The following is a 42,760-nucleotide window of genomic DNA, read 5'->3' as shown; positions in this document are numbered from 1 at the left end:
TCCTCCCTGCGCTGCTCGACGTGCCAACAGGCACGCCTGCGCTGCTCGGTCGTCGTGTGCCCCGCTCGGCGACGGCATCGTGTGCCTCGCGACGCTCAACGCAAGCGGGTGGCGCCCCGAGAGCTCGCCGAATTCTTCGAAAAGCTCTCAGCGATCCCCGATCCCGAACTTGGCGAGCCGGTAGCGGAGCGAGCGGAAGGTGATCCGGAGGAGCTGGGCGGCGGCGGTCTTGACCCCGCCGCTCCGCTCCAGCGCCTGATCGAGCAGCCGCCGCTCGATCGCGTCGAGGTGCGCCTGCAGGTCGATCCCGCCCGCGGGCAGGACGGCGGGGGTCGCCGGCTCCGCGGCGGCGGCGAGCCGGGCGACCGCCGGCGGGAGGTCCGCGGCGCGGATCTCGGCGCCGTCGGCGAGCGTCACCGCGCGCTCCAGCACGTTCGCCAGCTCCCGGACGTTCCCGGGGTAGTCGTACTCGCAGAGCCGCTGCCGAGCGTCGGGCGCCAGGCGGACGGCGCCGCGCCCCGCCTCGACCGCGAAGCGCGCGAGGAAGTGATCGAGGAGCGCCGGGATGTCCTCCCGGTGCTCCCGGAGCGGCGGCACGCGGATCTGGATGACGTTGAGGCGGTAGAAGAGATCCTCCCGGAACCGCCCCTCCGCCACGTCGCGCTGGAGATCGCGGTTCGTCGCCGCCACGATGCGCGCGGCGAACGGCAGGTCGACCGTCCCCCCCACCCGGCGGATCCGGCGCTCCTGGACGGCGCGCAGGAGCTTCACCTGGACGGCGGGTGGCAGCTCGCCGACCTCGTCGAGGAAGAGCGTGCCCGAGCCGGCGACCTCGAAGAGGCCGGTGCGCCGGTCGGCGGCGCCCGTGAAGCTGCCGCGCTCGTGCCCGAAGAGCTCGCTCTCGATCAGCCCCTCCGGGATGGCGCCGCAGTTGATGGCGACGAACGGCCGATCGCGCCGGGGCCCGCGCGCGTGGATCGACCGGGCCACGACCTCCTTGCCGCTCCCGCTCTCGCCCGTCACGAGCACCGTGCTCGACGCGGGCGCGACCTTCTCCACGAGGGCGCGGACCTCCGCCATCGCCGGCCCGGCGCCGATGAGCGTCGGCACGCCGCTCGCCGTCGCGCCGACGCGGTGGCGGAGGACGCGGTTCTCCTGCACGAGGCTCCGCCGCTCCAGCGCCTTCTCCAGCGTGAGGCGGAGCTCGTCCACCTTGAACGGCTTGAGGACGTAGTCGTAGGCGCCGAGCTGGAGCGCCCGGATCGCCGTCTCCGTCGTCGCGAAGGCGGTCATCACGACGACCTCGGTCCCCGGGGACCGGTCGCGCACCTCCTCGAGGACGGTGAGCCCGGAGCCCTCGCCGAGCTTGAGATCGGTGATCACGAGGTCGAGGTCGCCCTCGGAGATCCGGCGCAGCGCCGCCGGCACGTCCGCCGCCGTCGCGACGTCGTGCCCTTGCTTCCGCAGCAGGATCTCCAGGAACTCCCGGAGCGAGAGCTCGTCGTCCACGATGAGGATCGAGGCCATCGGTCTCCTCTAGCGCGCCTGCGCCGCCGGCGGCGGCGCGAGCGGGACCTCGACCACGAACCGGGCGCCGCGCCCCGGCTCGGACTCGACCGCGATCCTCCCGCCGTGCGCCTCCACGATGCGATGCACCGTCGCGAGCCCGAGCCCGGTCCCGTTCGGCTTCGTGGTGAAGAAGGGGGTGAACAGCTTCTCGCGATCGCCCGGCGCGACCCCCGGGCCGTCGTCCTCCACCGAGAACCAGGCGCGCTCGCCCGCCAGCCCCGACGCGACCCGGACCACGCCCGACCGCCCCGCCGCCCCGAGCGCCTGGGCGGCGTTGAGGAGCAGGTTCCAGGCGACCTGCCGGAGCTGGTCCGGGTCGCACGCCGCCGGCGCGTGCGCCAGGGCGCGCTCGACGCGGACGTTCGCCGCGCCCGGGTCCCGCGCGAAGACCTCGCACACCTCGCGCAGCACCGCCGCGAGATCGGTCGGTACGCGGCGCGGCTCGGGCGGCCGCGAGTACGCGAGGAAGCGCTCGACGAGCGCCTCGAGGCGGCTCGCCTCGCGCAGCACGATGTCCATGAGCCGCCGCTCGTCGGGCCGGAGCGCGTCGCCGCTCCGGAGGAGCTCGACGCAGCCCGACATCGAGGCGAGCGGGTTGCGGATCTCGTGCGCGAGGCCGGCGGCGAGCCGGCCGACGTCGGCGAGCCGCTCGTTCCGGCGGACCGCGTCCTCCATCTCGCGCAGCCGGGTGAGGTCCTGGAAGATCACGGCGGACCCGAGCCGCTCGCCGCCTCCACCCGCGAGCGGGAAGGCGGTGAAGCCGACCCGGAGCACGTCGCCCCGCGCGTTCGTGAAGCGGGTCTCCTCGCGCGCCGGACCGATCGACGCGCGGGGCTGCTCCCGGCCGTCGGCCGCCGCGAACGGCGGGAGGATCGAGGCGACCGGGAGACCGGCGACGTCGCGGAGCCGGAGGCCGGTGATCTCCTCGGCGGCCCGGTTCAGGAACGTGATCCGACCCCCGATGTCGAGCGTCACGATGCCGCTCGAGACGGAGTGAACGACCGCCTCGTGCAGGGCGGTGATCGCGGCGAGATCGCCCTCGCGCTCCTCGAGCCGCGCCCCGGTGCGACGGAGCTGCTCGGCGAGGTAGCCGGCGAGCGCGGCGGTCGCGGCGAACGCGCCGAGGTGCGCGACGAGGATGCCGGCGCGGGGCGCCGTCGCGGGCTCGAGGGCGACGACGAGGTAGCCGGCCGCGGAGAGGGCGAGCCCGAGCAGCGCGCCGCGGCGGAAGAGCAGGATGCTCGCGTTCACGATCGCGATGGAGAACATGAACACGAACACGCTGTCCGCGCGGCCGGTGAGCGCGACCACCGCCGCCGCGACCCCCGCGTCGGTGAGGATCTGCCCGACGGCGACGAAGCCGTCGCCGCGACCGGTGCGCAGGAGCAGCGCGAAGCCCAGCGAGGCGAGGTAGGTGAGGCCGACCAGCGCGTAGAGGGGCGCCGCGGCCCGGCGAAGCCCGGGATCGGCCGCCCAGGTCACCGTGGCGGTGCCCCCGAGCAGCACGGTCACGGTGACGATGCGGAAGAAGGTGAGCCAGACGAGCTTCCGGTGGAGGCCGTCCCGGCGGAGCCTCGCGGACGGGTCGCCGCCCCGGGTAGCGGACTCCGCCGCCGTGACGCCGCCGTCCATCCTGCGCTCGGACGCCGGCACCCGCGCGCCTACTTCACCGCGCTCGCCATGGTGAAGATCGGCAGGTACATGGCGATCATGAAGTAGCCGACGACGCCGCCCAGGAACACCATCATGAGCGGCTCGAGCATGCTCGTGAGCGCGGCGACCTGCACGTCCACCTCGTCGTCGTAGAAGTCGGCGATCTTGTTGAGCATGGCGTCCATCGCGCCGGTCGCCTCGCCCACGCCGATCATCTGCACCACCATCGGCGGGAAGACCTCCGTCTCACCGAGGGGCGCGGCCATGTTCTTCCCCTCGGAGATCTTGGCGCGCACGTAGTAGATCGCCTTCTCGATGGTGCGATTCCCGGCGGTCTTCGCCACGATCTCGAGGGCGTCGAGGATGGGGACGCCCGAGGAGATCATCGTCCCGAGCGTGCGCGTGAACCGGGCCACCGCGACCTTGCGGACGAGCGGGCCGAACAGCGGCGTCTTGAGCACGGTGTCGTGCCAGATCTCCTGCCCGCGCCCCTTCCGGATCGCCATCTTGAACGCGACGAAGAGCGCGATGGGAACGCCGAGGTAGAGGTACCAGCTCCCGCGGAAGTTCCTGGAGAGGTCCACGAGGAACTGCGTCGGCCCCGGGAGCGCGCCCCCCATGTCCTTGAACATCTTCTCGAACGTGGGGACGACGAAGGCGATCAGGACGCCGACCACGCCGATGGCGACGGTGAGGACGACGGCCGGGTAGACCATGGCGCCCTTCACGCGGCGCTGGAGCTTGTCGTTCTTCTCGATGTACGCGCCGAGGCGCTGGAGGATGGTGTCGAGGATGCCGCCGATCTCGCCGGCGCGGACGAGCTGGACGAAGAGCTCGTCGAAGACCTTGGGGTGGTTGGCGAGCGCGTCGGCGAAGGTGGAGCCCGACTCGACCTTCGACTTCACGTCCAGGAGCACCTTCCCGAACGCGGGGTTGTCCACCTGCCCGCCGATGATGTCGAGGGCCTGCACCAGCGGGAGGCCCGCGTCGATCATCACGGAGAACTGGCGGGTGAAGACGAGGATGTCCTTCGTCGTCACGCCGTTGCCGAAGGACAGGTGGAGCTCCTTCGGCTTCTTCTTCACCTTCGTCGGCTCGATGCCCATCTGCCGGAGCCGGGCCTCGACCGCGCCCGAGTCCTGGGCCTCCATCTCGCCGGAGCGGAGCTCGCCCTGCTTCGTCTTGCCGGACCACTTCCAGACCGCCGCCTTGGGCGCGGCGACCGGCCTGGTCTTCACGTTCGCGGCTGCGGCCTGGGCCATTCCGTTCCTCGCGATGGAGACGCCGCGTCGATCCTAGCGCAACGTTTCCGATGGGTCGAATCCGCCGCCTACCGCGGCTACCGTGGCTACCGCGGCTACCGTGGCTACCGTGGCTACCGTGGCTACCGTGGCTACCGTGGCTACCGTGGCTACCGAGCCATCGGCGGCGGCCGCATCCCTCCCCCGCTGGCGATCAGGTTCTTGAGCTCGTCGGCGTCGGAGGAGCGCCCCATGGCGTCCTCGAGCGTGATGAGCCGCTTCGCGTACGCCGCCGCCAGGCTCTGGTTGAAGGTCTGCATCCCGAACTTCGCCTGCCCGACCTGCATCTGCGAGTAGATCTGGTGGACCTTGTCCTCGCGGATGAGGTTCCGGATCGCGGGGTTCGGGACCATCACCTCGATGATGAGGACGCGCCCCGGCCCGCCCGCCCTGGGGAGGAGGTTCTGGGTGAGCACCCCCTCGAGCACGAACGAGAGCTGCGCGCGGACCTGCGGCTGCTGGTACGGCGGGAAGACGTCCAGCACGCGGTTGATGGTCTGGACCGCCGAGTTGGTGTGGAGGGTCCCGAAGGCGAGGTGGCCGGTCTCGGACACGACGAGGGCCGCCTCGATGGTCTCGAGGTCGCGCATCTCGCCGATGAGCACGACGTCCGGGTCCTGCCGGAGGATGTACTTGAGCGCCTTCTTGAACGAGGCCGTGTCCGCGCCGACCTCGCGCTGGTTCACCACGCAGTTCTTGTGCGGGTGCAGGTACTCGATCGGATCCTCGACCGTGATGATGTGCTCGTGACGGTCGGTGTTGATCTTGTCGATGATCGACGCGAGCGTCGTGGACTTGCCGGAGCCGGTCGGGCCGGTCACCAGGATGAGCCCGCGCGGCTTCTTCGCGAGCTCGGAGACGATGGGCGGGAGCCCCAGCTCGGCGAAGGTGAGGATCTTGAAGGGGATGGTCCGGAACGCGCCGGCGACCGCCCCGCGCTGCAGGAAGACGTTGGCGCGGAAGCGCGAGAGCGCCTTCACGCCGAAGGAGAGGTCGAGCTCGTTCTCCTCCTCGAACCGGTGCTTCTGCGCGTCCGTGAGGATCGAGTAGCAGAGCTGCTTCGTCTCCACGGGCGAGAGCGGCGGCGTCTTCAGGGGGACGAGCTTGCCGTCGATCCGGAGCTGCGGCGGCGAGCCGGTCGTGATGTGGAGGTCGGACGCCCCCTTCTCGACCATCGCCTTGAGGAGCTGGTGCAGGTTCACCTTCGGGTCTCCATTCTCATCGCGCCGGGAACGCACGCGCCGACGCGGCGCTCTCCTGAAGCCGAGGCCTGAAGCAGGCCTCCCTAGAACCGATCCGGCGCGGTGTTGCCCACGGCCTCCGCGAGCGTGGTGACGCCCGCCTTCACCTTCTTGAGCGCGCTCATGCGCAGCGTCTGGAACCCGAGCCGGATCGCCTCGGCCTTGAGCTCCGCCGCCGAGCTGCCCTGGATGACGAGCTCCTTCAGCGGGTCCCAGAGCGGCATCACCTCGTACACCGCGACGCGCCCCTTGTAGCCTCGGTCGTTGCAGGCCTTGCAGCCGCCCGGCTCGAACACCTGGAACGTACCGATCTCCTCGGCGGGGAAGCCGGCGTCGAGCAGCGCCTGGTCCTCGACCTGCGCCGGCTTCCTGCACTCGGGGCAGAGGCGGCGGCAGAGGCGCTGGGCCACGATGGCGTTCAGCGACGCGGTGACGAGGAAGGGCTCGATGCCCATGTTCAGGAGGCGCGAGACCGTGCCCGGCGCGTCGTTGGTGTGGAGGGTCGAGAGCACGAGGTGCCCGGTGAGGGCGGCCTTCACGCCGATCTCGGCGGTCTCGAAGTCGCGGATCTCGCCGACCATGATGATGTCCGGGTCCTGGCGGAGGAAGCTCCGGAGCGCGGCCGCGAAGTTGAGGCCGATGTCCTCGTGCATCTGGACCTGGTTGATGCCGAAGAAGTTGAACTCCACCGGGTCCTCGGCGGTGGAGATGTTCCAGCTCACCTCGTTCAGCTTGGAGAGCGCCGAGTAGAGGGTGGTGGTCTTGCCCGAGCCGGTCGGGCCGGTGACGAGGACCATGCCGTAGGGCCGGTCGATCGCCTCCATGAAGTCCTTGAGCTGCCCCTCGTCGAAGCCCAGCTTCGTCATGTCGAGCTGGAGGTTCGACTTGTCGAGGAGCCGCATCACCACCTTCTCGCCGAAGAGCGTCGGGCAGATGGAGACGCGGAAGTCCATCTCCTTGCCCTTGCCGAGCTTCAGCTTGATGCGGCCGTCCTGCGGGAGCCGGCGCTCGGAGATGTCGAGCTCGGCCATGATCTTGATGCGCGAGATGATCGCGTTCCGCAGCTTCATCGGCGGCTTCATCACCTCGTACAGCACGCCGTCGATGCGGAACCGGACGCGGAAGTCCTTCTCGTAGGGCTCGACGTGGATGTCCGAGGCGCCCTTCTTGATCGCGTCGAGGAGGATGAGGTTCACCAGCTTGACGACCGGCGCCTCCTCCGCGCTCTTCTCGAGGTCCACCGCGTTCGCGCCGTCGTCGTCCGACTCGACGATGGCGACCTCGGAGTCGTCGAAGCCCTGCATCACCTCGTCGAGATCGGGCCCCTTCTCCGCGTAGTAGCTGTCGATCGCCTCGCGGATCGCCTGCTCGGACGCGACGACCACCTCGACGTTGTAGCCGGTGAGGAACTTCACGTCGTCGATGGCGAAGATGTTCGACGGATCGCTCATCGCGACGATGAGCGACGAGCCGGCGCGGTTCACCGGGATGACCTGGTGCTTCTCCGCGGTCGCCTTCGGGATGAGCTTCAGCACCTCGGGGTCGATCTCGAAGTCCTTCAGCGAGATCGCCGGGACGCCGTACTGCTTGGAGAGGAAGTTGGTGAGGTCGCCCTCGTCGAGGGCGCCCTGCTTCACGAGGAGCGATCCGATGCGGCCGCCGGTCTTGCGCTGCTCGTCCTGGGCCTTCTGGAGCTGCTGAAGGGAGATGAGGTTCTCCCGGACCAGGAGTTCGCCGAGCCGTCCGGACATGTGTGCCTTCCTCGGGGAGCGGGTGCGAAGACGGATGCGGGGGAGCCCCGCAGAGGCCCTCGACCTTAGCAGCCGGCTCGTCGGGGGGTCAAGGAAGCGACCGGTCGGAAGCCCGTGATTTCGCTAACGGAAATGGCGACCTCGCCCTACATTCGCTCCGATCACGCAGGCGTGGCCACGGCAGAGAATGCGCTCTCCATCGCAGGAGAGGATCGTCGCACCAGGCGGAGAACACCACGTCGTTGTACCGCGGCCGGTTTCCGGCGCCTGAACCGACGACGGTAGGCACACCTGCGCGACCAAGATGTCGGTTCAACATGGGACAAGCGGTTCACGTTGGACCCCGATTCAGCAACGCGGTATCCAACAATGGGAATGACTGCACGCACCGTGATCTTGGGCGCGGGACCGGCCGGCCTGGCCGCAGCCTACGCGCTCTCGAAGCATCGTCGCAACGTCGTCGTGGCCGAGGCGACCGACGCGCTGGGCGGCATCAGCCGGACCGTGGAATACAGAGGCTACCGGTTCGACATCGGTGGCCACCGCTTCTTCACGAAATTCGATGAGGTGCAGCAGCTCTGGCACGAGGTGCTCGGGGACGAGTTCCTCGTGCGGCCTCGGCTGAGCCGCATCTACTATCGAAATCGCTTGTTCGAATATCCGCTGCGGGTCACGAACGCCCTCCGAAACCTCGGCCTCCTCGAGGCAGCGCGGTGCGTGGCGAGCTACGGCCGCGCGCGCGCAATGGGCGACGCGGACGACAACTTCGAGGAATGGGTGAGCTCGCGGTTCGGGCGCCGTCTCTTCGAGATCTTCTTCAAGGCCTACACCGAGAAGGTCTGGGGAATCCCCTGCTCCGAGATCGGCGCGGAGTGGGCGAGCCAAAGGATCAAGAACCTCTCGCTCGGCGTGGCCATCCGGAATGCATTCCTCGGCTCTCGCGGTCAGGATGTCGCGAGCCTCATCGAGCATTTCCGTTACCCGCGACTCGGCCCTGGGATGATGTACGAGCGGATGGCCATCCTCGCCGCAGGCATGGGCGCGGAGATCCGCATGCGGCACCGCGCGGTCGCCATCCACCGGAACGGCACTCGCGTCGTCGCGGTCGACGTCGAGACGCCCGAGGGGCTGGTGCGACTGGACGGCGAGGAGTTCCTCTCCTCCATCCCGCTCACGATGCTCATCGAGCGGCTCCGGCCCGCTCCTCCACCGAGCGTGCTCGCCGCCGCACGCGCCCTGACGTACCGCCACCTCCTCACGATCGACCTCATCGTGGACGCGCCCGACCTCTTCCCGGACACATGGATCTACGTGCACTCGCCCGACCTCCAAGTCGGCCGCATCCAGAACTTCGGCAACTGGTCCCCCGAGATGGTCCCGGACGCCCGTACGAGCGCGCTCGGGCTCGAGTACTTCGTTTCCGATGGCGACGCACTCTGGACCGCCTCGGACGCGCAGCTGGTCGCGTTCGGAACCGAGGAGCTCCGGCGGACCGGGTTACTCGGGCGCGCCCGGGTGACCGACGGGACGGTGGTTCGCGCCCCACTCGCGTACCCGGTGTACCGTATCGGCTACCGTCATCACCTCGACCAGGTCGTCGAGTTCGTCCGGAGCCTGGAGAACCTCCAGGCCATAGGCCGGTACGGCATGTTCAAGTACAACAACGCCGACCACTCGATCCTCACGGCGCTGCTGGCTGTCGAGAACATCGAGGGCGCCGATCACGATCTCTGGGCCGTGAACACGGACACCGACTATCACGAGATCCGCACCGGGCGCGAGAGCGCGGCTTAGTGCGATGAACGCGCCGACCGTCCCGCTGCCCGCCGGCTTGTGCCGAAGGCACGCGTTCGCAGCGCTCGGGCTCGGGTTGGGGCTCACCGCCCTCGCCTTCGCGGCGCTCGCCTCGATCCCTCGCGGGCTCCACGAGTTCGTCTACTACTCGTTCCCGAGCTACGACGCTACCCTCGAGCCGCTCCCGTTCGCGCCGATGAACGGCTTCACCCCGGAACAGCTCTCGAGCCACCTCGCGCGTCTGGTCCTTCTTGCACCGGGGTGCATCCTGGTCGGCGTCGGGATCGCGCCGCTGCTCGCGGGGCGCAAAACCCGGCCGTCCTTCTCCTGGCGACCGATCGCGCTGACCAGCTGCTTGCTGGTGGCGACGGCCGCAGCCTGGGTCTTCCGCGGAACGCCGGTGCAGGACGACGAGCCGACGTACCTCATGCAGGCGAGCGCACTCGCCGAGGGCCGGTTGTTCGACCCGCCGGTCCCGATAGGGAACCGCTGGAGCGAGAACTTCACCGTGTTCACGGGCTCCGGCACCACCGGAAAGTACCTGTTCGGTACGCCGTTCGTGCTGAGCCTCGGACTCCGCCTCGAGGTTCCGCTACTCCCGCACGTGCTGCTCGTATTCGCCACGCTGTACTTCATGTTCAAGGCCGCGCACGCGGCAGGCGCGACGCTCACGGCGACTATTGGTGTCGCCCTCCTCGCCGTCAGTCCGCAGTTCGTGTTCACGTCGGCGACGCCGACCAGTCAGGCGCCGGCTCTCGCGGCCATCGCTGTCGCGGTGTGGGCCGCCGGGCGCGGCGGCGACTTCTCCGGGTTCATCGCGGGCAGCGCGCTAGGCGCCGCCTTCACGTGCCGGCCGCAGATGGCGGTCCCCTGCGGGCTGGCCATCATCCTCCCTGCGTTGTGGCGCGATCGGCGCTTCGTGCTCGCGACGATCATGGCAGGCGTCCCGTGGCTGCTCATGGTGCTGCTCTACGACGCGGCGCTGACCGCGCACGCACTGCGGCTACCGTGGGATGCGTTCAGCGTCGAGAGATACGGGTTCGGGTGGTGGAGCCTTCGAGAGACCGGCTACTACTTCCACCCCGTCAAGGCCGTGCTGAACGTCGGCTCCGTGCTCATCCGGCTGAACGGATGGGGCCTCGGATGGCCGCTCTCGCTCGCCGGACCCGTGGCGTGGTTTGCCTTCGGGCGGCCGGCGCGCGCGGCGGTTGCGCCGTGGGCGTGGATCGCGGTCGCGACGTTCGCGTTCCAGTTCGCGTACTACTCCGTGGGAACAAGCGAGACCGGCGCCATCTATCACCACGCGGTCCTGCCGTTCATCGCGCTCTCGACCGCTGCCGTCCTCGAGCACCTCGGCAGCGGCCGTTATCGGTACCTCGCCGCCGGTGTCGCGGTCTCGTGTGCGGCGCTCGGCACGGGCAGCTTCCTCGTCGAGCACGCGGCGCGGCTGCGCCGCCTCGCGGAGTTCATCTCGGAGCCCGTCCGCGTCGCGAAGGCCGAGGCACAGATCCCGGCCCTCGTGTTCCTGGAGCCTCACTTCGCCGGACGTCTTCCAGTCGGATGGGTGTTTGGACCGCCTGAGCGCCTCCGCGGGCCCTACGAGCCGATCGTCATCTATCCGGCGGGTCGGGAGAAGGCGAGCGACGCCCTCAGGGAGTCCATGTCGCATCGACAGTGCTACTACGAGTACTACGACTACGCTCAGGCCAGGTACGTCCTCACGAGCTGCACGAAGATGAAGCGGCTGCACGAGGGCTTCCTCGAGGATTCGACCCTGCTCCGGTATCCGCACCCTGAGTCCGCTGACGGGCGATTCCCGCGCTGGATCGAGGGAGGATGGCGCTCCGCCTTCCGCTGGGTGCCGCTCCTGTCGCGATGATCCGGGCGCGGTGCCCGACACCATCTACGGGCTCACCGGCGTCGCACCGCTGCCCGTGAGAATCCGCCGCGCCGCCTCCACGTCCCGCGCGATCTGCGCCCGGAGCGCCGCGACGGACGGGAACCGGTGCTCGTCGCGCAGCCGCGCGAGGAACGCCAGGCGGATCGGCTCGCCGTAGAGATCGCGGCCGTCGTAGTCGAGCAGGTGCGCCTCCGGCACGACGCGGGCGGCCGCCTCCACGGTGGGCTTCGCCCCGACGTTGCACACCCCGCCGTGGACCGAGCCGCCCTCGGGCCCGGTGGGGCCGGGCCGGCCGCCGACGATCGCCCGCACCACGTACACGCCGTTCGCGGGGAGCAGGGCGCGCGTCTCGACGTTCGCGGTGGGGAACCCGAAGCCGCGCCCGCGCCCGGCCCCGCGCGCGATCACGCCGTCGAGGTCGTACGGGCGCGTGAGCAGGATCGCCGCCGCCTCCACGTTCCCCTCGAGGAGGAACTCGCGGATCTTGGTGGACGAGACGACGAGGCCGTCCGAGGTCACGGGCTCGACCACGTGCAGCGAGATCCCGTGGCGGTCGAGGAGCGGACGGAGGCCGTCCACCCGGGTGCGATCGCGGCCGGCCGTGAAGTCGTGGCCGACGATCACGTCGCGCACGCCGAGGCGCGCGGCGAGGTCCCGCGCGGCGAACTCCGCCGCCGAGGTGCCGGCGTAGGCGAGATCGAACGGCTGCACCACCGCGACGTCCATCCCGGCCCCGGCGAGGAGCTCGAGCTTCCGCGGGAGCGGCGTCACGAGCGGCGGCGCGAGCTGCGGGCGGAGGACGCGGACTGGGTGCGGCTCGAACGTGAGGACGCCGGCGCGGGTCCCGCGGGAGGCCGCCCAGGCGCGGGCCGCCTCGAGGAGCCGCTGGTGGCCGAGGTGCACGCCGTCGAAGTTGCCGATGGCGACCGCGCCCCCGCGGAGCGCCCCGGCGGCGTGAGCCTCGTCGAGGGACCGGAGGACCTGCATCGCGCGTACATAGGTCCGCGCGGGTTCCGCGTCAATCGCGCTCCTGGGCGAGGGCGCGGCCGGATTCGGACCGTCACCGTGCCCGTGACCGTCACCGTTCCCCGTGCCCGCTTCCCGCTTCCCGCGTCCCGCGTCCCGCGTCCCGCGTCCCCTGGCCCGTGATCCGAGGGCGTCGGAACACGGAAATCCGGGCCACGGGCCACGCGACCCGGTCCACGGGTCACGGAGAGGCCGGTGACGGTGACGGAGCACGGATCACGGGACACCGCGCCCCGTCGTGCGATCCCGTCGCGCAGGCGCGGGGCGGGGCGGCACGCCCCGTGGAGAATGAGCGCAGCCGCCGCTCAAAGGAACCGCTTCCCGAACGCGCTCGGCAGGAGCGCGCCGAGCGTGGTCTCGACGCGCGCGCCGCGCGCGCCGACGAGCACGATGGGCAGCTCGGGGCCGGCGAACTCCGCGAGCGTCTGGAGGCACATGCCGCAGGGCGGCGTCGGCGGCGTGGTGCCGCTCGCCACCGCCACCGCCTCGATCCGCCGCGCGCCGTCCCCGACCGCGCCGGCCACGGCCACCCGCTCGGCGCAGACCGTGAGGCCGTAGCTCGCGTTCTCGATGTTGCACCCTGCGTACACGTCCCCGGCGGCGCGCACCGCCGCGCCGACCCGGAAGCCCGAGTACGGCGCGTACGCCCGCTTCCGGGCGGACCGCGCAGCCGCGACCAGCGCGGCCTCCACCTCGTCGCGCGCGGCGCTCATGCCGACTGGAGGTGCCGCGCGATCGCCATCTCGGCCTCGAGGGGGATCTCGACGAAGCGCAGGTGCGCCCCGAACCGCTCCCCCTCGTGCGAGACGCGGAGGACCTCGGCCACGGCGTGGACCTCGCCCTGGACGCCGGGGAGGAGGAACCGCACCTCGAGCCGGCTGCCGGCCGGCGGGTGGAGGGCCTCGAAGTAGACGCCGCCGAGCGCGAGGTTCCCGGCGTAGGGCTCGAACGAGCCGCCCAGCGCGAGGTCGCGGACGAGCAGCGCGACCGGGATGCGCCGGCTGTCGCGCCGGTCCGCCACCGCGCTCGGCGCGGCCTGCGGCTCGTCCACGATCGCCCGCGCCGTCGCCCCGTGCCCCTCGATCCGATCCCCCATGCGCACCTCCTGCAGCAGGCTAGCAGCGCCGGGCGCGCGGTTTCAACGACCAGCCCGGGAGAGGAACGCGCTCACCAGCGCGCCGAGGCGGTCCCGCGCCTGCTCGGCGACCCGCCCGACCTCCTCGTGTGACAGGGGGTGCCGGGAGAGCCCCGCGGCGTGGTTCGTCACCACCGAGAGCCCGGCGACCGGCACGCCCATGTGCCGCGCCGCGATCACCTCGGGGACCGTGGACATCCCCACCAGATCCGCGCCGAGCGCGCGGAGCATCCGGATCTCCGCGGGGGTCTCGTACGAGGGGCCGAGCAGGCAGGCGTAGACGCCGGCGGGCACCGCGAGCCCGAGCTCGCGCGCCGCGTCGTCGATCAGCGCGGCGAGGCGCGGGTCGTAGGGCGCGCTCATGTCCGGAAAGCGCGGCCCGAGCCGGTCGTCGTTCTCGCCGACGAGCGGGTTCACGCCGGACAGGTTCAGGTGATCCGAGATCCGCACGATCGCGCCGGGCGCGTACGCAGGGTTCACGCCCCCCGCCGCGTTCGTCACCAGCAGCGCGCGGACGCCGAGGCCGCACAGCACGCGCGCCCCGAACGCGACGTCCTCCGCCGACCAGCCCTCGTACGCGTGGACGCGCCCCTGCATCGCGACCACGGGCACCGCGCCGCCCTCGGCGGGGAGCTCGCCCACCACCAGCCGGCCCGGGTGCCCCGCCACCCGCGAGAGCGGGAAGCCGGGGATCTGCTCGTAGGGGATCGCCGCGCGGGCCTCGAGCCGGTCCGCGAACCCCGAGAGGCCCGAGCCGAGGATCACGCCCACGGCGGGGACGAGGTCCGTCTGACCGCGGATCCACGCGAGCGCGTAGGAGAGGCGGGTCGAGAGGTCGGCGCGCTTCGTCATGCGATCCGCTCCAGGACGAGGGGCCGCGCCGGCGGGGGCGCGGCCTCGAGGCGATACGCCCGGACGACGCGCGCCGCGACGGCGGCGCGCGGCTCGCTCCGGGGGCCATGATGCACGACGCAGAGCGGCTCGCCGGCCTCCACCCGATCCCCGAGCTTCTTCCGGACGAGGAGCCCCACGGCGGGATCGACCGGATCCTCGACGCGGGCGCGGCCCGCCCCCAGCGCGACCGCGGCGAGGCCGAGCGCCTCGGTGTCGATCGCGACGACGTGGCCGGACGCCGGGGCGAGCACCGGGTAGGTCCCGGCGGCGCGCGGCAGCCGCTCCGGATCCCGGATCGCGGCCGGGTCACCCCCCTGGGCCGCGACGATCTCCTCGAGCTTCGCGAGCCCCCGGCCGTCGGCGATGGCCCGCTCCACCGCGGCCCGCCCGGCGGGGAGATCCGCGGCGACGCCGCCGAGCAGGAGCGCCTCGGCCGTCAGCTCCACGGTGACCGCGCGGAGGTCGGCGGGGCCGCCGCCGCGGAGCAGCTCGACGGCCTCGACCACCTCGAGGGCGTTCCCGACCGCCTCCCCGAGCGGCTCGTCCATCCGCGTGAGGAGCGCGGTCACCCGCTTCCCCATCGCGCGGCCGATCCCCGCGAGCGTCCCGGCGAGCGCCCGCGCGTCGTCCAGCGACTTCATGAAGGCGCCGGAGCCGACCTTCACGTCGAGCACCAGGCCGTCGATCCCCTCGGCGAGCTTCTTCGACATGATCGACGCGGCGATGAGCGGGATCGACTCGACCGTCGCGGTGACGTCCCGGAGGGCGTACAGCTTCCGGTCCGCCGGCGCGAGCCGGGCGGTCTGGCCGACGAGGCAGGCGCCCACGTCGCGGACGAGGGCGCGGAAGCGCTCCACCGGGAGGTCCACGCGGAAGCCGGGGATCGCCTCGAGCTTGTCGAGGGTGCCGCCCGTGTGCCCGAGCCCGCGGCCGGAGATCATCGGCACCTTCACGCCGCAGGCGGCGGCGAGGGGCGCGAGCGCGAGGGAGACCTTGTCGCCGACGCCGCCCGTCGAGTGCTTGTCGATCTTCGGGCCGGGGACGTCGGAGAGATCCAGGACGTCACCCGAGCGGAGCATCGCGTCGGTGAGGGCGCGCACCTCGGCGCCGTCCATCCCGCGGAAGAAGACCGCCATGCAGAAGGCGGCCATCTGGTAGTCGGGGACCTCTCCCCGCGTGAACCCCTCCACGAGCGCCGCGAGCTCCGCCGGCGGGATCGCCCGCCCGTCGCGCTTCGCGTGGATGATCTCGTACGCGCGCATCCTCTCACCCGCTCCCCCCGAGCGCAGCGCGCGTCGGGGCGGAGTCGAAGGGGCCGCTCGCCCCCAGCCTAGCGCCCGGAGGGCGCGGAGTCGAAGTGGAGTGGGCGAGCTCGCGAGCGCGCATCCTCTCCCCGTGAGCGTGGCGCGCGCCGGCGCGCGGGGTCGAGGGGGTCGCTACGCGAGCTGGTCCATCAGCCGGTCGTCGATCTCGAAGTTCGCGTGGACGTGCTGCACGTCGTCGAGATCCTCGAGCAGGTCCACGAGCTTCAACATCTGCCGCGCCTTGTCGGGATCCTGGAGCTTCACCGTGTCCTTCGGGACGAAGGTGATCTTGCGGGCGCCGAGCTTGAACCGCTTCGCGTCGAGCGCGGCGACGACCGGCTGCAGATCGCCCGGGAGGGTGCGGACCTCGAACCCGTCGGCGCCCTGGCTCACCACGTCCTCGGCGCCGCCCTCGATCGCCGCCTCCATCACCTGCTCCTCGGACGGACCGGGCTTCACCTCGATGATCCCGCGCCGCTCGAAGTTCCAGGCGACCGCCCCCTCGGCCGCGAGGTTGCCGCCCGCCTTGGTGAAGGTCGATCGGACGTCGCCGGCGGTCCGGTTCTTGTTGTCCGTGAGGCACTCGACGATGAGGGCGACGCCGCCCGGGCCGTAGCCCTCGTAGACGGCCTCCTCGTAGCTCACGCCCTCGAGCTCGCCCGTCCCCTTCTTGAGGGCGCGGGCGATGTTGTCGGCGGGCATGTTCGCCTCCTTCGCCGCGTCGATCGCGGCGCGCAGGCGCGCGTTGCCGTTGGGATCGCCGCCGCCCATCCGGGCCGAGACGGTGATCTCCTTGATGAGCTTGGTGAAGAGGTTGCCCTTGGCAGCCCCCTGCGCCTCCTTCTTGCGCTTGATCTTGCTCCAGCGGTTGTGGCCGGACATGGGCGGCTCCTCGGGCGAGGTGAGGCGAGCGTCTCGTGGGGCGGAGGTAGCATGCGCCCCCGGGATCCTTCAAGGAATTCGCGAGCGGGGGCGGTCCCGCCGGTGCGCGCCCGGCGACCGCCCTACCAGATGATCGCGTCCACCAGCTCGTCCACCATGTCGCCCAGCCGATCGATGCCGTGCGACTTCGAGAGGAAGCCGTCGGCGCCGGCCTGCTCGGCGATCGGCGCGAGCTCCTCGTCGGTCTTGGAGCTGAAGAGGATGATCGGGATCTTCTCGGTGTGGAAGTCCTGCTTCAGGACCCGCACGATGTCCTTGCCGGAGATGTCCGGCATCATCAGGTCGGTGAGGATGACCTCGGGCTGGAACTCGTCGAGCTGGGCCTGGAACTCGAGCAGGTTCGAGGCGACCGCGACCTTGTAGCCGCGGTCCTCGAGGACGGCCTTCTCCATCTCGAGCGTGATCGCCGAGTCGTCGAGCAGGAGGATGCGCTTCTTCTCGGCCATGTCCTCGCGTCCGTCTCCCGTTCGTCCGCGCCGGGCGCGGCGCCCCTAGAGCGCCGCGAGCGCGTACTCCGCCGCGCGGGCGAAGGCGTCCCCGTCCTCGGGGACGTCGGGATAGTACCCCAGAAACGCCTGCCGCTTCCCGTCCGGGCGCCGGCGATGGGCCTCGATCGCGTTCCGGTACGCCAGCCGGGCCCGCACCACGTCGCGCTCGGCCTCGCGGCAGCGGCCGAGGTAGTAGTGCGCGAGCGCGAGGTCCGGGTCGAGGAACAGCGCGCGCGAGAGCTCGAGCGCCGCCTCCTCCGCGTTCCCGGCCGCGAGCAGGTGGATCCCGTAGAAGAGGTGCGCCTCGGCGCAGAGGGGCTCCAGCGCGAGCGCGGCGACGTAGCTCTCCCGCGCCCGATCGGGCTGCCGCAGGATGCCGTACAGGTTCGCGAGGGTGAGCCGGACGGCGAGATCCTCGCCGCCCTTCTCCAGCAACCGCTCGAGCAGCTCGCGGGCGGCGCCGAAGCGGCCGTCCGCGAACAGCGCCACCGCGCCGTCGAGGTACTCCTGCGGCGCGAGCGGCGGCTCCGCACCGGCGCCGCCGCGGAGGCTGGACGGGAGCGGGACGGGCGTGTGCGCGCGCTCGGGCGGCGCGAACGCCACGTGACGGACCGCGGGCGGCTGCGCCGGCATGGGCACGAGGTGCGGCCGCGCCGGACCGACCGGGCCTGCCAGGGCCGCCGCCGGCGCCCCGACCCGGCCGGACGTCTCGGGCCGGCGGTAGACGAACGCGCCGGCGACCTCGGTCAGCTCGAAGCCCTCGAACAGCCGGAACAGCGACTCGGAGTACCCGAGGAACAGGTACCCGCCGGGCGCGAGCGCGTTGTGGAACTGGGTGAGCACGCCCTGCGTGGTGGGCGTGTCGAAGTAGATGATGACGTTCCGGCAGAAGATGACGTCCCAGCCGCCGCTGACCGGGCGCGGGAAGATCGACGAGACCAGGTTGTGCGGCCGGATCGCGGCGATGAAGCGGCGGAGCCCGGGCCGGACGTGGTAGCGGTCGCCGTCGCGGTCGAAGTGGCGCGAGAGGAACGGCTCGGGGATGTCCCGCACGCGGCGGGGCTCGTAGGCGCCGTGCGCCGCGAAGGCGATCGCCTCGGGGTTGAGATCGGTGGCGAGGATCTCGACGTGCTCCGGCCCGGCCCCCGCCTCGGCCGCGGTCATCGCGATGGAGTAGGGCTCCTCCCCCGTGGCGCACCCGGCCGACCAGATCGACACCGGACGGCCGCCGCCCCGCGCGCGCGCGACCAGCCCGGGAAGGATCGCCTCGAGGGCGCGGAACTGGCGCTCGTCGCGGAAGAAGCTGGTCTTCCCCACCGTGACGAGGGGGAGCAGCCGGCGCAGCTCCTCGTCACCGGCGTCCTCGGACCGGAGCAAGGCGAGGTACGAGCCCGCGTCGGGGACGTCCGCCAGCTCGTCCAGCCGGGCGGCGACGGCGATCCGGAGCGCCGCGTGGCCGTCCCGGCGCACGTGGAGCCCGACGCGATCCTTGAGGAGGGCCGCCAGCTCGAGGAGGTGCTCGGGCAGGATCGGCTTCACCGCGTGAGCTCCACCATCAGCCCGGCGATCTCGTCGAGCGGCAGCACCCGGTCCACCGCGCCGAGCTCGATGGCCGCCTTGGGCATCCCGAAGACCACGCTCGTGGCCTCGTCCTGCGCCACGGTGAGGCCGCCCCGGTCGCGGATCGCCTTGAGCCCGTCGGCGCCGTCCCGCCCCATCCCCGTGAGGAGCACGCCGCAGCAGCGCGCCCCATAGGCCCGCGCGGCGGACAGGAAGAGCGGCGTCACCGAGGGCTTGAAGGTGTCCACCGGCGGCGCGTCGGAGAGGTGGACCACGCCCTCGCTCACCACGAGGTGACGGCCGGACGGGGCGAGCACGACGCGCCCGGCGCGGAGCGGCTCGCCGTGGCGCGCCTCCCTGACCGGGAGCCGGCACTCGCTCGCGAGCCAGCTCGCGAGCCCCTCGGTGAACCCGTCGGCGATGTGCTGCACGACCGCCACGGGCGCCGGGAACTCGGCCGGCAGCGCCCGCAGCAGCGTCGCGAGGGCGCGGGGCCCGCCCAGCGACGCGCCGATCACGAACAGATCCGCCCGGCCCGATGGGCGGGCGACGGCGCTGCTGCGCTCCCGCAGGCCGCGCGGGTGCCGGATCACCTTCACGCCGGCGAGGAGGCGGAGCCGGGACCGGAGGAGCGTGCCGTACTCGTCGAGATCCGTGGTCGCCTGCGGCTTCTCCAGGATGTCGAGCGCGCCGAGGGAGAGCGCCCGGAACCCCACCGCCTCGGTGGGGTTCGCGGTGAGCACGAGGATCGGCGTGGGCGTGTCCGCCATGATCCGCGCGATGCCCGAGTACCCGTCGGTGTCGGGCATGTTGATGTCCATCGTGATGACGTCCGGCCGGAGGTTCCGCGCCAGCGCGGCCGCCGCCCCGCCGTCCGCGGCCACCGCCACCACCTCGAAGCCGGGCTCCGCCGCGACGACCCTCGAGAGCAGCTCCCGGAACAGCTCCGAGTCGTCCGCGACCAGCACGCGGACGGCGCGGTCGTGCGGCGACGTCATCCGGCCACCCCGCACAGCCGCTCGAGGGTGGCGGCGACGCTCTCCGCCTCGAGCTCGCCCTTCACCATGTACGCGTCCGCCCCGGCGTCCACGCCCCGGCGCCGCTCCTCCGGGGCCGACAGCGACGACATGATCACGATGGGAAGCCTCACGAACCGCGGGGTGGACTTCACGCGCCGGGTGAGGTCGATCCCGTCGAGGACCGGCATCTGCACGTCGGTGACGAGGAGGTGGTACTGGCCGCCCTGCAGCTTCTGCCACCCGTCCTCGCCGTCCACCGCCTCGTCCACCTCGTGCCCGAGGGAGCGGAGGAGCGCGGCCTCGGCCTCGCGGGCGATGGCGCTGTCGTCCACCAGCAGGATCCGGAGCCGCCGCCGGTCCTGCCCGCGGCTCACCAGCGGCGTCGCGAGGCGACGGGCGGCGCTGACGAGATCGGGGGTGGAGAGCAGCAGCGCCACGCGGCCGTCCTCGAGCGCCGCCGCCCCGGTCACGAAGCGCATGCCCTTGAGGAACTGCCCCGGCGCCTTCACCGCCACCTCGCGCTCGCCCGAGAGCCCGTCCACGACGACGGCGGCGCCCTCCGCGCCGTGGTTGATGTAGGCCACCATCGGCCGGTGCGCCCGGGGGCCGCCGTTCAGGGAGAGGAGCGGCCCGAGGGCGACCACCGGCATGAGCCGGCCCCGGTAGCGCACCGCCCGGATCCCGGCCACCTCGGTCGTGTCCTTGGGATCGAGCCGGCCCACGCTCTCCACGTCCATCGCCGGCAGGCCGTAGACGTCGTCGTCGATCCGGACGAGGAGCACCTTCATCAGCGAGAGCGACTGCGGCATCCGCAGCGTGAACCGCGTCCCGCGGCCCGGGTCCGAGTCCACCGTCACCGAGCCGCCCAGGCCGGTCACCTTCTTCCGGACGACGTCGAGGCCGACGCCGCGCCCGCTCGTCTCGCCGGCCTGTTCGCGGGTGGAGAAGCCGGGGAGGAAGAGGAGCTCGAGCGCGGCCCGGGCGGAGAGGCTCGCGGCCTGCTGCTCTCCGATGATCCCCTTGCGCAGCGCGGCCTTCCGGACCGCCGCGGGATCGACGCCGCGGCCGTCGTCCTCGACGGTCACCGCGAGCTGATCGCCGTCGGCGTGCGCCGAGATCACCACGCGGCCGGCGCGGGGCTTCCCCGCCGCGACGCGATCGGCGGGCGCCTCGACGCCGTGGTCCACGCAGTTGCGCACGAGGTGGACGAGCGGGTCGTTGAGGGAGAGCAGGATCGCCTTGTCCACGCCCGTCTCCGCGCCCTTGACGACGCACTCCGCCTCCTTGCCCTGCTCCCGCGCCATGTCGCGCACCGCGCGGGGGAAGCCGGCGAGCACGCCCGACAGCGGGATGAGGCGCGCCGTGCCGATCCGCTCGGTGAGGACCTCGAGCTGGGCGTGCGCGGTGGACGCGGCCTCGGTCTGGATCCGGGCGAAGCGGAACGTGTCGGAGCGGAGGAGGTGGACGTCGCCCTCGATCTGCTCGACGAGGCGCGCGGACCGGACGTCGGCGACCCGCTCCGCGAGCGCGATCACGCGATCCGACAGCCGCTCCCAGCGCGCGAAGATCGCGTTCAGCTCCTTCGAGCGCCGGATCGCCCGCGCGCCCTCGACGAGCATGTCCCCCGCGAGCGCGCCGATCTCGTCGAGCCGATCGACGTCCACGCGGATCGAGCCGGCGGGCCGGTCCCCGTGCAGCTCCGCCCGAGGCGCGGCCTCGTCGTGGTGCGCGCCCGGGGAGACCGCCTTCGACCCGGACGAGGGCTGCGCGGGCGGCTCGGCCTTGGAGGCGGGCGCCGCCGGCGCCGCCGGGACCGCCGTTGGAACCGTTGGAGCCGCAGAAGCCGCCGGGACGGCGGGGGGCGCGGGCGAGGCGCCGGCCGCGGCTCCGGGCGCCGAGGGCGTAGTCGCGAGGAGGGCGCGGAGCCGCTCCGCGAGCGTCCGCGCCGCGTCGCCCCCGTCCACGGGCGCGTCCAGCATCGGCACGATCGCGTCGCAGGCCCGGAGGAGCGCGTCCACCGCCTCGCCCGGGCGCTCGCCGCCGAGCCCCTTGAGCAGGTCCTCCGCGGCGTGGACCACCGTCGAGATCCCGACGAAGCCCATCATCCGGGCCTCGCCCTTCAGCGTGTGCAGCTCCCGCGCGAGCTCCTCGCGCAGCTCCGCCGTCGCGGCGCCGCGCTCCACCTCGAGCAGGGCGCCGGAGATCTTCTCCACGCGATCCGCGGTCGTCTCGCGGAAGCGCGGGAGGAGCTTCTGGCGGATCTCTTCCGAGATACCCATGGCGCGCGGCGGGGGGGGGCGGGGCTCGACGCCGATCAGTCGACCTTGAAGCGCTTCACGAGCTCGGCGAGCCGCTCGGCGAGCTTGGTCAGCTCCGCCGCGGCGCCGGTGGCCTGCTTCGACCCGGCCTGCGCCTGGCGCGTGACCTCCTCGATCTCCGACATGGACTGCACCACCTGCTCGGTGGCGGTCCGCTGCTGCTGCGTCGCGAGGTGGATCACGCGGGCGGCGTCGCTCGTCTCCTGGATCCCGGCGAGGATCCCGGTGACCGCGGTGATGGCGTTCCCGCCGAGCTTCTCGCCCTCCCCGGCCATCCGCTTGTTCCCGTCCGCCGCCTCCTTCGCGGCGTGGGTCGCCTCCCGGATCTCCGTGATGAGGTTCTTGATCTCCTTCGTGGACTCCATGACGTTCTCGGCGAGGCGGCGCATCTCGGCCGCGACGATCGAGAACCCGCGCCCCGCCTCGCCCGCCTTCGCGCCCTCGAGGGCGGCGTTGAGGGCGAGGAGGTCGGAGCGGTCGGCGATCTCGTCGATCACCTCGACGACGGTCCCGATCCGCTCGACGCGCTTCGAGAGCTTGGCGATGGCGTCGTCCACCTCGACGGCGTTGTGGCGGACCTTCTCCATCGAGCCCATGAACTCCTTGATGGCCCCCTCGCCGGTCCGCGCGCCGGAGAGCGTCTGCTCGGCGATCGCGGCGACCATCTGCGCGTTCTCCGCGATCTGATGGGAGGCGCCCTTCAGCTCCTCCATCGTCGCGGTGGTCTCGTGGATCGCCGAGGCCTGGGCGCTCGTGGACGACTCGTTCTGCGTCGCGGCGGCGAGCACCTCGGCGGAGGACGTCGAGAGCTGGAGCGCCGCCTCGCGGATCTCGGTCACGAACTTCTTCAGCGTCTCCATCACCTGGCCGACGCCGGCGATGAGCGGCGTGAGCGCCGCGTCGTTGACGCCGAGGCGGAGGCTGCCGGACAGATCGCCCTGGATGACGAGGCGGATCATGGCCTCGATCGCCTCGTCCACGCCGGCGGTGACGACCTCGACGCGCGCGCGCGCCTCCTTCGCCTCCGCGGCGACGTGCTCGACCGCGGCGTTCGCCGCCTCGGCCACCGCGCGCAGCGCGGGATCGGCGAAGGTCGCGGGATCGAGCCGGGCGCCGTACTCTCCCCCGGCGACCTCGCGGAGGTAGCTGGCGAGGCGGGCGCCGTCGGGGCTCGCGGCGCTGGCCTTGCCGTTCCTCGCGGCCCGCGCGGCGGGCTTCTTCTGCGGCTTCTGGACGTCGGGCATGGGGTCGCCTCTCGGGAAAGGGTCTACGCGGGCGCCGCGGCGCCGGCCCGCTCGCGCACGAGCGTGGGGAGATCGACGAGGAGCATGGGGGCCTCGTCCACCATGACGAAGCCGGTGACGGCGCCGGAGCCGATGCAGGCCGCGGCGAAGGCGGGGAGCGGGTGCACGTCGCTCTCCGGCACGCTCCGGATGCCGACCACCTGATCGACGACCAGGGTCCGCTCGACCTCGGCCTGCTGGGTCGCGACGACGATGCCGCGCTCGCGGGAGAACGGCAGGCCGAGCGCGGTCTCGACGACGAGCTCGTCGGCGGCGGCCTCGCGGACGGCGCCGATGCGGACGGCGTCGTGCACCACCGCCGCGAACACGCGCGCGCCGACCTGGAACATCAGGATCTCGCTGGTCGGATCGGTCACGCGGCGCCGCCTCCGGCCGGGACCGCCCGCGCGCGCGCCGTCTCGACCAGGCGCGGCAGGTCGAGGATCGCGACGGTGCCGGCGCGATCGCGGCCGACCGCCGACAGGAACTCCGCGACGCCCCCGGCCTCGGCGGGGGGCGGCTCGAGCGTGCGCCGCGGGATCGAGACGAGCCCCTCGACCGCGTCGCTCACCACCGCGACCTTCCACGGTCCGCAGTGCACGATCGCGGCGCGCGTGCTCGCCCGGATGGGGACGGCGGTGCGGCCGACGAGCTGGCCGATGTCGAGCACGGGCAGCACCTCGCCCCGGTGCGTGAACACGCCCGGCAGGAACGCGGGCGCCGCGGGGAGGCGCGTCAGCGGCCCGAGCCGCACCACCTCGGTGACGAGCGGCGCCTCGAACGCGTAGCGACCACCGAGCATGCGGAGGCAGAAGAACCACGCGTCCGCGCTCTCCTCCGCTGCCGCTTTCCCCTCTCGTTCGGTGGTGGGCTTCGACTCGGGCATCGGCGCGGATTATCAGCGAGGCCGGGACGCAGGAGCAAGTCGTGCTATTTTGTCGGCGCCCGAGGTACGACTTGAAGGTCCTCATTTGCTGCGAGAGCGAGCTCGTGCTCCAGGTGTCCGGGATGGCCCTGGAGGCCGCCGGCCACGAGGTCGTGCTGGAGCGCGATCCGCACGCCCTCGTGCCCGCGGTCGCGGGCGCCGCGGTCCTGCTCGTGGACACGGGGCGCGCGAAGCAGGCGCCGGCGCTGCTGCGCGATCGTGGGTTCACCGGGAGAGCGCTCCTGGTGGGCGAAGGTGCGCAGGAGGAGCTCGCCCGCGCCGCGACGGAGCTCAAGCTGGACGGCGCGGTGGCGGCGCCGGCCTCCGACGACTTCCCGAAGCGCTTCACCGTCGCCGTGGAGAGCCGCCGGCGCGTGCTCATCGTGGACGACTCCGAGATCGTCGCGCGGCTGCTGCAGGAGGAGCTGGAGGCGAAGGGCTTCGAGATTCACTACGCGCCCGACGCCGAGAAGGCGACCTCGATCATCCTGAAGCGACAGACGCGGCCCGATCTGATCCTCCTCGACGTCAACATGCCGAAGGTGGACGGGGCGCAGTTCTGTCGCTTCGTGAAGAAGAACGAGATGTTCAAGTCGATCAAGGTCCTCTTCTGCTCCGGCGAGGAGAAGGAGAAGGTCCAGCGCCTCGTGCAGGAGTGCGGCGCCGACGGGTTCATCTCGAAGGATGAGCTGCTCGGGAAATGGATCGTGGAGAACGCCTGAGCGGCGCACGATCCCTGCCTGCGCGAGGCGGACTCGTCGCGGTCGAACACACCTCCGCTCACCCTGAGCGGAGCGCCCGCGAAGCGGGCGCGGAGTCGAAGGGCGCTGCTCGCGCCGTCCCCGGCTGTCCCGTCACCGTCACCGTCACCGGCTTCTCCGTCTCCGTGTCCCGCCTCGCGTGGCCGTGGCCCGCTTCCCGTGATCCGGCTCCCGCGATCCATGACCCGCGCGGTCCGGGGGCAAACAACGGAGGAACGGGCCACGGGATAGGGGACACGGGATGCGGGCACGGGGGACGGTGACGGGTACGGGTTCGGGCGTTACCTCGAGTGATAGGCGCATTCACCGCTCACAGCGACCCCGGGCTGCCCTCCCCCTCCGCGCACACTAGGTTCTCCGCGGCGTCCGGGCCGGCGGGATCGAGCCGCGCCACCGCCGCCTGGCAGATCGGCGCGATCCCTCCGGCGCCGAGGCTCGACACGGTGGCGCCGCCGGGATCGAGGAGCAGCACCTCCGGCGGCCGATCGTTGGCGAGGCCGCCGAGGAGCGCCGAGCCCCCGCAGGTGGCGAGGACGATGCCCGCGGGGAGCGCGTACCGGTGGTCGTACGCGCCGCCCACCACGAGGGCGACCGCTCCCGGCGCGACCAGCTCCGCGGGGGCGACGATCGCGCACGACGAGAGGGCCCCGGTCGCGGTCCGCTTGGCCAGCCGGAAGCCGGCGAGATCGAGGAGGCCGTCGCCGAGGTTCGCGAGCTCGACGTACTCGCCGCCCGCCTCCGGTGTCGCCGCGTCGGCCCGGACCTCCGTGACCGCCGGCCGCGGCGGCGGGCCCGGGATCGCGCCGGTCTCGAACGTGCCCACCGTCGCCCGCGGCCGCCCCTGCGCGTCGAGGACGGCGCGCCCGTCCGCGGCGAGCGCCCGTGACGAGAGCACGAGCGCGTACTCCGTGTACCCCCGGAGCATGGCGCGCGGCCGGAGCGTCGCGCGCATCCCGCCGTCCTCGAGCGCCGCCTCCACGGGGACCGCCGCGGCGAGCCCGCTCGCGCCCGCCTCCGACTCCACTGCCGTGAGGGCGTCGGCCGCGTCGGCGGCGGGCACGAGGACGAGGCGCGAGCCGTCGAGGAGCCCCTCCTTCGCGACCGGCGCGGTGAAGGTCACCGCCGCCTCCACCGCCTCCGGCGCGACGCCGGCCCCCGAGGGCGACAGCTCGGCCACGCGCGCGTGGGGGTCGGGCACCGGCACGCCGCACGCGATCGCGACGGCTGCGACGGCGGCGACCCCACGCCTCGGCCCCCCGGCCGTCACGGTGCAGCCTCCCGCGCGGCGCCGGTCAGGACGTCCAGCTCCGCGGCGAGGCGCGCGATCTCGAGCTCGGCCTGGGCGCGCCCGAGCGGGTCCGCGGGCGGAACGAGGAGGAGCGCGAGCTTGAGCCGGCGCCGCTCGAAGTAGAGCACCGTCGCGCGCTTCACCGCCTCCTCCACGTGCCGCTGGCGCGCCGCCGCCGCGGTCGCCGCCGCGACCTCGCCGGCGTGCGCGACGAGGTCCGGGAGGGTCCAGGTGGCGCGGACCATGAACGTCGTCCCCGGTGTGAGACGGAGGTAGTCCACCTCACCCGCGGTCTGAAGCCCCACGGTCCGGTTGGAGCGCTCGTCGTGGCGGATCTCCGCGGTGAGCCGCGGCAGGAACGCCGCCTTGCGCGCGCGGCCCGGCCACTCGGCGGGATCCGGCGTGCCGCGGAGCGCCTCCCGTGCCACCGCGGCCTGCACCACCGCCACGTCCGGCTCGCCGGCGGCCACTGCGGCGAGAGCGCGCAATGCGAGGAGCTCCGGATCCTCCGGAGGAGGCGCGAGGGGGTGGGTCGGCGCGGACGGGCCGATGGATAGGAGAAATCCTGCGGCGAAATAGATCGCTCCGGTCATGGTCCGAGCGAGAGCACGTCGCGCGCCAAAGACTTTCCAACGTGATTTCCAGTCCCTGATGCGTTGCGCCCGGACGCGGCGCGACGCCAGGGGCCGCGCGCCGGCCTTCCCGGCTCGGCGCGGCGCCCGCGACCCCCGGGGCCGCGATGACCCCCCACGTTCGCGCTACTCGCGCTGCGGCAATCCTGGACATCACAGCCGGTCAACGGCGAGCCATCCGCGAAGCCCGATCGCGCTGGGACGGCAGGATCTTGCGGAGAATGGGGCCCGGCCGGTGGGTGTACCTTCCACCGGTCCGCTCCCCCACCAGCCGGAGCGGCGCACCGGCTCACCCTCTGGTGTTCCGCTTGCAGTAGGGTGCAGGTCCGCACGCGGAGGAGACATGGTGGATCGCAAGAAGATCCTGCTCGTCGACGACTCGAGCACCGTCCTGCTCATGGAGCGCATGATCCTCTCCAAGAGCGAATACGACGTCGTCACGGCGAAGGACGGCCTCGAGGGCGTCGAGAAGGCTCGCGCCGAGCGCCCGGACCTCATCCTGATGGACGTGGTGATGCCGCGGATGGACGGCTTCGAGGCCTGCCGGAAGCTGCGGGAGGCGGAGGAGACCGCGACCATCCCGGTCATCATGGTCACGACGCGCGGCGAGCTCGCCAGCGTCGAGACCGGGTACGCGAGCGGCTGCAACGATTACGTCACGAAGCCCATCAACGGCCTGGAGCTGCTCGCGAAGGTGCGTAGCTGCCTCGGCCAGTAGCCCGGAGCGCACCATGCCCTCGGACCCCCGTTCGCCACGGTTGGTGCCGGACCTCGCCAGCGGCGGCGAGAAGCATCGCGAGCTGCAGAAGGTGAACGAGCGCCTGCGCGAGCTGGTCGCGTCGCTCAAGTCCGAGCAGGAGCGGCTCGCGGAGGCGCGCGCCTCGTCCCTGCCCACCCCGACGCCGCCGCCGATGGCCGGGTCGGAGCACGGCGCGATCGACCTCGAGAAGAAGCGGCTCGTCGCCGAGCTCGCCCTCGCGCGCGAGGCGATCGACCACGCGAGCGCCGAGCGCGAGCGGCTGCGGCTGCGCCTCGCCGACATCGAGGCGGAGAACCGGCGGATCTGCGACGAGTACGTCGCGGTCGAGGAGAAGAGCTCCGAGCTCGCGCAGCTCTTCGTCGCGCTGGATCGCATCCACGGCGCCCTGACGCGCGACGAGGTCCTCGGCGCGCTCCAGGAGATCGTCATCAACCTGATCGGCACCGAGGAGCTCGCCGTCCTCGAGGTGCAAGGCGATCGCCTCGCGCCAATCCACACGTTCGGGGTGGACCCGGAGCCGCTCCGGGACATCGCGCTCGGCGCGGGGACCATCGGCCGCACCGCCGCGACCGGCGTGCTCCATCTCGCCGGCCGGGGCGAGCCCACCCCGGAGGACCGCGATCTCACCGCCTGCGTCCCCCTCAAGGTCGGCGATCGCGTGTACGCCGTCCTCGCGATCTTCCGTCTCCTCGGCCACAAGCCGGGGCTGACCGAGGCGGACCACGCCGTGTTCGAGCTGCTCTCGAGCCACGCAGGGATCGCCCTGCACCTCCGCGCGCAGACCGCGCGCCCGGCGGCCGCGGGGTAACAGGTGCCGCGGCTCCCTGGCACCGCCCCCGAGCGCGCCGCGACGGCCCTCTCCGGCACCCCGGACAGCGGCGGTCGCGCGCAGGTGTACCTGCACGCGGGGCAGCTCGCCGTGGCCGCGCGCCCGACCGCGATCACGACCATCCTCGGCTCGTGCGTCGCGGTCTGCCTCTACGATCGCTCGACCGGGATCGGGGGGATGAACCACTTCTTGCTGCCGTATCACGTCGAGCGTGATCGCTCGGCGCGGTTCGGCACCGTCGCGGTGCCGGCGCTCGTCGAGGAGGTGCTCCGCGCGGGCGCGACCCGCGGGACCCTCGTCGCCAAGATCTTCGGCGGCGCGAGCGTCATCGGCGCGTTCAAGACCTCCCGGAACCTCGGCGAGGAGAACGCCGCGCTCGCGCGCCGCCTCCTGGAGGAGGCGGGCATCCCCGTGCTCGACCAGGACGTCGGCGGTACGAAGGGGCGGAAGCTGATCTTCCACGTGGACGACGGGACCGCGTGGGTCCGGCAGCTCTAGGAGGAGCCAGATGGACGAGTTCGAGATCGATCGGGAGGCCCTGCTCGCGACGTTCCTCGCGGAGGCGGAGGAGATCTTCGCCCGGATGGAGCAGACGCTGGTCGCGCTGGAGAAGGCGCCGGGCGACGAGGGGCTCCTCCAGGCGCTCTTCCGCGACGCCCACACCATCAAGGGCTCCTCCTCGCTCGTCTCCTTCGACGTCGTCCGGGACGTCGCCCACGACCTCGAGGACGTGCTCGAGCGCCTCCGCAAGAAGACGCTCGCGGTGAACGACGTCCTCGTCACGCTCCTCCTCCGCTCGGTGGACGTCCTCCGGAGCGCGGTGCGCGAGGCCGCCGACGGCGCCACCGCGCCGTCCGAGGGGATCGCCGCGTTCCGCGCCGAGCTCGCCGCCGCCGCCGCGGGGCCCGCCGAGCCGAGCGCGCCGGCCGCCGCGGCGGCCCCGGCCGCCGACGGGGCCGAGCAGACGCCGGCGCAGCACCACGCGTCCCGGACGCTCCGCGTGGACGTCGCCAAGCTCGACCGGATGCTGAACCTCTCCGGCGAGATCGCGATCGTGCGCGGGCGGCTCTCCGAGATGCTCGAGCGGCGGGCCGGGGTGACCCTCGAGGACGCCCTCACGGCGCACCGCGAGGCGGACCGGCTCTACCTCGACCTGCAGGAGCTGATCATGAAGGCCCGGATGGTCCCCATCGGGCCGACGTTCCTCCAGCACGCCCGCACCGTCCGCGATCTCGCCACCGCCTCCGGCAAGCTCGCGCGGCTCGAGGTGGAGGGCGAGGACGTCGAGGTGGACACCTCGGTCATCGAGCACATCCGCGATCCGCTCACGCACATGGTCCGCAACGCGCTCGATCACGGCATCGAGGCCCCGGAGGCGCGGCGCGCGGCCGGGAAGACCCCGGAGGGACGGCTCGTGCTCCGCGCCTACCACGAGGCGGGCAGCATGGTGATCCAGGTGAGCGACGACGGCGCCGGGCTCGATCGTCGGCGCATCGCCGAGAAGGCCGTCGCCCAGGGGCTCGTGAGCGACGCGGCCCGCGTCACCGACGAGGACCTCGCGCGGGTCGTGTTCGAGCCGGGCTTCACCACCGCCGACACCGTCACGGAGCTCTCGGGCCGCGGCGTCGGGATGGACGTCGTGCGCCGCAACGTGGAGGCCCTCCGGGGCTCGGTGGGCATCGAGAGCACGCCCGGCCAGGGCACCACGATCACCATCCGCGTCCCGCTCACCCTCGCCATCATCCAGGGGTTCCGGGTCGGCGTCGCCGACGAGACCTACATCCTCCCGCTCGACGCCGTGATCGAGTGCCTGGAGCTCCCGCCGGAGGAGACCGCGGCCTCGGCGCCCTGGGGCGTCATCAACGTGCGCGGCAAGCCGCTCCCGTACCTGCGCCTCCGGGAGCACCTCCACGTCGCGGGCGACCGGCCGCGGCGGGAGAACGTCGTCATCGTGCAGCACGGCAACCAGATGGCGGGCGTGGCGGTCGACGAGCTGCACGGCGAGAGCTCGACGGTCATCAAGCCGCTCGGCGGCATGTTCAAGGGGATCCCGGGCGTGGCGGGCTCGTCGATCCTCGGGAACGGCCGGGTGGCGCTCATCCTGGACGTCGCGGGCCTGTTGCGCGAGACCTTGAAGCGGTACGCGACGCAGGCCGCTGCGGCGGCGTAGACGGACGAACGGAGGTCGGACATGGCCCAGAACACGACGACGACGGACACCGAGCGCGCGCAGCACCTCTCCTTCAGCCTCGGCGGGTGCGAGTACGGTGTCGGCATCCTCAAGGTGAAGGAGATCCTCCAGTACGAGGAGATCACGCGCGTGCCCTCGACGCCGCGCTCGGTGCGCGGCGTCATCAACCTGCGCGGCGCGGTGGTGCCGGTGATCGACCTCGCCGCGAAGTTCGGGCTGCCCGAGACCGCCGTCACGCGGCTCACCTGCATCCTCATCGTCGAGGCCGTCATGGACGGGCAGCCGACCGTCGTGGGCGTGATGGCGGACGCGGTGCGCGAGGTCATCGAGCTCGGCCCCGCCGACATCGAGCCGACGCCGACCTTCGGCACGCAGGTGCGGGTGGACTTCCTCCTCGGCATGGGCAAGGTCGGCAAGCGGTTCGTGCTCCTGCTGGACATCGACCGCGTGATCTCGGCCGACGAGCGCGAGTTCGCCCAGGCGGTGAAGGACGGGCTGCCCGAGGACGCCGCGGAGCCCGCGCCGGAGCCCGCCGGCGCTGCCGCCGCGTCGGAGGCCGCCGCGCCCGGCGCGGCGGAGCCGCAGGCCGCGCCCGAGGCGGCGCCGGCGGCGTAGCCGCGGCCGCTGCGGGGGGCGTTCGGACGTGACCGCGCGGGCGACCACGGCGGGGGAGGTGCCGAACGACGCGGCGCACGCGCCCGTCATGGCGGTGAGCGATCGCGACTTCGCCCGCTTCCAGCGCCTCATCAACGACGAGGCGGGCATCTGGCTCGCGCCGGTGAAGAAGGCGCTCCTCGTGGGGCGCCTCGCGCGCCGCCTGCGCGAGCTCGGGACGACCTCGTTCGGCGAGTACTTCGAGCTCGTCGCCGCGAACGAGGCCGAGCGGATCCGGATGCTCGACGCGATCTGCACGAACGAGACGCACTTCTTCCGGGAGCCGCGCCACTTCGAGTTCCTGTGCGACCGCATCTTCCCCGCGTGGCGCGCCGAGGCGGACGCGGGGACGCGGCCGCGGCGCCTCCGGGTGTGGAGCGCCGCCTGCTCCACCGGCGAGGAGCCCTACACGCTCGCGATGACGCTCCTCTCGTCGTTCCAGGGCTGGGACCTCGAGATCCTCGCGACCGACCTCTCCACCAAGGTCCTCGCCCGGGCGCAGGCGGCCGTCTTCCCTCTCGAGAAGGCCCGCGAGATCCCCGAGGCGTACCTCAAGGCCTACATGCTGAAGGGGTACGGCGGCCAGGAGGGGCTCATGAAGGCCGGGCCGGAGATCCGCCAGCTCGTCCGGTTCTCCCGCCTGAACCTCACCCACGATCACCCGGCGCTCGGGCGCTTCGACGTGATCTTCTGCCGGAACGTCCTCATCTACTTCGACAAGGAGACGAAGGGGAAGGTCGTGCACCGCCTCCTCGACCACCTCCAGCCAGACGGGTACCTGTTCCTCGGTCACGCCGAGAGCCTGGGCGGGTTCACCACGCGGGCCAAGGCGGTGCTCCCCACCGTCTACACGCTCGCGCCACCCCCTCGACCGGAGAGGTAGACGTGCCTGCGCGCGTCCTCGTCGTCGACGACTCCGCGGTGGTCCGCACCGCGCTCGCCCAGATCCTCGGTCGGGCCGGGTTCCTCGTCGAGACGGCGAACGACCCGCTCATCGGGATGGAGAAGATGCGCCGGCAGCGGCCGGACGCGATCGTGCTCGACATCGAGATGCCGCGCATGGACGGGCTCACCTTCCTGCAGAAGGTGATGCGCGAGGACCCGATCCCGGTGGTGGTCTGCTCCGGGCTCGCCGGCCCCGGCACGGAGGTCGCGCTCCACGCGCTCGAGGAGGGCGCGGTGGACATCGTGGCGAAGCCTCGCCTCGGGGTGAAGGGCTTCCTCGAGGAGTCCGCGCAGCACCTCGTCCACGTGGTCCGGGCCGCGGTCCAGGCGAAGGTGCGGCCGCGGCGGGCCGCGCCCCCGGCCCGCAAGCTCTCGACCGACGCGGTGCTCCCGGCCAAGCGCTCCTCCCCGATCCGGCAGACCACGCACAAGGTGGTGGTGGTGGGCGCGTCCACCGGCGGGACGGAGGCGCTCCGCGCGCTGCTCGAGGCGATGCCGCCGGACGCGCCCGGCCTCGCCATCGTCCAGCACATGCCCGAGGTCTTCACCGCCCAGTTCGCGCGCCGGCTCGACCAGAGCTGCCGGATCGAGGTGAAGGAGGCGTGCTCCGGCGACCGCCTCGTCTCGGGCCGGGCGCTGATCGCGCCGGGCAACCACCACCTCGCGGTCCGGCGCTCGGGCGCGCTCTACTTCGCGGACGTGCTGGACGGGCCGCCCGTGTCGCTCCACCGGCCGAGCGTGAACGTCCTGTTCCGCTCCGCGGCGCAGGCCGCCGGCTCGAACGCGGTCGGCGTGATCCTCACCGGGATGGGGGACGACGGGGCGGACGGGATGGCCGAGCTGCGGGCGGCCGGCGCCCACACCATCGCCCAGGACGAGGCCACCTCGGTGGTGTTCGGGATGCCCAAGGAGGCGATCGCGCGGGGCGGCGTGGACGAGGTCCTGCCGCTGTCGCGGATCGCCCAGTCGATCCTCAAGTGGACCGCGTGAACGCCGAGGAGCCCGTCCCCTCTCATGGCGAGCCCGGGTCCGCCCGGGGAGGGTCCGCGCCGTACCAGGTCACGCAGGACATCCCTCGTTCGTGGTATGGCTATTTCTGACCTGCGTCACGCGGCCGTGGCGACATCGACACACTCGCAGACTTTTTTGAACTCGTAGCTTTCACGGCGGGCGCACCGGATCCCGGCGCCGGCCATGCAAATGGCTCGCGACGAAACGGCGCCTTCGGGCTGCCTGGTCGAGTGCGGCGACTCCGCACAGGGGTGCTCGATGAAGAACATGTCGATCGGCGTGCGGCTCGCCCTCGCCTTCCTGCTCATGCTCGCGATCACCGGCGCCGTCGCGCTCTCGGGCTACTGGGGGCTCGCGCGCGTGTCGGCGACCACGCTGGACATGCTCTCCGGCGACGCGCGGATGGCGAGCCTCTGCGACGACGCGCGCTCGGAGGCGCTCCTGCTGCGCCGCTACGAGAAGGACACCTTCCTGAACATCGGCGAGGGCGCGAAGCAGGCCGAGTACTTCGAGAGCTGGACGAAGGAGGCGAGCGCGCTCCGCGACCACCTCGCCGAGGCGGCGACCCTCGCGAGCGACGCGAACGATCGCGAGGCGGTCGCCACCGCTCGCCGGGAGCTCGAGAACTACGTGCGCGGGTTCCAGGAGGTGGGCGCCGGGGCGCGGAACGGGCAGTACGCGACGCCGCAGGAGGCGAACGCCGCGATGACGCCGCTCAAGGAGCCGATCCGGGCGCTGGCCGACGCCCTCGATCAGCTCTCCCAGGTCCATCAGAAGAGGATGGCCGAGGCGGGGGCGGTGGTGGGCGCCGCGGCGTCCGACGTCCGCGCCACGATGCTCCTCATCGTCCTCGTCGGCGTCGCGCTCGGCGTGGCGGTGAGCGTCTTCATCACCAAGTCGATCACCGGCCCGATCGCCGGCGTGCTCCGCGTCGTGGAGCGGGTCGCCGACGGAGATCTCCGCGAGCTGCCGGTCGTCGATCGCACCGACGAGACCGGCCGGCTCCAGGCCGCCATGCGCGACATGGCGGAGAAGCTCGCCCGGATCATCGGCGAGGTCCGCGGCGGCGCGGAGGCCCTCACCGGCGCCTCCCAGCAGGTGTCCGCGACCGCCCAGTCGCTGTCGCAGGGCACCGGGGAGCAGGCGGCGAGCGTCGAGGAGACGACGTCCTCCCTCGAGGAGATGAGCGCTTCGATCGCCCGGAACGCCGAGGGCTCGCGCCAGACGGAGCGGATGGCCACGGACGGCGCGCGGAGCGCCGAGGAGAGCGGGCGCGCGGTGACCGAGACGGTCGGCGCGATGAAGACGATCGCCGAGCGGATCGGGATCGTGGAGGAGATCGCGTACCAGACGAACCTGCTCGCGCTGAACGCGGCCATCGAGGCCGCGCGCGCGGGCGAGCACGGCCGCGGGTTCGCGGTGGTGGCGACCGAGGTCCGCAAGCTCGCCGAGCGTGCGCAGAAGGCGGCCAAGGAGATCGGCGGGCTCGCCTCCTCGTCGGTGAAGGTGGCGGAGCGGTCCGGCGCGCTCCTCTCCGGCCTCGTGCCGACGATCCAGAAGACGGCGGAGCTGGTCCAGGAGGTCGCGGCGGCGAGCCAGGAGCAGTCCACCGGGGTCTCCCAGGTGACCAAGGCGATGGGCGTCGTGGACCAGGTGACGCAGCGGAACGCGTCGGCGGCGGAGGAGCTGTCGTCCACAGCCGAGGAGCTGTCGGCCCAGGCCGAGGCGCTGCAGCAGCTCATGAGCTTCTTCCAGGTGGAGCGGGCGGCCGTCGGGCCGCGCGCCCTGCACGCGCCCGTCCACGCACCCGCCTCGGCTCCCGCCGCGCACGTCCCGGCGCTGCCGCACCCGAAGCTGCCTCACCCCCTCACGCATCCCGCGACGCACCCCGCCGCGCCCGAGGACGCCGCGGCCCTCCCCGCCCCGAAGCGGAACGGCGCGGTCTCCCAGGAGACCGGCGGGTTCAAGAAGTTCTAGGCGACGGGACCCAGGCGCGGGCCGGCGCAAGCCCCGTGAACCGTGCCCGTCACCGTCACCGGCTCCTCCGTGACCCGTGAACCGGGTCCCGTGGCCCGTGGCCCGGTTCCCGTGGTCCGACCGCGCCGTCGGATCACGGTCACGGGACACGGGAGGCGGGAGCCGGGCACGCGGGATCGGTAACGGTCACGGGACACGGGTACGGGTTCGCGTCCGGGGTCGGGTACGGATGCGAGCACGGGCCGCAGGCCTGACGCCCGACGCCGCTCCAGCCTGCTCAGTCCTCGACCTCGTCCAGCCAGGCCATCTGGATCGCCTCGAGGATCGCCTCGTTCGATTTCTGCGGGTCGTCGGAGAAGTCGGGCAGCTCGCGGACGAAGCGGTGCAGGTCGGTGAAGCGCACCGAGAGCGGCGCCACGTCGGGGTGGCGCTCGCTCAGGGCGATGGCGATCTCGCGGACGTCGGTCCAGTGCATGGTCAGCTCCTAGCTCGCGATCCGGTTGTGGGGGACGCGGACCACCACGTCCGCGGTCCCCACCTCGGCCTGGCAGCCGAGGCGGGAGGTGGGGCCGAGGCCGGCGGCCTCGTTCAGCCGCTCGTCCTCCCGGTCCCCGATCTCCGAGAGCGACTCGAGCCCCTGCTCGATCCAGACGTGGCAGGTGGTGCAGGCGCAGACCCCGCCGCAGTTGTGCGGCAGCTCCACCCCGGCCGCGTCGGCGGCGTCGAGGATCGAGGTGCCCGCCGGCACCTCGACGGTCTTCCCCTCCGGGACGAAGGTCACCCGCGGCATGGCCCGCTCACCCGCCCTCGCCGGACTCGAGGTCGGAGTCCTTCGACCCCGTGGCGGGCGGCTGATCTGCGAACTCGACCACCCGGTGGCCCGACATCGCCTTCGCGATGTGCTTGTTCATGCGCCGCTCGGCGAACTCCTTCGTGGCGGCGTCCACGGACTCGATCCACGCCTTCACCGCGAGGAAGTCGGAGCCGGCCATCGCCTCGCGGAGCCCGGCGATCTTCTCCTCGATCCGCGCGCGCTCCGCGGGGGTGAGCAGCTCGCCGTCCATCCCGAACGCCGTCTCGAGGGCGGAGACGATCCGGTCGCCCTCCACCCGCCACTCGCGGAGGAAGCGCTCCGAGACGTCCTCCTCCGCGTGCTCGATGCTCTCCACGAGCATCTGCTCGACCTCGTCCTCGGTGAGCCCGTAGGTCGGCTTCACCTGGATCCGCTGCTCGATCCCGGTGGTCAGCTCGCGCGCCGAGACCTGGAGGATGCCGTCCGCGTCCACCGCGTAGGAGATCTCCACGCGCGCGATGCCGGCGGGCATGGGCGGGATCCCCTTCAGCGTGAAGCGCGCGAGGGACCGGCAGTCGCGGGCCAGCTCGCGCTCGCCCTGCACGACGTGGACGACCATGCCCGTCTGGCCGTCGGCGTAGGTGGTGAACCCCTGGGTCGCCGAGGCGGGGATGGTGGAGTTGCGGAGGATGATCTTCTCCACCACGCCGCCCATCATCTCGACGCCGAGGGAGAGCGGGATGACGTCGAGGAGCAGCACGTCCTCGCGCCCGCCGCGCTCGAGGGCGTCCGCCTGCACCGCCGCCCCGAGGGCGACGACCGTGTCCGGGTCGAGGTCGGTGAGCGGCTCCTGCCCGAAGAGCTCGCGCACGTGCCGGCGCACCAGCGGGGTGCGGGTCGCGCCGCCGACGAGGACCACGCCGTCCACCTTCGCGACGCGGGCGTCCCGGAGGGCGTCGCGGGTCGGGCCGGTGGTGCGGTCCACCACCGGCTGGATGAGCGCCTCGAGCTCCGCGCGCGTGAGCCGCACCGTCAGCCGGAGCCCCTCGGGCAGCTCCACCTCAGCCTCGACCGCCTCCTCCGTCGTGAGCGTCTCGCGGATCCGCTGCGCGGCCGCCACCGTGGCGCGGAGCACGCCGGGCGAGGGGTCCTCGATCCGCTGCGCGAGCCCCTCGGCGAGGAGCTTCCGCGCGAGCACGCGGTCGAAGTCGTCGCCGCCGAGGTGGGTGTCGCCGCCGGTGGAGAGCACCTCGAAGACGCCCGCGTCGAGCCGCAGGATCGACACGTCGAAGGTGCCGCCGCCGAGGTCGTAGACCGCGAAGGTGCCCTGGGCGCGCTTGTCGAGGCCGTAGGCGAGCGCCGCCGCGGTGGGCTCGTTGAGGAGGCGGAGGACGTCGAGGCCGGCGAGCCGGCCGGCGTCCTTGGTCGCCTGCCGCTGGGCGTCGTCGAAGTAGGCCGGGACGGTGATGACGCAGCCGCCCGGCGCCTCCCCGAGCGCGTCGGCCGCGTGCCGGCGGAGGCGGCGGAGGATCTCGGCGGAGACCTCGATCGGCGTGACCTTGCGCGCGCCGCCGCCGACCTCGAGGCGCACCACCGCGCCGGACTCGTCGAAGCGGTAGATGCCGCGGTCCTCCGGCCGGATGTCCCCCGGGCCGCGCCCCATGAACCGCTTCACGGAGAGGATGGTGTCCACCGGCCGCTCCGGCGCCAGGCGGCGGGCGGCGGCGCCGACCTCCACCGCGCCGTCGGGGGCGTAGAACACCGCGGACGGGAGGAGGGGGCGCCCCTCGTCCACGGGCAGGACCTGGGGGCGGTTGCGCTCGTCCACGAGGGCCACGAGCGAGTTGGTCGTGCCGAGATCGATCCCGATGGCGCGGGGCATGGTCCCTGTTCTTACTACGTCTGGAGCGAGGCGCCGGCGCGGCGCGCGTCGGCGATGATGTTGTCGTAGTACCGCGCCCGGGAGAGCCGGCGCGCGATGTCGAGCACGAGATCGGAGAACCAGTGCTCGTCCTCGAAGCAGGCCGCGACCTCCGCCTCGAGCGCCGCCAGGCGCTCGCGGGCCCGCTCGGCGATGGCCACCAGGGCCGGGCCGTCGCCGTCCGCCTGGGCGACCGCCATCGCCTCCCGCCACTCGAGCTGCTCCTCGAGGAACTCCGGGTCGGCGAAGGTCTTGCCCTCCGCGAAGACGTCCGTGCCGGCGAGCTTGAGGAGGTAGGCGGCGCGGAGGCGCCAGTCCTTCAGGTACCGGAACGCGTCGTTGAGGCGCGTCGCGCGCTCCAGCGAGAGCCGCCGCTCGCGCGCCTCCGCCTTGGCGAAGCGATCCGGGTGCAACGAGCGGGAGAGCTCCCGGAAGCGCTTCTCGACCTCCGCGCGATCCACCGCGAACTGCCGGGGGAGCCCGAGCAGCGAGAAGTAGTCCTCCGTCCGCCCCACGGGCTGGATCTTCCGGCAGCTGGGGCAGAAGGGCGTGGGCTCCTCCTCCAGCGTCTTGCAGCTCCAGCAGTGCAGCACCGACTTCCTCCGTCCTGGTCACCGCCCCTGCGCGAAGAGCCGGGCGGACGCGCCGGGTCCGAGCGGCGAGGGCCGCGGGTCACCCCCCGCGAGCCATGCGAGGAGCGTGCCCTCCCCTCGTTCAGATCGTGAAGGACTCCCCGCACCCGCACGCGCTCTTCACGTTGGGGTTCCTGAACACGAACCCGGTCTGCATGAGCGTCTGCTGCCAGTCGATCACGGTCCCGGCGAGGAACAGCGCGCTCTTCGGGTCCACGAAGACCCGCGCGCCGTCTCGCTCGATCACCTGGTCGAGCTTGGCGGGCCGGTCCGCCCAGTCCACGAAGTAGGAGAGCCCGGAGCAGCCGCCGCCCTTCACGCCGAGCCTGAGCCCGCCGCCGGGCGACTGCCGCTCCTCCGAGAGCTTCCGGATCCGGGCCGCCGCCTTCTCGCTGATCTCGATCGCCGCACCGGCCATGGCCGCTCCGCTAGATCCCCGACTTGAGGACGCCGGCCGCCACGAGCGCCGCCCGGTCGCCCTGGACCGTGTTCGGCTTCACGGCAGGATCCGACTGGCCGTGCTTCTTCTGCCAGTCGAACACCGCGGCCTTGATCGCGTCCTCGGCGAGGACCGAGCAGTGGATCTTCACCGGCGGCAGGTTCAGCTCGGTCGCCACGTCGGTGTTCTTGATGGTGAGCGCCTCGTCCACCGTCTTTCCCTTCACCCACTCGGTCACGAGCGAGGAGGACGCGATGGCGGAGCCGCAGCCGAAGGTCTTGAACTTGGCGTCCTCGATGACGCCCTGGTCGTTCACCCGGATCTGCAGCTTCATCACGTCGCCGCAGGCGGGCGCCCCCACGAGGCCGGTACCCACGTCCGGATCGCTCTTGTCGAGGGAGCCCACGTTCCGCGGGTGCTCGTAGTGATCGAGGAGCTTCTCGGAGTACGCCATCTCGGTTCCTTCCCTGTCCCCCGCCCGCGTTGGACCCGGCGCGCGCGGATCCGGTTCCTAGTGGGGGTTCGCCCACGCGATCTGGTTGGGGTCGATGCCGTCCTTCACCATCTCGTAGAGCGGGGACATCTCCCGCAGCTTCGTCACCTTCTCGGCGAAGAGGCGCACAACGTACCCCACCTCCTCCTCGGTGGTGAAGCGCCCGAGCCCGAAGCGGATCGACGAGTGCGCCATATCGTCGCTCACGCCCATCGCGCGGAGGACGTACGACGGCTCGAGGGACGCGCTCGTGCACGCCGACCCCGAGGAGACCGCCACGTCCTTCACCGCCATCATCAGCGCCTCGCCCTCGACATAGGCGAAGCTCACGTTGAGGTTTCCCGGCAGGCGGTGCTCCAGGCTGCCGTTCACGGTCACGAGATCGAGCGACCGCTCGATCCCCTTCCTGAGCTTCTCCCGGAGGGCGAGCACCCGGGCCCCCTCCGCCTCGCGCTCCACGCGGGCGAGGGCGGCCGCCTTACCGAAGCCGACGATGCTCGGCACGTTCAGGGTGCCCGAGCGGAAGCCGCGCTCGTGGCCGCCGCCGTCCATCTCGGCGACGAGGCGGACGCGCGGCTTGCGCCGGACGTACAGCGCGCCGACGCCCTTCGGCCCGTACATCTTGTGGGCCGAGATCGAGGCGAGATCCACGTTCATCGCGTCCACGTCGAACGGGATCTTGCCGATCGACTGGACCGCGTCGCAGTGGAGGACCACCCCGGCGGCGCGGGTGACGGCGCCGATCTCCGCGATGGGGTTGACGACGCCGGTCTCGTTGTTCGCGTGCATCACGGACACGAGGATCGTGTCCGGGCGGAGGGCCGCCTTCAGGCGGCCGGGATCCACCCGCCCGTCCCGCTCCACGTCGAGGAACGTGACCTCGAACCCCTCGCGCTCCAGGGCGTGCATCGAGTCGAGCACCGCCTTGTGCTCGGTCTTGGAGGTGACGAGGTGCTTGCCCTTCGACTGGTAGAAGTGGGCGGCTCCCTTGACGGCGAGGTTGTCGGACTCGGTCGCGCCGCTCGTCCAGACGATCTCCTTGGCCGACGCGCCGACCAGCCGGGCGACCTCTTCCCGGGCCGCCTCGACCGCCTCCTCCGCCTTCCAGCCGAAGACGTGGCTCTTCGAGGCGGCGTTTCCGAAGTCGGTGGTGAAGTACGGCAACATCGCGTCGAGCACGCGGGGGTCGACGGGCGTGGTGGCGTGATAGTCCATGTAGATGGGAATCTTCATCTCGCCCGTTACCTCTCAGAGAGAAGCGAGGAGGGGAAAACGCCCTCCGAGCGCTCGAACGTGGACGGTGAGGGTCGAGTATAAGGAAAACGCTCACCCGGTCAAGCGTCGCTCACCCGGGCGAACTCCTGGCTGCCACAGGACATTTTTCGAGCATAGCGAGCCCAAGAAATGCGCACCTCCCACCGCCTGCTCCTCGCCGCCCTGGCCTTCGTGGCCGTCGCCTGGCTCCCGGATCGGATCGGCCTGGCCCCGACCGGGGCCGGCACCGATCTCGGCCTCGGCGGCCTGCTCGGGCGCGGCTCGCTCCTGGCGTTCGCCGTCGCGTTCGCCGGGGGCGTCGCGACCAGCCTCACCCCGTGCGTGTACCCGCTCATCCCGATCACGGTGTCGCTGTTCGGCGCCCGGAAGGCGGGGTCGCGCGCGGAGGCGGTGACCCTCTCGGCGCTGTACGTCCTCGGGATCGCCGTCACGTACTCCGCCCTCGGCGTCGGCGCGGCGGTCACCGGGAGGGCGTTCGGCAGCGTGATGCAGAACGGCTGGGCGATGGCGGGGGTGGCGCTCGTGCTCGGGGCGCTCGCGCTGTCGATGTTCGGCGCGTTCGAGCTGCGGCTGCCGTCCTCGCTCCAGCTCGCGCTGAACCGCGTCGGCGGCGCCGGCCGCGCCGGCGCGCTCGGCATGGGGCTCGTCGCCGGGATCATCGCCGCGCCCTGCACCGGCCCGGTGCTCGCGGCGGCGCTCACCTTCATCGCCGCGAAGGGCTCCGTCGCCTTCGGCGTCGGCGTGATGTTCACGTACGCCCTCGGGATGGGGCTCCTGTTCTTCCTGATCGGCGCCTTCTCCGTCGCCCTGCCGAAGAGCGGTCCGTGGATGGAGACGGTGAAGTCCGTCTTCGGGGTGGCGCTCCTCGCCGCCGCCCTCGTCTTCCTGAAGGGCGCGCTCCCGCAGTCGAGGGCGCTGTTCTCGGCGGCGCACGGAGCCGCCTACGCCGCGGCGGCCGCCGCGGCGGCGGGCGTCCTCCTCGGGGCGCTGCACGGGAGCTTCCACGGCCCGGCCCTCGCCCGGGCGGTGAAGGCGCTCGGCGTGGCGCTGCTCGTCGGCGGGATCGTCTACGGCGCGGGGGCCGCCGGCGCGCGCGAGGAGCGGCAGCGTGCGAGCGCGACGTTCGCCTGGCTCCGCTCCTACGATCAGGCGATCGCGAAGGCCCGGAGCGAGGGGCGCCCGGTCATCCTCGACTTCTGGGCGGACTGGTGCGTGGCCTGCAAGGAGCTCGACCAGATCGCCTGGTCCCAGCCGGCGGTGCAGTCCGCGGCCCAGCACTTCGTGGCGGTGAAGATCGACGGGACGGCGGGCGACGACGCGTTCACGGCACTCGCCGAGCGGTACGGCGTGGTCGGCATGCCGACGGTGGTCTTCCTCGACGGCCACGGCCGCGAGGTGCCCGACCGGGTGATGGGCGTGGTGTCCGCGAAGGAGATGCTCTCCCGCCTCGAGGGCGTGGACGGCGCCTGCGACAAGCTCGAGTCGCTCCCGGACGCGGCGCCGGAGGATCGGCGCCCCGGCGCCGTGCCGGTGGCGTGCGCGATGCGGTGGTGAGGGGCGGGCCCCAGGGCCCGTGATCCGTCACCGTGCCCGTGACCGTTTCCCGTCCCCGCCTCCCGCCTCCCGTGTCCCCTGGCCCGTAAACCGACGGCGCGGTCGGACGACGGGGACGGGGCCACGGGCCACGCGACCCGGTTCACGGGTCACGGAGAGGCCGGTGACGGTGACGGGCACGGCTCACGGAGGACCGGCTCGACCGTGTCCGCCTCCCGTGTCCCCTGGCCCGTGATCCGACGGCGGTCGGGCCACGGGGACGGGGCCACGGGCCACGCGACCCGGTTCACGGGTCACGGAGAAGCCGGTGACGGTGACGGGCACGGCTCACGGGGCGTGCCCCGGTGCTTCCTTCAGAACACCCGGTACCCGCCCACCACGAGGAACGTGAGCTCCGCCCGGCTGCCGGAGATCGGCGCGTCGCCCGCGCCGCCGCGGTAGCCGATCCCGACGCGCGCGCCGAGCGTGTACCCGTCGTAGAGCGGAGCCTCGTACGCGAGCG

At 72.5% G+C, this 42,760-nt stretch carries 40 protein-coding genes (1 of these 40 only partly in view); 12 read left to right on the top strand and 28 right to left on the bottom strand.

What is annotated here, in order from left to right; all coding sequences use genetic code 11:
• Positions 1-147: 147 nt before the first annotated feature.
• The 5 genes from MNZ27_RS02005 to pilB form a co-directional block, all read right to left on the bottom strand.
• Positions 148-1,527 (bottom strand): sigma-54-dependent transcriptional regulator, encoded by a 1,380-nt coding sequence (locus MNZ27_RS02005; RefSeq protein WP_242392345.1) that lies wholly within the window; start codon positions 1,525-1,527, stop codon positions 148-150.
• A 9-nt stretch (positions 1,528-1,536) separates the two neighbouring features.
• Positions 1,537-3,222 carry a two-component system sensor histidine kinase NtrB gene (locus MNZ27_RS02000; protein WP_242392344.1) on the bottom strand — a complete coding sequence of 562 codons (1,686 nt, stop codon included), beginning with the start codon at positions 3,220-3,222 and terminating at the stop codon, positions 1,537-1,539.
• 8 nt (positions 3,223-3,230) lie between these two features.
• Positions 3,231-4,484, bottom strand: a complete 1,254-nt coding sequence (locus MNZ27_RS01995) for a type II secretion system F family protein (RefSeq protein WP_242392343.1) — start codon at positions 4,482-4,484, stop codon at positions 3,231-3,233.
• 149 nt (positions 4,485-4,633) lie between these two features.
• Positions 4,634-5,725 (bottom strand): type IV pilus twitching motility protein PilT, encoded by a 1,092-nt coding sequence (locus tag MNZ27_RS01990; protein WP_242392342.1) that lies wholly within the window; start codon positions 5,723-5,725, stop codon positions 4,634-4,636.
• A gap of 83 nt (positions 5,726-5,808) precedes the next feature.
• The gene (gene pilB, locus MNZ27_RS01985) at positions 5,809-7,515 is read right to left on the bottom strand and encodes a type IV-A pilus assembly ATPase PilB (RefSeq protein WP_242392341.1); all 1,707 of its coding nucleotides are present in this window, start codon (positions 7,513-7,515) and stop codon (positions 5,809-5,811) included.
• Between the two features lie 375 nt (positions 7,516-7,890).
• Between pilB and MNZ27_RS01980 the strand changes: the two genes are divergently transcribed.
• Positions 7,891-9,309: an NAD(P)/FAD-dependent oxidoreductase gene (locus MNZ27_RS01980; protein ID WP_242392340.1), complete on the top strand. Its 1,419-nt coding sequence runs from the start codon at positions 7,891-7,893 to the stop codon at positions 9,307-9,309.
• A 4-nt stretch (positions 9,310-9,313) separates the two neighbouring features.
• Entirely contained in the window at positions 9,314-11,188 is a 1,875-nt protein-coding gene (locus tag MNZ27_RS01975) for a hypothetical protein (protein WP_242392339.1), read from the top strand.
• 24 nt (positions 11,189-11,212) lie between these two features.
• Here MNZ27_RS01975 and ribF read toward each other — a convergent pair whose 3' ends face one another.
• From ribF to MNZ27_RS01910, 13 genes are all read right to left on the bottom strand, one after another.
• A complete protein-coding gene (ribF, locus tag MNZ27_RS01970) occupies positions 11,213-12,196 on the bottom strand; it encodes a riboflavin biosynthesis protein RibF (protein ID WP_242392338.1) in 984 nt (327 codons plus the stop codon).
• 344 nt (positions 12,197-12,540) lie between these two features.
• Positions 12,541-12,948: a cytidine deaminase gene (locus tag MNZ27_RS01965; RefSeq protein WP_242392337.1), complete on the bottom strand. Its 408-nt coding sequence runs from the start codon at positions 12,946-12,948 to the stop codon at positions 12,541-12,543.
• Positions 12,945-13,331 carry a PilZ domain-containing protein gene (locus tag MNZ27_RS01960; protein ID WP_242392336.1) on the bottom strand — a complete coding sequence of 129 codons (387 nt, stop codon included), beginning with the start codon at positions 13,329-13,331 and terminating at the stop codon, positions 12,945-12,947. Before MNZ27_RS01960 ends, MNZ27_RS01965 begins: the two co-directional genes overlap by 4 nt.
• A gap of 42 nt (positions 13,332-13,373) precedes the next feature.
• Entirely contained in the window at positions 13,374-14,222 is an 849-nt protein-coding gene (locus MNZ27_RS01955) for a purine-nucleoside phosphorylase (protein WP_242392335.1), read from the bottom strand.
• Positions 14,219-15,526 carry a thymidine phosphorylase gene (locus MNZ27_RS01950; protein ID WP_242392334.1) on the bottom strand — a complete coding sequence of 436 codons (1,308 nt, stop codon included), beginning with the start codon at positions 15,524-15,526 and terminating at the stop codon, positions 14,219-14,221. The genes MNZ27_RS01955 and MNZ27_RS01950 overlap by 4 nt, the downstream gene beginning before the upstream one ends.
• 174 nt (positions 15,527-15,700) lie before the next feature.
• Positions 15,701-16,450, bottom strand: a complete 750-nt coding sequence (locus MNZ27_RS01945) for a YebC/PmpR family DNA-binding transcriptional regulator (protein ID WP_242392333.1) — start codon at positions 16,448-16,450, stop codon at positions 15,701-15,703.
• A gap of 122 nt (positions 16,451-16,572) precedes the next feature.
• Positions 16,573-16,956 carry a response regulator gene (locus MNZ27_RS01940; RefSeq protein WP_242392332.1) on the bottom strand — a complete coding sequence of 128 codons (384 nt, stop codon included), beginning with the start codon at positions 16,954-16,956 and terminating at the stop codon, positions 16,573-16,575.
• A 45-nt stretch (positions 16,957-17,001) separates the two neighbouring features.
• Positions 17,002-18,537, bottom strand: coding sequence for a CheR family methyltransferase (locus MNZ27_RS01935; protein ID WP_242392331.1), 1,536 nt, complete (start codon positions 18,535-18,537; stop codon positions 17,002-17,004).
• Positions 18,534-19,556: a chemotaxis-specific protein-glutamate methyltransferase CheB gene (gene cheB / locus MNZ27_RS01930; RefSeq protein WP_242392330.1), complete on the bottom strand. Its 1,023-nt coding sequence runs from the start codon at positions 19,554-19,556 to the stop codon at positions 18,534-18,536. The genes MNZ27_RS01935 and cheB overlap by 4 nt, the downstream gene beginning before the upstream one ends.
• On the bottom strand, positions 19,553-21,856 hold the full coding sequence (locus MNZ27_RS01925) for a hybrid sensor histidine kinase/response regulator (protein WP_242392329.1): 2,304 nt from the start codon (positions 21,854-21,856) through the stop codon (positions 19,553-19,555). Before MNZ27_RS01925 ends, cheB begins: the two co-directional genes overlap by 4 nt.
• A 35-nt stretch (positions 21,857-21,891) precedes the next feature.
• A complete protein-coding gene (locus MNZ27_RS01920) occupies positions 21,892-23,139 on the bottom strand; it encodes a methyl-accepting chemotaxis protein (RefSeq protein ID WP_242392328.1) in 1,248 nt (415 codons plus the stop codon).
• A 23-nt stretch (positions 23,140-23,162) separates the two neighbouring features.
• Positions 23,163-23,555: a chemotaxis protein CheW gene (locus tag MNZ27_RS01915; RefSeq protein WP_242392327.1), complete on the bottom strand. Its 393-nt coding sequence runs from the start codon at positions 23,553-23,555 to the stop codon at positions 23,163-23,165.
• Positions 23,552-24,064: a chemotaxis protein CheW gene (locus tag MNZ27_RS01910; protein ID WP_242392326.1), complete on the bottom strand. Its 513-nt coding sequence runs from the start codon at positions 24,062-24,064 to the stop codon at positions 23,552-23,554. The genes MNZ27_RS01915 and MNZ27_RS01910 overlap by 4 nt, the downstream gene beginning before the upstream one ends.
• A gap of 71 nt (positions 24,065-24,135) precedes the next feature.
• On the opposite strand from MNZ27_RS01910, the gene MNZ27_RS01905 reads away from it, so the two are divergent.
• Entirely contained in the window at positions 24,136-24,825 is a 690-nt protein-coding gene (locus MNZ27_RS01905; protein WP_242392325.1) for a response regulator, read from the top strand.
• Between the two features lie 349 nt (positions 24,826-25,174).
• Here the strand turns inward: MNZ27_RS01905 and MNZ27_RS01900 are convergent, their stop codons facing one another.
• A complete protein-coding gene (locus MNZ27_RS01900; RefSeq protein WP_242392324.1) occupies positions 25,175-26,062 on the bottom strand; it encodes a lamin tail domain-containing protein in 888 nt (295 codons plus the stop codon).
• A gap of 65 nt (positions 26,063-26,127) precedes the next feature.
• Complete coding sequence (locus MNZ27_RS01895; RefSeq protein WP_242392323.1) at positions 26,128-26,640, bottom strand: hypothetical protein; 513 nt, start codon at positions 26,638-26,640, stop codon at positions 26,128-26,130.
• Between the two features lie 490 nt (positions 26,641-27,130).
• Between MNZ27_RS01895 and MNZ27_RS01890 the strand changes: the two genes are divergently transcribed.
• From MNZ27_RS01890 to MNZ27_RS01855, 8 genes are all read left to right on the top strand, one after another.
• Entirely contained in the window at positions 27,131-27,502 is a 372-nt protein-coding gene (locus MNZ27_RS01890; protein WP_242392349.1) for a response regulator, read from the top strand.
• Positions 27,503-27,545: 43 nt separating this feature from the next.
• Entirely contained in the window at positions 27,546-28,352 is an 807-nt protein-coding gene (locus MNZ27_RS01885; RefSeq protein ID WP_242392322.1) for a GAF domain-containing protein, read from the top strand.
• A 3-nt stretch (positions 28,353-28,355) separates the two neighbouring features.
• On the top strand, positions 28,356-28,871 hold the full coding sequence (locus MNZ27_RS01880) for a chemotaxis protein CheD (protein ID WP_242392321.1): 516 nt from the start codon (positions 28,356-28,358) through the stop codon (positions 28,869-28,871).
• A gap of 10 nt (positions 28,872-28,881) precedes the next feature.
• Positions 28,882-30,543, top strand: coding sequence for a chemotaxis protein CheA (locus MNZ27_RS01875; RefSeq protein WP_242392320.1), 1,662 nt, complete (start codon positions 28,882-28,884; stop codon positions 30,541-30,543).
• A 21-nt stretch (positions 30,544-30,564) separates the two neighbouring features.
• A complete protein-coding gene (locus MNZ27_RS01870; RefSeq protein ID WP_242392319.1) occupies positions 30,565-31,179 on the top strand; it encodes a chemotaxis protein CheW in 615 nt (204 codons plus the stop codon).
• Between the two features lie 88 nt (positions 31,180-31,267).
• Positions 31,268-32,101 carry a CheR family methyltransferase gene (locus MNZ27_RS01865; RefSeq protein WP_242392348.1) on the top strand — a complete coding sequence of 278 codons (834 nt, stop codon included), beginning with the start codon at positions 31,268-31,270 and terminating at the stop codon, positions 32,099-32,101.
• A gap of 2 nt (positions 32,102-32,103) precedes the next feature.
• Positions 32,104-33,153 (top strand): protein-glutamate methylesterase/protein-glutamine glutaminase, encoded by a 1,050-nt coding sequence (locus MNZ27_RS01860; protein ID WP_242392318.1) that lies wholly within the window; start codon positions 32,104-32,106, stop codon positions 33,151-33,153.
• 279 nt (positions 33,154-33,432) lie between these two features.
• On the top strand, positions 33,433-35,151 hold the full coding sequence (locus MNZ27_RS01855; RefSeq protein WP_242392317.1) for a methyl-accepting chemotaxis protein: 1,719 nt from the start codon (positions 33,433-33,435) through the stop codon (positions 35,149-35,151).
• A 277-nt stretch (positions 35,152-35,428) separates the two neighbouring features.
• On the opposite strand, the gene iscX is transcribed toward MNZ27_RS01855, so the two are convergent.
• From iscX to MNZ27_RS01820, 7 genes are all read right to left on the bottom strand, one after another.
• Entirely contained in the window at positions 35,429-35,626 is a 198-nt protein-coding gene (gene iscX, locus MNZ27_RS01850; RefSeq protein WP_456298392.1) for a Fe-S cluster assembly protein IscX, read from the bottom strand.
• Between the two features lie 9 nt (positions 35,627-35,635).
• A complete protein-coding gene (locus MNZ27_RS01845; RefSeq protein ID WP_242392316.1) occupies positions 35,636-35,941 on the bottom strand; it encodes a 2Fe-2S iron-sulfur cluster-binding protein in 306 nt (101 codons plus the stop codon).
• A gap of 7 nt (positions 35,942-35,948) precedes the next feature.
• Positions 35,949-37,826, bottom strand: coding sequence for a Fe-S protein assembly chaperone HscA (gene hscA, locus MNZ27_RS01840; protein ID WP_242392315.1), 1,878 nt, complete (start codon positions 37,824-37,826; stop codon positions 35,949-35,951).
• Between the two features lie 14 nt (positions 37,827-37,840).
• A complete protein-coding gene (gene hscB / locus MNZ27_RS01835) occupies positions 37,841-38,458 on the bottom strand; it encodes a Fe-S protein assembly co-chaperone HscB (protein ID WP_242392314.1) in 618 nt (205 codons plus the stop codon).
• Between the two features lie 121 nt (positions 38,459-38,579).
• Positions 38,580-38,915, bottom strand: coding sequence for a HesB/IscA family protein (locus MNZ27_RS01830; protein ID WP_242392313.1), 336 nt, complete (start codon positions 38,913-38,915; stop codon positions 38,580-38,582).
• A 10-nt stretch (positions 38,916-38,925) separates the two neighbouring features.
• Positions 38,926-39,390 (bottom strand): Fe-S cluster assembly scaffold IscU, encoded by a 465-nt coding sequence (iscU, locus tag MNZ27_RS01825; protein WP_332842736.1) that lies wholly within the window; start codon positions 39,388-39,390, stop codon positions 38,926-38,928.
• A gap of 57 nt (positions 39,391-39,447) precedes the next feature.
• Complete coding sequence (locus tag MNZ27_RS01820) at positions 39,448-40,662, bottom strand: IscS subfamily cysteine desulfurase (RefSeq protein WP_242392312.1); 1,215 nt, start codon at positions 40,660-40,662, stop codon at positions 39,448-39,450.
• A 171-nt stretch (positions 40,663-40,833) separates the two neighbouring features.
• Between MNZ27_RS01820 and MNZ27_RS01815 the strand changes: the two genes are divergently transcribed.
• Complete coding sequence (locus tag MNZ27_RS01815; protein WP_242392311.1) at positions 40,834-42,258, top strand: protein-disulfide reductase DsbD family protein; 1,425 nt, start codon at positions 40,834-40,836, stop codon at positions 42,256-42,258.
• Between the two features lie 353 nt (positions 42,259-42,611).
• On the opposite strand, the gene MNZ27_RS01810 is transcribed toward MNZ27_RS01815, so the two are convergent.
• Positions 42,612-42,760, bottom strand: partial view of a hypothetical protein gene (locus MNZ27_RS01810; RefSeq protein ID WP_242392310.1) — the 3' end only. It continues 691 nt past the right edge of the window; the window shows 149 of its 840 coding nt (coding positions 692-840); its start codon lies off the right edge, out of view; it ends in the stop codon at positions 42,612-42,614.

It is taken from the genome of Anaeromyxobacter oryzisoli (assembly GCF_022690765.1).
GTDB classification, from domain to species: domain Bacteria; phylum Myxococcota; class Myxococcia; order Myxococcales; family Anaeromyxobacteraceae; genus Anaeromyxobacter; species Anaeromyxobacter oryzisoli.
Note: the sequence above shows the minus strand (reverse complement) of the source record. Positions and strands in the feature narration are given on the sequence as shown.

Coding starts and splice junctions, on each gene's coding strand:
- MNZ27_RS02005 (WP_242392345.1), bottom strand. CDS start 1,527: ATGGCCTCGATCCTCATCGTGGACGACGAGCTCTCGCTCCGGGAGTTC.
- MNZ27_RS01995 (WP_242392343.1), bottom strand. CDS start 4,484: ATGGCCCAGGCCGCAGCCGCGAACGTGAAGACCAGGCCGGTCGCCGCG.
- pilB (WP_242392341.1), bottom strand. CDS start 7,515: ATGTCCGGACGGCTCGGCGAACTCCTGGTCCGGGAGAACCTCATCTCC.
- MNZ27_RS01980 (WP_242392340.1), top strand. CDS start 7,891: ATGACTGCACGCACCGTGATCTTGGGCGCGGGACCGGCCGGCCTGGCC.
- MNZ27_RS01975 (WP_242392339.1), top strand. CDS start 9,314: ATGAACGCGCCGACCGTCCCGCTGCCCGCCGGCTTGTGCCGAAGGCAC.
- ribF (WP_242392338.1), bottom strand. CDS start 12,196: ATGCAGGTCCTCCGGTCCCTCGACGAGGCTCACGCCGCCGGGGCGCTC.
- MNZ27_RS01965 (WP_242392337.1), bottom strand. CDS start 12,948: ATGAGCGCCGCGCGCGACGAGGTGGAGGCCGCGCTGGTCGCGGCTGCG.
- MNZ27_RS01960 (WP_242392336.1), bottom strand. CDS start 13,331: ATGGGGGATCGGATCGAGGGGCACGGGGCGACGGCGCGGGCGATCGTG.
- MNZ27_RS01955 (WP_242392335.1), bottom strand. CDS start 14,222: ATGACGAAGCGCGCCGACCTCTCGACCCGCCTCTCCTACGCGCTCGCG.
- MNZ27_RS01950 (WP_242392334.1), bottom strand. CDS start 15,526: ATGCGCGCGTACGAGATCATCCACGCGAAGCGCGACGGGCGGGCGATC.
- MNZ27_RS01945 (WP_242392333.1), bottom strand. CDS start 16,450: ATGTCCGGCCACAACCGCTGGAGCAAGATCAAGCGCAAGAAGGAGGCG.
- MNZ27_RS01940 (WP_242392332.1), bottom strand. CDS start 16,956: ATGGCCGAGAAGAAGCGCATCCTCCTGCTCGACGACTCGGCGATCACG.
- cheB (WP_242392330.1), bottom strand. CDS start 19,556: ATGACGTCGCCGCACGACCGCGCCGTCCGCGTGCTGGTCGCGGACGAC.
- MNZ27_RS01925 (WP_242392329.1), bottom strand. CDS start 21,856: ATGGGTATCTCGGAAGAGATCCGCCAGAAGCTCCTCCCGCGCTTCCGC.
- MNZ27_RS01920 (WP_242392328.1), bottom strand. CDS start 23,139: ATGCCCGACGTCCAGAAGCCGCAGAAGAAGCCCGCCGCGCGGGCCGCG.
- MNZ27_RS01910 (WP_242392326.1), bottom strand. CDS start 24,064: ATGCCCGAGTCGAAGCCCACCACCGAACGAGAGGGGAAAGCGGCAGCG.
- MNZ27_RS01875 (WP_242392320.1), top strand. CDS start 28,882: ATGGACGAGTTCGAGATCGATCGGGAGGCCCTGCTCGCGACGTTCCTC.
- MNZ27_RS01870 (WP_242392319.1), top strand. CDS start 30,565: ATGGCCCAGAACACGACGACGACGGACACCGAGCGCGCGCAGCACCTC.
- MNZ27_RS01865 (WP_242392348.1), top strand. CDS start 31,268: ATGGCGGTGAGCGATCGCGACTTCGCCCGCTTCCAGCGCCTCATCAAC.
- MNZ27_RS01855 (WP_242392317.1), top strand. CDS start 33,433: ATGAAGAACATGTCGATCGGCGTGCGGCTCGCCCTCGCCTTCCTGCTC.
- iscX (WP_456298392.1), bottom strand. CDS start 35,626: ATGCACTGGACCGACGTCCGCGAGATCGCCATCGCCCTGAGCGAGCGC.
- MNZ27_RS01845 (WP_242392316.1), bottom strand. CDS start 35,941: ATGCCGCGGGTGACCTTCGTCCCGGAGGGGAAGACCGTCGAGGTGCCG.
- hscA (WP_242392315.1), bottom strand. CDS start 37,826: ATGCCCCGCGCCATCGGGATCGATCTCGGCACGACCAACTCGCTCGTG.
- MNZ27_RS01830 (WP_242392313.1), bottom strand. CDS start 38,915: ATGGCCGGTGCGGCGATCGAGATCAGCGAGAAGGCGGCGGCCCGGATC.
- iscU (WP_332842736.1), bottom strand. CDS start 39,390: ATGGCGTACTCCGAGAAGCTCCTCGATCACTACGAGCACCCGCGGAAC.
- MNZ27_RS01820 (WP_242392312.1), bottom strand. CDS start 40,662: ATGAAGATTCCCATCTACATGGACTATCACGCCACCACGCCCGTCGAC.
- MNZ27_RS01815 (WP_242392311.1), top strand. CDS start 40,834: ATGCGCACCTCCCACCGCCTGCTCCTCGCCGCCCTGGCCTTCGTGGCC.